48 protein-coding genes, 4 tRNA genes, 3 rRNA genes and 2 pseudogenes (2 of these 57 only partly in view) are annotated in these 56,858 nt (G+C 59.6%); 25 read left to right on the plus strand and 32 right to left on the minus strand.

Annotated features, from left to right (window positions below):
* The 8 genes from ACX3YD_RS03675 to ACX3YD_RS03710 all read left to right on the plus strand — a co-directional run.
* A 16S ribosomal RNA gene (locus ACX3YD_RS03675) occupies positions 1–75 on the plus strand; it begins 1,462 nt to the left of the window's first position.
* Between the two features lie 80 nt (positions 76–155).
* Positions 156–232 (plus strand) — tRNA-Ile (locus tag ACX3YD_RS03680).
* Between the two features lie 28 nt (positions 233–260).
* Positions 261–336: transfer RNA gene (locus ACX3YD_RS03685), tRNA-Ala, on the plus strand.
* 244 nt (positions 337–580) lie between these two features.
* Positions 581–3,472, plus strand: a 23S ribosomal RNA gene (locus tag ACX3YD_RS03690).
* Positions 3,473–3,621: 149 nt separating this feature from the next.
* Positions 3,622–3,737: ribosomal RNA gene (gene rrf, locus ACX3YD_RS03695) — 5S ribosomal RNA — on the plus strand.
* Together the 16S, 23S and 5S rRNA genes with 2 tRNA genes alongside form the textbook arrangement of a ribosomal RNA operon.
* A 148-nt stretch (positions 3,738–3,885) precedes the next feature.
* A complete protein-coding gene (locus tag ACX3YD_RS03700) occupies positions 3,886–4,545 on the plus strand; it encodes a paraquat-inducible protein A (RefSeq protein WP_458959285.1) in 660 nt (219 codons plus the stop codon).
* Positions 4,532–5,155: a paraquat-inducible protein A gene (locus ACX3YD_RS03705; RefSeq protein ID WP_103405088.1), complete on the plus strand. Its 624-nt coding sequence runs from the start codon at positions 4,532–4,534 to the stop codon at positions 5,153–5,155. The genes ACX3YD_RS03700 and ACX3YD_RS03705 overlap by 14 nt, the downstream gene beginning before the upstream one ends.
* Positions 5,148–7,451 (plus strand): PqiB family protein, encoded by a 2,304-nt coding sequence (locus ACX3YD_RS03710; protein WP_458959286.1) that lies wholly within the window; start codon positions 5,148–5,150, stop codon positions 7,449–7,451. Before ACX3YD_RS03705 ends, ACX3YD_RS03710 begins: the two co-directional genes overlap by 8 nt.
* 84 nt (positions 7,452–7,535) lie before the next feature.
* Here the strand turns inward: ACX3YD_RS03710 and mksF are convergent, their stop codons facing one another.
* Genes mksF through mksB form a run of 3 tightly spaced genes read right to left on the minus strand, consistent with a single transcriptional unit; the run spans position 7,536 to position 12,359 of the window.
* A complete protein-coding gene (mksF, locus tag ACX3YD_RS03715; protein WP_047533255.1) occupies positions 7,536–10,376 on the minus strand; it encodes an Mks condensin complex protein MksF in 2,841 nt (946 codons plus the stop codon).
* A complete protein-coding gene (gene mksE, locus ACX3YD_RS03720) occupies positions 10,373–11,074 on the minus strand; it encodes an Mks condensin complex protein MksE (RefSeq protein ID WP_458959287.1) in 702 nt (233 codons plus the stop codon). Before mksE ends, mksF begins: the two co-directional genes overlap by 4 nt.
* The gene (gene mksB / locus ACX3YD_RS03725; protein ID WP_047533249.1) at positions 11,064–12,359 is read right to left on the minus strand and encodes an Mks condensin complex protein MksB; all 1,296 of its coding nucleotides are present in this window, start codon (positions 12,357–12,359) and stop codon (positions 11,064–11,066) included. The genes mksE and mksB overlap by 11 nt, the downstream gene beginning before the upstream one ends.
* Before the next feature lie 206 nt (positions 12,360–12,565).
* On the opposite strand from mksB, the gene ACX3YD_RS03730 reads away from it, so the two are divergent.
* Together ACX3YD_RS03730 and rimI are read left to right on the plus strand one after the other, a co-directional pair.
* The gene (locus ACX3YD_RS03730) at positions 12,566–13,312 is read left to right on the plus strand and encodes an energy transducer TonB (RefSeq protein ID WP_458960383.1); all 747 of its coding nucleotides are present in this window, start codon (positions 12,566–12,568) and stop codon (positions 13,310–13,312) included.
* Positions 13,305–13,757 (plus strand): ribosomal protein S18-alanine N-acetyltransferase, encoded by a 453-nt coding sequence (gene rimI, locus ACX3YD_RS03735; protein WP_007981794.1) that lies wholly within the window; start codon positions 13,305–13,307, stop codon positions 13,755–13,757. The genes ACX3YD_RS03730 and rimI overlap by 8 nt, the downstream gene beginning before the upstream one ends.
* A 68-nt stretch (positions 13,758–13,825) precedes the next feature.
* Here rimI and ACX3YD_RS03740 read toward each other — a convergent pair whose 3' ends face one another.
* Positions 13,826–14,230, minus strand: a complete 405-nt coding sequence (locus ACX3YD_RS03740; RefSeq protein ID WP_458959288.1) for a serine kinase/phosphatase — start codon at positions 14,228–14,230, stop codon at positions 13,826–13,828.
* 167 nt (positions 14,231–14,397) lie between these two features.
* Here ACX3YD_RS03740 and can point away from each other — a divergent pair, with 167 nt between their 5' ends.
* A complete protein-coding gene (gene can, locus ACX3YD_RS03745; protein ID WP_458959289.1) occupies positions 14,398–15,042 on the plus strand; it encodes a carbonate dehydratase in 645 nt (214 codons plus the stop codon).
* A gap of 5 nt (positions 15,043–15,047) precedes the next feature.
* Here the strand turns inward: can and ACX3YD_RS03750 are convergent, their stop codons facing one another.
* The 3 genes from ACX3YD_RS03750 to ACX3YD_RS03760 all read right to left on the minus strand — a co-directional run bounded on the left by ACX3YD_RS03750 (position 15,048) and on the right by ACX3YD_RS03760 (position 18,389).
* Complete coding sequence (locus tag ACX3YD_RS03750; protein WP_458959290.1) at positions 15,048–15,572, minus strand: SET domain-containing protein-lysine N-methyltransferase; 525 nt, start codon at positions 15,570–15,572, stop codon at positions 15,048–15,050.
* Between the two features lie 150 nt (positions 15,573–15,722).
* Positions 15,723–16,895 (minus strand): hypothetical protein, encoded by a 1,173-nt coding sequence (locus tag ACX3YD_RS03755; RefSeq protein ID WP_458959291.1) that lies wholly within the window; start codon positions 16,893–16,895, stop codon positions 15,723–15,725.
* A 75-nt stretch (positions 16,896–16,970) separates the two neighbouring features.
* Positions 16,971–18,389 (minus strand): short-chain fatty acid transporter, encoded by a 1,419-nt coding sequence (locus tag ACX3YD_RS03760; RefSeq protein ID WP_047533227.1) that lies wholly within the window; start codon positions 18,387–18,389, stop codon positions 16,971–16,973.
* Between the two features lie 200 nt (positions 18,390–18,589).
* Between ACX3YD_RS03760 and ACX3YD_RS03765 the strand changes: the two genes are divergently transcribed.
* From ACX3YD_RS03765 to ddlA, 5 genes and pseudogenes are all read left to right on the plus strand, one after another.
* On the plus strand, positions 18,590–19,903 hold the full coding sequence (locus ACX3YD_RS03765) for an MFS transporter (protein WP_458959292.1): 1,314 nt from the start codon (positions 18,590–18,592) through the stop codon (positions 19,901–19,903).
* Positions 19,904–20,122: 219 nt separating this feature from the next.
* Positions 20,123–20,761: pseudogene (locus tag ACX3YD_RS03770) on the plus strand (PAS domain-containing protein); the annotation flags it as partial.
* Between the two features lie 150 nt (positions 20,762–20,911).
* A pseudogene (locus ACX3YD_RS03775) lies at positions 20,912–21,349 on the plus strand (methyl-accepting chemotaxis protein); the annotation flags it as partial.
* A gap of 133 nt (positions 21,350–21,482) precedes the next feature.
* On the plus strand, positions 21,483–22,082 hold the full coding sequence (locus tag ACX3YD_RS03780) for a flavin reductase family protein (RefSeq protein ID WP_047533219.1): 600 nt from the start codon (positions 21,483–21,485) through the stop codon (positions 22,080–22,082).
* A gap of 47 nt (positions 22,083–22,129) precedes the next feature.
* Positions 22,130–23,224: a D-alanine--D-alanine ligase gene (ddlA, locus tag ACX3YD_RS03785; protein WP_458959293.1), complete on the plus strand. Its 1,095-nt coding sequence runs from the start codon at positions 22,130–22,132 to the stop codon at positions 23,222–23,224.
* Between the two features lie 69 nt (positions 23,225–23,293).
* Here ddlA and ACX3YD_RS03790 read toward each other — a convergent pair whose 3' ends face one another.
* The 3 genes from ACX3YD_RS03790 to ggt all read right to left on the minus strand — a co-directional run bounded on the left by ACX3YD_RS03790 (position 23,294) and on the right by ggt (position 26,082).
* The gene (locus ACX3YD_RS03790) at positions 23,294–23,665 is read right to left on the minus strand and encodes a helix-turn-helix domain-containing protein (protein ID WP_103405103.1); all 372 of its coding nucleotides are present in this window, start codon (positions 23,663–23,665) and stop codon (positions 23,294–23,296) included.
* 3 nt (positions 23,666–23,668) lie between these two features.
* Positions 23,669–23,971: a type II toxin-antitoxin system HigB family toxin gene (locus ACX3YD_RS03795; protein ID WP_103405104.1), complete on the minus strand. Its 303-nt coding sequence runs from the start codon at positions 23,969–23,971 to the stop codon at positions 23,669–23,671.
* 278 nt (positions 23,972–24,249) lie between these two features.
* The gene (gene ggt, locus ACX3YD_RS03800) at positions 24,250–26,082 is read right to left on the minus strand and encodes a gamma-glutamyltransferase (RefSeq protein WP_458959294.1); all 1,833 of its coding nucleotides are present in this window, start codon (positions 26,080–26,082) and stop codon (positions 24,250–24,252) included.
* Positions 26,083–26,247: 165 nt separating this feature from the next.
* On the opposite strand from ggt, the gene ACX3YD_RS03805 reads away from it, so the two are divergent.
* Complete coding sequence (locus ACX3YD_RS03805; RefSeq protein ID WP_458959295.1) at positions 26,248–27,357, plus strand: DUF2817 domain-containing protein; 1,110 nt, start codon at positions 26,248–26,250, stop codon at positions 27,355–27,357.
* 157 nt (positions 27,358–27,514) lie between these two features.
* On the opposite strand, the gene ACX3YD_RS03810 is transcribed toward ACX3YD_RS03805, so the two are convergent.
* Together ACX3YD_RS03810 and ACX3YD_RS03815 are read right to left on the minus strand one after the other, a co-directional pair.
* Positions 27,515–27,591, minus strand: a tRNA-Met gene (locus ACX3YD_RS03810).
* A 116-nt stretch (positions 27,592–27,707) separates the two neighbouring features.
* Complete coding sequence (locus ACX3YD_RS03815) at positions 27,708–29,765, minus strand: methyl-accepting chemotaxis protein (RefSeq protein WP_458959296.1); 2,058 nt, start codon at positions 29,763–29,765, stop codon at positions 27,708–27,710.
* 332 nt (positions 29,766–30,097) lie between these two features.
* On the opposite strand from ACX3YD_RS03815, the gene ACX3YD_RS03820 reads away from it, so the two are divergent.
* Positions 30,098–31,315, plus strand: coding sequence for an MFS transporter (locus ACX3YD_RS03820; protein ID WP_458959297.1), 1,218 nt, complete (start codon positions 30,098–30,100; stop codon positions 31,313–31,315).
* Positions 31,316–31,508: 193 nt separating this feature from the next.
* On the opposite strand, the gene ACX3YD_RS03825 is transcribed toward ACX3YD_RS03820, so the two are convergent.
* The 8 genes from ACX3YD_RS03825 to ACX3YD_RS03860 form a co-directional block, all read right to left on the minus strand.
* Complete coding sequence (locus ACX3YD_RS03825) at positions 31,509–32,780, minus strand: OprD family porin (RefSeq protein ID WP_047533200.1); 1,272 nt, start codon at positions 32,778–32,780, stop codon at positions 31,509–31,511.
* Between the two features lie 74 nt (positions 32,781–32,854).
* Positions 32,855–34,060 carry a 3-(3-hydroxy-phenyl)propionate transporter MhpT gene (mhpT, locus tag ACX3YD_RS03830; RefSeq protein WP_103405109.1) on the minus strand — a complete coding sequence of 402 codons (1,206 nt, stop codon included), beginning with the start codon at positions 34,058–34,060 and terminating at the stop codon, positions 32,855–32,857.
* A gap of 85 nt (positions 34,061–34,145) precedes the next feature.
* Entirely contained in the window at positions 34,146–35,156 is a 1,011-nt protein-coding gene (gene dmpG / locus ACX3YD_RS03835) for a 4-hydroxy-2-oxovalerate aldolase (RefSeq protein WP_090461737.1), read from the minus strand.
* Between the two features lie 10 nt (positions 35,157–35,166).
* Complete coding sequence (locus ACX3YD_RS03840) at positions 35,167–36,102, minus strand: acetaldehyde dehydrogenase (acetylating) (protein WP_458959298.1); 936 nt, start codon at positions 36,100–36,102, stop codon at positions 35,167–35,169.
* 32 nt (positions 36,103–36,134) lie between these two features.
* On the minus strand, positions 36,135–36,941 hold the full coding sequence (mhpD, locus tag ACX3YD_RS03845) for a 2-keto-4-pentenoate hydratase (RefSeq protein WP_458959299.1): 807 nt from the start codon (positions 36,939–36,941) through the stop codon (positions 36,135–36,137).
* Between the two features lie 14 nt (positions 36,942–36,955).
* The gene (locus ACX3YD_RS03850) at positions 36,956–37,819 is read right to left on the minus strand and encodes an alpha/beta fold hydrolase (RefSeq protein WP_103405112.1); all 864 of its coding nucleotides are present in this window, start codon (positions 37,817–37,819) and stop codon (positions 36,956–36,958) included.
* A 17-nt stretch (positions 37,820–37,836) separates the two neighbouring features.
* Positions 37,837–38,790 (minus strand): 3-carboxyethylcatechol 2,3-dioxygenase, encoded by a 954-nt coding sequence (gene mhpB / locus ACX3YD_RS03855; protein ID WP_103405113.1) that lies wholly within the window; start codon positions 38,788–38,790, stop codon positions 37,837–37,839.
* Between the two features lies 1 nt (position 38,791).
* Positions 38,792–40,450 (minus strand): bifunctional 3-(3-hydroxy-phenyl)propionate/3-hydroxycinnamic acid hydroxylase, encoded by a 1,659-nt coding sequence (locus ACX3YD_RS03860; protein WP_458959300.1) that lies wholly within the window; start codon positions 40,448–40,450, stop codon positions 38,792–38,794.
* A 132-nt stretch (positions 40,451–40,582) separates the two neighbouring features.
* On the opposite strand from ACX3YD_RS03860, the gene ACX3YD_RS03865 reads away from it, so the two are divergent.
* Positions 40,583–41,359, plus strand: a complete 777-nt coding sequence (locus ACX3YD_RS03865) for a DNA-binding transcriptional regulator (protein ID WP_047533187.1) — start codon at positions 40,583–40,585, stop codon at positions 41,357–41,359.
* A 130-nt stretch (positions 41,360–41,489) separates the two neighbouring features.
* Here the strand turns inward: ACX3YD_RS03865 and ychF are convergent, their stop codons facing one another.
* From ychF to ACX3YD_RS03905, 8 genes are all read right to left on the minus strand, one after another.
* Positions 41,490–42,590: a redox-regulated ATPase YchF gene (gene ychF / locus ACX3YD_RS03870; protein ID WP_047533184.1), complete on the minus strand. Its 1,101-nt coding sequence runs from the start codon at positions 42,588–42,590 to the stop codon at positions 41,490–41,492.
* A gap of 22 nt (positions 42,591–42,612) precedes the next feature.
* Entirely contained in the window at positions 42,613–43,197 is a 585-nt protein-coding gene (gene pth, locus ACX3YD_RS03875; protein WP_047533182.1) for an aminoacyl-tRNA hydrolase, read from the minus strand.
* 168 nt (positions 43,198–43,365) lie between these two features.
* Positions 43,366–43,968 carry a 50S ribosomal protein L25/general stress protein Ctc gene (locus tag ACX3YD_RS03880; protein ID WP_047533180.1) on the minus strand — a complete coding sequence of 201 codons (603 nt, stop codon included), beginning with the start codon at positions 43,966–43,968 and terminating at the stop codon, positions 43,366–43,368.
* A 141-nt stretch (positions 43,969–44,109) separates the two neighbouring features.
* Positions 44,110–45,051: a ribose-phosphate pyrophosphokinase gene (locus ACX3YD_RS03885; protein WP_003171603.1), complete on the minus strand. Its 942-nt coding sequence runs from the start codon at positions 45,049–45,051 to the stop codon at positions 44,110–44,112.
* Between the two features lie 46 nt (positions 45,052–45,097).
* A tRNA-Gln gene (locus ACX3YD_RS03890) sits at positions 45,098–45,172 on the minus strand.
* Between the two features lie 36 nt (positions 45,173–45,208).
* Positions 45,209–46,060, minus strand: a complete 852-nt coding sequence (gene ispE / locus ACX3YD_RS03895) for a 4-(cytidine 5'-diphospho)-2-C-methyl-D-erythritol kinase (RefSeq protein WP_103405115.1) — start codon at positions 46,058–46,060, stop codon at positions 45,209–45,211.
* A 1-nt stretch (position 46,061) separates the two neighbouring features.
* On the minus strand, positions 46,062–46,679 hold the full coding sequence (gene lolB, locus ACX3YD_RS03900; RefSeq protein WP_047533176.1) for a lipoprotein insertase outer membrane protein LolB: 618 nt from the start codon (positions 46,677–46,679) through the stop codon (positions 46,062–46,064).
* A 4-nt stretch (positions 46,680–46,683) separates the two neighbouring features.
* Positions 46,684–48,408, minus strand: coding sequence for a tetratricopeptide repeat protein (locus ACX3YD_RS03905; protein ID WP_458959301.1), 1,725 nt, complete (start codon positions 48,406–48,408; stop codon positions 46,684–46,686).
* A gap of 214 nt (positions 48,409–48,622) precedes the next feature.
* Between ACX3YD_RS03905 and hemA the strand changes: the two genes are divergently transcribed.
* The 6 genes from hemA to ACX3YD_RS03935 all read left to right on the plus strand — a co-directional run bounded on the left by hemA (position 48,623) and on the right by ACX3YD_RS03935 (position 53,993).
* Positions 48,623–49,912 carry a glutamyl-tRNA reductase gene (gene hemA, locus ACX3YD_RS03910; protein ID WP_090465049.1) on the plus strand — a complete coding sequence of 430 codons (1,290 nt, stop codon included), beginning with the start codon at positions 48,623–48,625 and terminating at the stop codon, positions 49,910–49,912.
* Complete coding sequence (prfA, locus tag ACX3YD_RS03915) at positions 49,909–50,991, plus strand: peptide chain release factor 1 (protein WP_103405117.1); 1,083 nt, start codon at positions 49,909–49,911, stop codon at positions 50,989–50,991. The genes hemA and prfA overlap by 4 nt, the downstream gene beginning before the upstream one ends.
* Entirely contained in the window at positions 50,992–51,822 is an 831-nt protein-coding gene (prmC, locus tag ACX3YD_RS03920) for a peptide chain release factor N(5)-glutamine methyltransferase (protein ID WP_458959302.1), read from the plus strand.
* Positions 51,816–52,571, plus strand: coding sequence for a molybdopterin-synthase adenylyltransferase MoeB (locus ACX3YD_RS03925; RefSeq protein ID WP_047533163.1), 756 nt, complete (start codon positions 51,816–51,818; stop codon positions 52,569–52,571). The genes prmC and ACX3YD_RS03925 overlap by 7 nt, the downstream gene beginning before the upstream one ends.
* The gene (murI, locus tag ACX3YD_RS03930; protein ID WP_458959303.1) at positions 52,564–53,355 is read left to right on the plus strand and encodes a glutamate racemase; all 792 of its coding nucleotides are present in this window, start codon (positions 52,564–52,566) and stop codon (positions 53,353–53,355) included. The genes ACX3YD_RS03925 and murI overlap by 8 nt, the downstream gene beginning before the upstream one ends.
* Before the next feature lie 119 nt (positions 53,356–53,474).
* The gene (locus ACX3YD_RS03935) at positions 53,475–53,993 is read left to right on the plus strand and encodes an acyloxyacyl hydrolase (RefSeq protein ID WP_090465038.1); all 519 of its coding nucleotides are present in this window, start codon (positions 53,475–53,477) and stop codon (positions 53,991–53,993) included.
* A 67-nt stretch (positions 53,994–54,060) separates the two neighbouring features.
* On the opposite strand, the gene ACX3YD_RS03940 is transcribed toward ACX3YD_RS03935, so the two are convergent.
* From ACX3YD_RS03940 to ACX3YD_RS03955, 4 genes are all read right to left on the minus strand, one after another.
* Positions 54,061–54,366: a YkgJ family cysteine cluster protein gene (locus ACX3YD_RS03940; RefSeq protein ID WP_007981864.1), complete on the minus strand. Its 306-nt coding sequence runs from the start codon at positions 54,364–54,366 to the stop codon at positions 54,061–54,063.
* Between the two features lie 61 nt (positions 54,367–54,427).
* A complete protein-coding gene (locus ACX3YD_RS03945; RefSeq protein WP_458959304.1) occupies positions 54,428–55,699 on the minus strand; it encodes a class I SAM-dependent methyltransferase in 1,272 nt (423 codons plus the stop codon).
* Positions 55,686–56,501, minus strand: a complete 816-nt coding sequence (locus ACX3YD_RS03950; RefSeq protein WP_458959305.1) for a DUF1365 domain-containing protein — start codon at positions 56,499–56,501, stop codon at positions 55,686–55,688. Before ACX3YD_RS03950 ends, ACX3YD_RS03945 begins: the two co-directional genes overlap by 14 nt.
* On the minus strand, positions 56,498–56,858 hold the 3' portion of the coding sequence (locus ACX3YD_RS03955) for an NAD(P)/FAD-dependent oxidoreductase (RefSeq protein ID WP_458959306.1). Its footprint extends 887 nt past the window's final position; 361 of the gene's 1,248 nt are visible here — the last part of the coding sequence; its start codon lies beyond the right edge, outside the window; its stop codon occupies positions 56,498–56,500. Before ACX3YD_RS03955 ends, ACX3YD_RS03950 begins: the two co-directional genes overlap by 4 nt.

Consider the following 56,858-nt stretch of genomic DNA (forward strand, 5'->3'; position numbering starts at 1 on the left):
ACGGTGTGATTCATGACTGGGGTGAAGTCGTAACAAGGTAGCCGTAGGGGAACCTGCGGCTGGATCACCTCCTTAATCGACGACTCAGCTGCTCCATAAGTTCCCACACGAATTGCTTGATTCATTGAAGAAGACGATAGAAGCAGCCCGAAATTGGGTCTGTAGCTCAGTTGGTTAGAGCGCACCCCTGATAAGGGTGAGGTCGGCAGTTCGAATCTGCCCAGACCCACCAATTTTGTGTGGGACACCTGTAGAGATACGGGGCCATAGCTCAGCTGGGAGAGCGCCTGCCTTGCACGCAGGAGGTCAACGGTTCGATCCCGTTTGGCTCCACCACTACTGCTTCTGAAGTTTGAAAGCTTAGAAATGAGCATTCCATCGAAGGATGGTGAATGTTGATTTCTAGTCTTTGGCTAGATCGTTCTTTAAAAATTTGGGTATGTGATAGAAAGATAGACTGAACGTTACTTTCACTGGTAACGGATCAGGCTAAGGTAAAATTTGTGAGTTGCTCTTTGAGCAATGCGAATTTTCGGCGAATGTCGTCTTCACAGTATAACCAGATTGCTTGGGGTTATATGGTCAAGTGAAGAAGCGCATACGGTGGATGCCTTGGCAGTCAGAGGCGATGAAAGACGTGGTAGCCTGCGAAAAGCTTCGGGGAGTCGGCAAACAGACTTTGATCCGGAGATGTCTGAATGGGGGAACCCAGCCATCATAAGATGGTTATCTTAAGCTGAATACATAGGCTTAAGAGGCGAACCAGGGGAACTGAAACATCTAAGTACCCTGAGGAAAAGAAATCAACCGAGATTCCCTTAGTAGTGGCGAGCGAACGGGGACTAGCCCTTAAGTGGCTTTGAGATTAGCGGAACGCTCTGGAAAGTGCGGCCATAGTGGGTGATAGCCCTGTACGCGAAAATCTCTTAGTCATGAAATCGAGTAGGACGGAGCACGAGAAACTTTGTCTGAATATGGGGGGACCATCCTCCAAGGCTAAATACTACTGACTGACCGATAGTGAACTAGTACCGTGAGGGAAAGGCGAAAAGAACCCCGGAGAGGGGAGTGAAATAGATCCTGAAACCGTATGCGTACAAGCAGTGGGAGCAGACTTTGTTCTGTGACTGCGTACCTTTTGTATAATGGGTCAGCGACTTATTTTCAGTGGCGAGCTTAACCGAATAGGGGAGGCGTAGCGAAAGCGAGTCTTAATAGGGCGTCTAGTCGCTGGGAATAGACCCGAAACCGGGCGATCTATCCATGGGCAGGTTGAAGGTTAGGTAACACTGACTGGAGGACCGAACCGACTACCGTTGAAAAGTTAGCGGATGACCTGTGGATCGGAGTGAAAGGCTAATCAAGCTCGGAGATAGCTGGTTCTCCTCGAAAGCTATTTAGGTAGCGCCTCATGTATCACTGTAGGGGGTAGAGCACTGTTTCGGCTAGGGGGTCATCCCGACTTACCAAACCGATGCAAACTCCGAATACCTACAAGTGCCGAGCATGGGAGACACACGGCGGGTGCTAACGTCCGTCGTGAAAAGGGAAACAACCCAGACCGTCAGCTAAGGTCCCAAAGTTATGGTTAAGTGGGAAACGATGTGGGAAGGCTTAGACAGCTAGGAGGTTGGCTTAGAAGCAGCCACCCTTTAAAGAAAGCGTAATAGCTCACTAGTCGAGTCGGCCTGCGCGGAAGATGTAACGGGGCTCAAACCATACACCGAAGCTACGGGTATCACTTAGGTGATGCGGTAGAGGAGCGTTCTGTAAGCCTGTGAAGGTGAGTTGAGAAGCTTGCTGGAGGTATCAGAAGTGCGAATGCTGACATGAGTAACGACAATGGGTGTGAAAAACACCCACGCCGAAAGACCAAGGTTTCCTGCGCAACGTTAATCGACGCAGGGTTAGTCGGTCCCTAAGGCGAGGCTGAAAAGCGTAGTCGATGGAAAACAGGTTAATATTCCTGTACTTCTGGTTATTGCGATGGAGGGACGGAGAAGGCTAGGCCAGCTTGGCGTTGGTTGTCCAAGTTTAAGGTGGTAGGCTGGAATCTTAGGTAAATCCGGGATTCTAAGGCCGAGAGCTGATGACGAGTGTTCTTTTAGAACACGAAGTGGTTGATGCCATGCTTCCAAGAAAAGCTTCTAAGCTTCAGGTAACCAGGAACCGTACCCCAAACCGACACAGGTGGTTGGGTAGAGAATACCAAGGCGCTTGAGAGAACTCGGGTGAAGGAACTAGGCAAAATGGCACCGTAACTTCGGGAGAAGGTGCGCCGGTGAGGGTGAAGCACTTGCTGCGTAAGCCCACGCCGGTCGAAGATACCAGGCCGCTGCGACTGTTTATTAAAAACACAGCACTCTGCAAACACGAAAGTGGACGTATAGGGTGTGACGCCTGCCCGGTGCCGGAAGGTTAATTGATGGGGTTAGCTAACGCGAAGCTCTTGATCGAAGCCCCGGTAAACGGCGGCCGTAACTATAACGGTCCTAAGGTAGCGAAATTCCTTGTCGGGTAAGTTCCGACCTGCACGAATGGCGTAACGATGGCGGCGCTGTCTCCACCCGAGACTCAGTGAAATTGAAATCGCTGTGAAGATGCAGTGTATCCGCGGCTAGACGGAAAGACCCCGTGAACCTTTACTATAGCTTTGCACTGGACTTTGAATTTGCTTGTGTAGGATAGGTGGGAGGCTTTGAAGCGTGGACGCCAGTTCGCGTGGAGCCATCCTTGAAATACCACCCTGGCAACTTTGAGGTTCTAACTCAGGTCCGTTATCCGGATCGAGGACAGTGTATGGTGGGTAGTTTGACTGGGGCGGTCTCCTCCTAAAGAGTAACGGAGGAGTACGAAGGTGCGCTCAGACCGGTCGGAAATCGGTCGTAGAGTATAAAGGCAAAAGCGCGCTTGACTGCGAGACAGACACGTCGAGCAGGTACGAAAGTAGGTCTTAGTGATCCGGTGGTTCTGTATGGAAGGGCCATCGCTCAACGGATAAAAGGTACTCCGGGGATAACAGGCTGATACCGCCCAAGAGTTCATATCGACGGCGGTGTTTGGCACCTCGATGTCGGCTCATCACATCCTGGGGCTGAAGCCGGTCCCAAGGGTATGGCTGTTCGCCATTTAAAGTGGTACGCGAGCTGGGTTTAGAACGTCGTGAGACAGTTCGGTCCCTATCTGCCGTGGACGTTTGAGATTTGAGAGGGGCTGCTCCTAGTACGAGAGGACCGGAGTGGACGAACCTCTGGTGTTCCGGTTGTCACGCCAGTGGCATTGCCGGGTAGCTATGTTCGGAATAGATAACCGCTGAAAGCATCTAAGCGGGAAACTAGCCTCAAGATGAGATCTCACTGGAACCTTGAGTTCCCTGAAGGGCCGTCGAAGACTACGACGTTGATAGGTTGGGTGTGTAAGCGCTGTGAGGCGTTGAGCTAACCAATACTAATTGCCCGTGAGGCTTGACCATATAACACCCAAGCAATTTGCGTCGAAAGGCCAGATTGCGGTGTGTGAAGACGCAATGAACCGAAAGTTCGCAACCATTCACAAAAGCCGCACAAACTATCGCATACCCAATTTGCTGAAGCGTCGAAAGACGGTTCGGTACCCGAATTTCTTGATGACCATAGAGCATTGGAACCACCTGATCCCATCCCGAACTCAGCAGTGAAACGATGCATCGCCGATGGTAGTGTGGGGTTTCCCCATGTGAGAGTAGGTCATCGTCAAGATTAAATTCCAAAACCCCTATCTGCGTATGCAGGTAGGGGTTTTGTTTTTGGCGCAAGAAAAGCACGATTAATCACCGCAGAAATTTGAACAGTTATTTTTGATTCAGGGCACTAGAATAGGTCCAACTTTTTCGGAGCCAGAGCCCTTATGCCAGATCCGGTTGACGCCTCCGGGCTGTCAGATTTACCACTGGGCGATTTGGTGGCGTGTCACGAATGCGACTTGCTGATGCGCAAGCCCAAGCTTGCCCATGGCGAGAAAGCCCTGTGCCCGCGCTGCGGGTACGAGCTATACGCCCATCGACACAACGTGGTGCACCGCAGCCTGGCTTTGGTCATCGCGGCGCTTTTGTTATACGTCCCCGCGAACTTTTTACCCATTATGCAGCTCAATCTACTCGGGCAGTCATCGCAAGATACTGTCTGGAGCGGTGTTTTGGGCTTGTTCAATTCGGGTATGCAAGGCGTTGCCGTGATTGTGTTCCTGTGCAGCATGGGTATACCGCTGCTCAAGCTGCTGTGCCAGCTGACGGTATTGCTGAGCATTCATTTTGATGTCGGCCGCAGTTACGGTTTGCTGCTTTACCGTATTTATCACCATTTAAGAGATTGGGGGATGCTCGAGGTTTACCTCATGGGTGTACTCGTCGCCATCGTAAAACTGGCAGATATGGCAGCAATGACGATAGGTATCGGGCTGGCCTGCTTCGTTGCTTTGCTATTGGTTCAAGTCTGGCTGGAGGTTGTGATGTCGCCTCACCAGATCTGGCAGGCTTTATCAGGAGAGGATGCCCATGCGGGCGATTGATGCAGGCATTCTGATTTGCGCCGAATGCCATGAGTTGAACAAGCAGGAAGCTGATGCCGGTGAGCAGGTGTGTACTCGCTGTGGTGCCATAGTGCATGCCCGCCGTCCGAATAGCCTGATGCGCACCTGGGCGTTGCTGATTACTGCTGCCATTCTCTACATACCCGCCAATGTGTTGCCGATCATGACCGTGAGTTCGCTGGGCAAGGGTGACCCCAGCACTATCATGTCCGGCGTGATCCAATTGGTTCAGCACGGCATGATCCCTATTGCCGCCGTGGTTTTTATCGCCAGTATTCTGGTACCCACGTTCAAACTCGTGGGCATTGCACTGCTGCTGTATTCCGTACAGCGTCGTCAGCCACTTTCAGCCCGCCAACGTATATGGATGTACCGCTTCATCGAGTTCATCGGCCGCTGGTCGATGCTCGATATTTTTGTGATCGCCATTCTGGTGGCGGTCGTGAACTTCGGGCGACTGGCCAGCGTCGAAGCCGATCTTGGTGCCATAGCCTTTGCCAGTGTGGTCATCCTGACCATGCTGGCCGCAGTAACTTTCGATCCCCGACTGATTTGGGATAACACGGAGTCGGACGACGACCATGACTGATTTGCCAACAGCGAAAACCCGACCGGCCTCGAACTGGTCAGCCATTTGGGTACTCCCCCTGATCGCCCTGATCATCGGTAGCTGGCTTGGCTGGCGTGCTTATTCCGAGACTGGCATCGAGGTCCAGGTGCGCTTTGAAAGCGGCGAAGGCATTCAGGCCAACAAGACTGAAGTCGTCTATAAAGGCATGCCGGTCGGCAAGGTGAAAACGCTCAAACTCGATGATGAAGGAGCCTCCAAGGGCGTAATTGCCACCGTCGAAATGAATAAGGACGTGGAGCAATACCTGCGGACCAGCACGCGATTCTGGTTGGTCAAGCCGAGTGTAACCCTGGCCGGGATCACCGGCCTGGAGACCCTGGTTTCGGGCAATTACGTCGCGATCAGTCCCGGGGAAGGTGAGCCCACGCGCAAATTCAAGGCCCTGGCCCAGGAGCCGCCGCTATCCGACGCCCAGCCCGGGCTGCACCTGACGATCAAGGCAGATCGCCTGGGCTCGTTGAACCGCGGTAGCCCGGTGTTCTACAAACAAATCAAGGTCGGCCAGATCAAAAGTTACGTGCTGTCCGAAGATCAGAGCACTGTTGAACTCAAGGTCTTCATTGAGCCGACCTACGCCAAACTGGTGCGTAAACACACGCGTTTCTGGAACGCCAGCGGCATCAGCATCGATGCCAATCTGTCGGGCGTGAAGGTGCGCAGCGAGTCTCTTGCCAGCATTGTCGCGGGTGGCATCGCGTTCGCCACTCCGGAAAATCGCAGGGACAGCCCGCCCACGGATCCGAGTCTGCCATTCCGTCTCTATGAGGACTTCGATGCCGCTGCGGCCGGTATCAAGGTCAAGGTCAAACTCAGTGACTTCGAAGGTCTGCAGGCCGGTCGTACGCCGGTCATGTACAAGGGCATTCAGGTTGGCACACTCAAGGCGCTCAAGGTTGACGCTGATTTGGCGGCTGCGAGCGCCGAACTGACGCTGGATCCGTTGGCTGAAGACTACCTCGTCGATGGCACTCAGTTCTGGGTGGTCAAACCGTCGATCTCGCTCGCCGGCATCACGGGGCTTGAGGCGCTGGTCAAAGGTAACTACATCGCCGTGCGTCCCGGGGATAAAGGCGCAGCGCCGCAACGCGAGTTCGTCGCGAGGCCCAAGGCGCCGCCGCTGGATTTACGTTCGCCGGGTCTGCACCTGGTGTTGTTCACCGAGAACCTTGGTTCGCTGGAAGTCGGCAGCCCTGTTCTGTACAAGCAGGTCAAGGTCGGCTCGGTACAGAGCTATCAGTTTTCACGCAAGAAAAACCAACTGGTGATCGGTGTTCACATCGAGAAGGAATACGAAAACCTGGTCAATGCGTCGACCCGATTCTGGAATGCCAGCGGCATTACCCTGACGGGTGGGCTGACCGGAGGTATTCAAGTCAAAAGTGAGTCGTTGCAAAGCTTGATGGCGGGCGGCATTGCCTTTGAAACGCCACAGGCCAAGGCGCCTTTGCAAAAGCGGATTCCGCGTTTCCGGTTGTTTGCCAGTCATGATGAGGCTACGCAAAAAGGCGAGGTGATCACGATCAGGGTTGATCGCGCCGATGGCTTGCGCGCCGGTACACCGATTCGTTTCAAAGGGCTGGATGTCGGCAAGATTGAAGGCGTTGACCTCACGGATGACCTGCAATCGGTGCTTATCACCGCGCGACTCACTGAAGTGCCTGAGCGCATCGCCCGCGTCGGTAGCCAATTCTGGGTGGTCAAGCCCGAGCTGGGCTTGATCAAGACCTCTAACCTGGAGACCTTGGTCACCGGGCAATACATCGAGGTCCAGCCAGCACCAAAGAACCTTGGTCCGCAGAAAAACTTCACAGCCCTGGCCAGCCCCCCCGAGAGCGCCAGGGTCGAAGCCGGGTTGAGTCTGGTGTTGAGCGCTGCGCGGCGTGGTTCACTGAAAGCCGGTGTGCCGGTGACGTACCGTGAAATCACGGTCGGCAAAGTGACCGGGTATGAACTGGGTCAGACCGCAGACCGCGTGTTGATCCACATTCTGATCGAGCCGAAATACGCGCCATTGGTTCGCAGCGGCACTCGATTCTGGAACACCAGTGGTTTTGGTCTTGATGTCGGGCTGTTCAAGGGGGCGACTCTTCGTACCGAATCGCTGGAGACCCTGATTCAGGGTGGGGTTGCATTTGCCACCCCGGATGGCGAACGCATGGGCACTCCGGCACAGGCGGAGCAGACGTTCCCGCTGTTCGACAAGTTCGAAGAGGAATGGCTGACCTGGGCGCCGAAGATCTCACTCGGTAAGTAGTCCGGATCGGCCTTAGCCCTGCACCAATGAAAAAGGCCGCGATCCTGAGGGTCGCGGCCTTTTTTGTTGCCTTCAATTCAAGCGTCAGACCGCGTCCAGCTCCGGCTCGTCCGCTTCAGCATTGATGGTTGCCTTCACCTGATCATGACGACGGATGTACTTCCAGTCCGCCTCGTCGATGTAGATGCCAGCCGGGCCGCTGCCGCCTTCCAGGTCGATAGCGACACTGGCGCAGACCTGTGGCTTCACGCTTGCCAGGATCGGTACGAAGCCCAGTTGCAGGCTGGTTTCCAGCAACGCTGCCTGGTTCTTCTCGTCGATGTCCGCCGCCTCGTCGAGGTAGTACGGCAAGCGCACACGGCCGGCCAGGTCGCGGTCCATCAAGTGCAGCAACAAGTACATGTTGGTCAGCGCCTTGATGGTCATCGTGGTGCCGTTTGACGCGGCGCCGTCGATGTCGGTGTGGATCACCGGCTGACCGTTGACCTTGGTGATCTCGAACGCCAGTTCGAACAAGTCCTTGAGGCCGAGCTGGTTGTGGTTCGCCGCCACCAGGCGTGCCAGGTATTCCTTGGCCTCTTCGTTCTTGTTGTCCTGTTCCGCGCTCTGGCTCAGATCGAACACCGACAGGGTTTCGCCTTCTTCGTACTGGCCGGCGCTGTGGATGATCTGGTCGATGTGCTTGAGCGCTTCCTTGTTCGGCGCGAGCACGATGCGGAAGCTCTGCAGGTTCGACACCTGACGTTTGTTGATCTCGCGGTTGAACAACGCCAACTGGTGCTCGAGGCTGTCGTAGTCGCTACGGATGTTGCGCAGGGTGCGGGCGATGTCGGTAACAGCGGCGCGACGTGCCTTGCCCAGGGTCAGGGCTTCGTCGGTGCGGTGCGCGTAAGCGTTGATCAACAATTGCAGGCGCCGCTCCATATCGTCTTCGCTGTCGAACTTGGCCACGCCCTTGAGGCGCACCTGCGCGTACAGCGCTTCGATCTGGCCGTCGGCGCGAAGCAGACCTTGCCAACTGTCCTGATAATCGTTGAGCAGCGGCAACAGGTTATCCATGGAATCGTCGACCGGGTCCATGAACGGCGTGCCGAAAGGCAGGTCCGCCGGCAGTAGCTGACGGCGGCGCAGGGCGTCATCGAGCGTGCGTTGCTTGGCTTCCATGTCGGCGATCTGCCGGCCGACCAGTTGCAGCTTGGCCGACAGTTGCTGGACGCGTTCGGTAAAGGCATCGCTGGAGCGCTTCAATTCGTCCTGCGCGGCTTCCATTTGAGCCAGTTGCTCAAGCTTGTCGCCTTCTTCGGCGCTCAGGGTTTGCGCGCGACGGAAGTCTTCCAGGGCCTTCTGCGCATCCAGCACTTGCTGGTACAGCGCTTCGGTCTGGGTCTTGCTCGCGGCGCGGTCAGCGGCCACGGCTTGCTGGGTTTTCAGTTGCTTGAGTTCTTTGTCCAGGCGCTCTTTCTGGTCGCGCAGTGCCGCACGGTCAGCCAGGGCCTGCAAGGCCGGCGGCTCGATGTGGGAGATGTCGATGGACAGCCCCGGCACTTCGAAACGCTCGCCTTTGAAGCCGTCGAGGATCAGTTCTACGGATTTGACCCAGTCGCCGTTGTCGTCCAGCGCAATGCCGTGTTCGCCCAGGGGCAGGCTGAACAGCGCGCTGTTGAACAGACGCATCAAGCGTTCGACGTCCTGCTGCGAGAACTCTTCGCGCAAGCGGGCGTAGCTGTTGTTGTCGGCGTGATCGAGTTGCTGCTTGACCGACTTCAGACGTTTTTCCAGATCCCGCAGACGCTCTTCCAGATCCTCGGCGCTGAATTGTCGCGACTGCGCCAGCGCACCGGCCAGTTCATCGTGGGCATCCTTGGCCGCGAGCAATTGCTGCTCCAGCACCTTGACGTCATCGACCAGGGCAAAGCGATGCTTGAGCACCGACAGCTCGCCGAGCCAGCGCTGGATGCCGGTAATTTCCCGCTCCAGACGCATCAGTTCCTGAGTGCCACCGCGTTGATCGTTTTGCAGTTCGTCCTGCTCGCGACGGTAGTGTTCGGCCTGGATCGTCAGCTCTTCCTTGCGTGCGCCAGCGTAGTCTGACCAAGTGCCGAGCAAAGAGTCGAGCAAAGGCGAAATCCGGTGCAGTTTGCCACGCAGGATGTCGCGCTGTTTCACGCCGTTGGCCAAGGCTTCGACCAATGGGCCGGCGGCGACCAGCGAGTTGTAGTCCTGCTCCATGCGTCGTACATCGCGGAAGGCTTCTTCGCACGCCGCAATGTAATCCACGCTACCGGAACGCAGGCTGTGTTCGAAGGCATCCAGGAACAATTGCTTGAGCTTGGCCGCTGTGATTTCACGCATGTGCAGCAGGTTGATGAACAGGGCGCGGAAGGTCTTCAGGCTCTGCTCGCTGGTGGAGCGCAGCGGGATCAGCGTGAGGTCCAGCGGGATCGAGGTGTGGCCGCCGACCAGCAAGCGACGCAATTCATCCGGCTTGAGCTCGTAGGCTTTCAGGCCTTCGCGTTCAAGGTTGGTGAACAGTTCCTTCTGACGCAGGCAGGTATCGTTTTTCTGGTAATGAGCCAGGTCCAATTTGCCGGCATAGGCAAAGAACTGGTGACCGAAACCGCCGCCCGGACCACGACCGACCACGCCGATCACATGTGGACCGTGGGGCAGGTTCACTTCGACGAGGATGTAACTGGTGTCCGAAGCAAAATAGAAGCGCCGGGATTGTTCCAGGCTGTACTTGCCGAAACTCATGTCCGACATGCGCGCCAGGATCGGGAACTGCAACGCATTGATCGAGGCGGATTTGCCCAGATTGTTTGCGCCGTAGACCGACAGCGGCTCTTCCAGCGGGAACAGCCCGAGGCTGTAGCCGGCGGTGTTCAGTAGGGCAAAGCGGCGGATGCCGTAGCGTTCCTTGCTCATGCGTCGAGCTCCTGTTCTTCGGCGATGGCACGGGCCAGTGCGTCTTCTTCGCTTTCACCATCGAATTCGCTCAAATCGAGCGGGTCGTCGGTCTGCAGCAGCTTTTCATCGCTGTCTTCGTCGATCAGCACCGGCGCCGGCAGTGGCAGCACGCTGTGCAGGCTGGCCGCCAGATCACGGTCCTGTTGAACCGACAGGCACACATCGAGGAAGCGGTGCATCGGCGGCAGGAAGCGGTAGACGCCGTTTTCTTCACTGGCGAAGCCGAGCTGGGTCATGCGGCGCATGATTTTTTCTTCCAGTTCGTCCTGGGTCTGCACTTCGGCCTGGATGAACAGGTCGCGATACTTCTCGAGCAACGATGGCAGTTCATCACGGCCGAGGCTGCCGCCGTCGAGCACGGCGATCGGGTCGCGGCCCTGGTCGGCCAGGTGCTCGACGAGGATGAAGGTGAACAGTGCCAGGCGCTGGGCCGTCTTGTTCACCGCTGCCGCCGCGAGGTCCGGCACGAAGTAGTAGAAACCACGGGTGTCGCAGACCAGTTCAAAGCCCAGCGCCTTGAACAGCGTGCGGTACTGGTCCTGAAAGTTCGACAGCTGCGCGTACAGCTCTGGATCGCGACGGCTGACGTGGTAGCCCTTGAACAGCTCGCGAAAGATCGGCGCCAGCTGAGACAGTTCGGATAGATCAAGTTGCATGGGGAGTACTGGCATGGAGGGTGCTCGCAGAATTCTCGGAGGCATCAGGACCGGCCGAGAGCAGGGCGAAGGAGCGCAGGCTGACCTGGTGCTCGTGTGTGAAGTAATCGCGGCGTTCCAGACGTTCGCGTTTGAAGCGCTTTTCCCGCGACAGGCGCGAGAACCAATACAGCAGTTCGTCGGTGGCGCCGTCCGGTTCCTGCTCCAGCAGCCAGGTCATCAGGTCTGGCATCGGCAGGGCGTCTTCGCAACGGTCGAGCATCTCCCGGACCGTGCGTGGCGCACGCGGGGCATCGCCGCCCTTGTGGGTCTTGTGTGCCTTGGGGAAGCGCGCCGGTTTCGGCTCGAAACGGGCCAGCGCGTAAACATAGGCCTCGACCTGACTGGCACTGCCGAGAAAGGTGCTTTGCGGCCGCGTGAACATCGGCATCGCGGCTTGTGGCACCGCGTCGATGCCCTTGCGGCGAATCATCGACAGGGCCAGCGCCGCACCGCGGGTCACGGCGTTGTGACGACGGGCTTCTTCACGCAGCGGCAGCAGCAACTCGCGGGCGTGACGCAGGGTCAGTTGCGCACTGGTCTGCATTTCGAGGATCCGCGCGTGGGTGCGCAGCAGCATGTCGTCATCAACCAGATGGCCGAGGCGTTGCTGCTCGGTGAGCATGCGCAGCAGCACGTTTTCGACCTTGCGCACACCCTGTTCAAAGGCGCCGTCGGCGTTGACCAACTGAATCATCGGCTCGACGTATTCGTCCCAGGTCGCCAGGACCTCAGCGTAACGCTGGCGCAGCGGGATCTGCCGGTCGCTGGTCTTGGCCCGCTCGGCAACGGCCACCAGGGCCTGTTCGTCGTTGGCGAGTTTTTTCAATACATCGCGTACGCGCATGTCCAGCAGACGCAGTTGGCGCGCCAGATCATTGCCGTCGCGGATGTCGAAGGCGTCCTGGATGTAGCCGGCCAGGCGTTCGAGATGACGCAAATAGGCTTCGATCTCCAGACACAGGCCCAGACGGTGTTCACGGCGCAGGTAAGCGAGGAAGTCGTGGATCTGCGCGTTGAGCTCGAACCGGTTCGGGCTTTTCGCCACGGGAACCAGAATGTCGAGGCGAATCCACACGTCCAGCAGGCTGGTGATGTCCTGCGGCGTACTGTCGAGTTGCTGGGCGGCCAGTTGTGAACGCAGTTCGTTGAGGCTCAGTGTGCCTTGGTCGAAGTGCTCGCACAGTGGCTCCAGAAGTGCCCAGTGTTCAGCGAGGGCGCGCAAGACGCGCTTGGGTTCGATCATCGGAATGGCCGGCTGGTTGGCGATTAAAAGCCGAGATTGTACTGCATCGGGACCGATGCGATTCACTCTCGGGACGGACTGTCGCTTTTCTAACGATCAACTGCGGGCGATCTTGAGCGAAGGGCGGTAGAATCACCGCACTTTAGTTATCCACAAGTGGCCGACCTTTGCTTATCGAGTCTCGCCGCCGCGCCTATTTGAACGCCATGCAGGTGGTCAATTGGCTGCCGCGCACCGAATTGCCCTTTGCTGCACCGTCGCGGCCCGAACTGCTGGAGCTGCCCGAGCCGTTGCCCGTCGCCCCGGCAGTGCCGGCACCTGCGGCCCAGGCGCCTGTGGAACCGCAGGTCAAACCGGCCGAGCGGGTGAAAATCGAAGTACCACGGCCATCGTTGGCAAGCTCGCGCACCGGGGCCAAACCGGTGGAAGAAGTCGTAGAAGCGCCGGTCGTCGCCAGGGTCGCCCCCGTACCGCCACCTCGTTTTGCCCTGCAGTTGCTGCGGGCAGGGCGTTGCCTGCTGCTGGTGGAGTTACCCACAGGCGAGGCGTTCCAGGCCCGCGATCCCGCTTATCTGTTGCTCAAGGACATGTTGCGCGCCGCCGGCCTGCCGGACAGTCCGCAGATCATTGGCGAGCCGGTGCGCTGGCCGCTGCTGGCCCGAGGCACGATGGATCAGGGCCCGGAAGCGGCCCGTGACTTCGTGCAGGGCTTTATCTCGGCCCGGCTGGAAGACGCGCCGTGCGTCTGTCTATGGCTGATCGGCCTGCCTGCCGTGCGTTTTGCCGGGGAGGCCAATGCCGAATCCTTCAATCGTGAACTCCAGGTCGAAGGCCTGGGCTCGGTCTGGGCCTTGCCTGGCCTGGAATTATTAATGGAAGAGCCACAGCGTAAGGCTGATGTCTGGCAAGCCATGCGTCGGCTGATGGCGCGCTGGAAAGAATCGAATGAGTGACGCTGTATCGTTCCGCCCGATGACCGAGGCGGACCTGGAAGCTGTACTGAAAATCGAATACGCGGCCTACAGCCATCCCTGGACCCGCGGGATTTTTCTCGATGGCCTGGGCAAGTACCAGATCTGGCTGATGTTCGAAGGGCAGCAGCAGGTGGGTCACGGTGTGGTGCAGATCATTCTCGATGAGGCGCACCTGCTGAACATCACCGTCAAACCGGAAAACCAGGGTCGTGGCCTGGGTTTGACGCTGCTGGAGCATTTGATGTCGATTGCCTACAAGGCCGATGCCCGGGAATGTTTCCTGGAGGTCCGCGACAGCAACACGGCGGCGTTCAAGTTGTATGAGCGCTATGGCTTCAACGAGATCGGACGTCGGCGGGATTACTACCCGGCGGTGGGCGGACGCGAAGATGCGGTGGTCATGGCCTGTACGCTGGTAGATTGAACATCTTTGTTACAAATTAAATGCCGATTGCTGGGCAGGAGCCACCAAAGGCTCCTGTCCAGGATCGATCAACGTTTGCGGTCCAGCGGATCGCGCCGGGCCATTTCCTCTTCATCCAGCCCATTGCCCCCACCGATGTCGTCTTCATCGACAATGCTCAAGTCCCAATCAGCCTGATCCCCTTGACCCGCTTCATGGGCATCGCGGGCGCCGTCTTCGCGGATCAGAGTTTCCGGGCTCATGTCATCATCCGTGGGTTCGTGATCAGCGGTCGATGCACCGGTCATGCCGGCTTCGCGCACGCGCCGACGGGGTATCAGTTGCGCTCGCTCGCTGTCCGGCAACTCGTCGCCGATCCTGGCATCGGGTTCTTCCTCGTCGAAATCCAGCTCATGCACCGAACCCATGCGGTCTTCGTTGTCATCGATGGGTTCTGGTTGCACCGCATCATATGGACGTCGTGAATCAGTCATGGCAATTCCTCATACTGTGGGCCTTACTAGGTGGACCCACTGGGTTACCGAGAATTCCACCGGCACGGAGCGCCATTTACGAGCTTTCGGTGGCATGTGCATAAAGCGCGTGACCTCGACGGGCGGTTGTCTGTCAAAGCAGCGCATCATTCTCGAGGCTTCATTGCATGAACGAACTACAAGATCTGATCGACAACAACGAGCGCTGGGCTGACGCGATCACCAAAGAAGATCCTGACTTCTTCGCCAAGCTGGCTCGCCAACAGACTCCCGAGTACCTGTGGATCGGCTGTTCCGATGCCCGGGTGCCGGCCAACGAGATCGTCGGCATGCTGCCGGGCGATTTGTTCGTACACCGCAACGTGGCCAATGTGGTGTTGCACACCGACCTCAACTGCCTGTCGGTGATTCAGTACGCGGTTGACGTACTCAAGGTCAAACACATTCTGGTCACCGGCCACTATGGTTGCGGTGGTGTTCGAGCCTCGATGCAGGATCGCCAATTCGGCCTGATCGACGGCTGGCTGCGTTCGATTCGCGACCTTTACTACGAGAAGCGCGAAGAACTCGCCAAACTGGCCACTGAAGAGGAGCAGGTCGATCGGCTCTGCGAACTCAATGTGGTTCAGCAAGTGGCCAATGTCGCCCATACCAGCATCGTGCAAAACGCCTGGCACCGCGGACAGAGCCTGTCGATCCACGGTTGCATCTACGGCATCAAGGACGGTCGCTGGAAAAGCCTGAACACTACGATCAGTGGCTTCGAGCAATTGCCGCCACAGTACCGCCTGCGTCCGGTCGAAGCGCAGTAACGCATTCAGTCGAACAGATGCCGACGCCAGCGCTGTAAAAAGGCCTGGCCGTCGGCGTTTGGCGATTCATTGTAGCCGGTGATCCAGCCGCGACATTTGTACGAACCGCATTGACAGGCGAACTGACGCAACAGTTTGTCTTCGGTGGCGGCGTAGTCGATCGTCAGCCAGTCACCTTTCTGTATGTCCTTCAGCGCCCACAGCCATAGCTCGCTCATGTCGAGAAAGACATTTGGGTCGCAAGCGTGTTGCAGCAATCCACAGAAGCGTGGGTCGAAGACATGCACGCCGGGAGCGAGTTGCCTGGTATGTCGGCAACGATAGGGCAGTAGTTGTCCCGATATCCGGCAAATTCGGCTGATACGGGGAAACTCGCGCAAGGCAGCAATGGCGATCGCTGCGCCTTTGTCGTTGGTGATGACCTCGAAGTCGGCCCGGGAGGGGAATCCCAGGCGAACCGGAAGGTGCGCAAACGGATAGACACCGGCTGGCGGTGCGGCGAGGGGATTGTGAGGGGCATTGGCTTTCATAACGATCCTTGTTGGCTGGATGCTGCGACTTCCTCCAACTGACGATCCTGTCAGCGCTGCAACATGGTTTCGCCCAAGCCTCTCGCAGATGAGTCGGCGGGTCTACTGTCATAACTGACAGCGAGACCGGCCGTTCATCGGTTCATCGATCTACAATCCCGGGGCGGGAACTGCCGTCGCCGGCGCAGGTGCCTTGAGTTGTTTGAGCTGGGCCTGGATCGTTGCCGACGCGCATTTGCCTGCAGCTTGTTGAGGCGTCAGATTGCGGATCGAGGTGTAGAACAGCTCGCAGGTTTTATCTTTCTGGGCCACTTGCCAGGTTTGCGTGCAACTCCTGAGCTCAATATCAGCATTGCTGTCAGTCTCGCGGCCCATGGCGGCCTGCCAGCACGCGGCGCTCAGGTCCTGTCCCATGACTTTCAGTCCCGCTGCATCGGCTTTGGCCTTGGCATCGGTGCCGGTGTAGTTTGCCGGGTCGGCGGCGTACCAAATGTAGCTCGGGTGGTTGGCACCCAGAACGGGTACTTTCAGCCCTTCGTTCGGGCTGATATTCACCAGGCCCAGTACATTCACCGTCGGCCCGTACTGCTGTTTGATCCAGTCACGCACCGGTGAACCAAACGCAACCATCGGCACGGCCTCGCCGCTGGCATTTCGGCTGAGGTTCTTGACCATGGTGGTCTGGTAGTCCTTGAAGTAATCGTAGACACCTTCCAGGTCCTTGCCGGCGTTGGACGGCGCGGCAATCGGAGCGATGTCGATGATCGTCTGGTAGCTCGGCGTCTGCTCGGCCGGGACGCCATTGATCGTCAGTAATGAGGCCCAGCGATCCGTCGTGGCTGACTTGAGGTAATCCTGGGCCTGGGTCAATGAATAGTCGGGCGGGAAGTGCAGCAATTCGACGCTTCTGCGGTTTTCCAGGGGCATGCCCAGCGGCAGGAAAAAATACCAGTTATAGGCCCACTTGCCGTCGGCATTCAGTTTGCTGGCGGCGGTGTAAGCCAGATCGCCGGCGTCGAGCAGCGCCGTCAAGGGTTTTTGATAGTCGGCGGGTACGCCGCTGATGACAGTGAAGAGCTGACCATTATCGGTTTTGACCAGAACCTTCGCGGTGCCGTAGCCATCGCGCTGCACGCTTTGGGTCAGGTAATGCTCGACCGTTTGCTCCAGTGTCCAGTTGCGAAAGCAAATCACGTTGCAGTTGTTGGGATAAGCAAAAAGCCGCGTGAGGCGTTCGGTGCTGCCCAGGTTCAGGGTCACATCGGCGTGGGCGGCGGCGCTCAGGGTGAGTGCCGCGAGCGTCAGTCCTGCGAGTTTAATCATGCTCAGATCCTTTTTAGCCTGTGGGTCCGTCTCAAATGTGGGAGCTGCACCGCCTCCCACAAAAGCTCCAGTGGTCTACGGCATTACCGGTGGCGTATACGCCAGCGTCGTTCCCAGCGCCCAGAGCAACAGCAACACCAACGGCGTGTGCACCAGCAGTTGCACGAACGAAAATCCGATCAGGTCCCGTGCTTTCAGCCCGAGCACGCCCAGCAGCGGCAGCATATAGAACGGGTTGATCAGGTTGGGCAGGGCTTCGGCGGCGTTGTAGATCTGCACGGCCCAACCCAGGTGGTAGTTCAGATCCGTGGCGACTTGCATCACATACGGCGCCTCGATGATCCACTTGCCGCCACCGGACGGAATGAAGAAGCCGAGGATCGCCGAGTACACGCCCATCAGCAGCGCATAGGTATCGTGGGAAGCGATGCTGACGAAGAAGGTCGAGATGTGATGGGCCAGGGTCTGGGCATCAGCGCCTTTGACCGTGGTCATCAACGCGGCGATCGAGCCGTACAGGGGGAACTGGATCAGCACGCCGGTGGTGGTCGGTACCGCACGGGCCACGGCGTCGAGGAAGCTGCGCGGGCGCCAGTGCAGCAGCGCACCGAGCATGATGAACAGGAAGTTGTAAGTGTTAAGGCCGGAGATCGCACTGATCGCCGGTTTGGTCGAAAACTCATGGAACAGCCATCCGGCGGCCAGCAGCACCAAAAGTATGATGAGCAGCGGGCTGTGCTCCAGCCATTCGCCGGGACGGGTGCGTGGTTGCAGGGGCGGTAGATTGAAACTCGGGTCGACCCCGCAGGCTTTGGCGTCACGTGCCGAGTTAGGGCCGGGGGCGGTCGCGTAGGCGATGATGATCGAGACGACGACCAGCGCCAGCAACATCACCCCCGACTGCCAGAGAAAGATGGTCTGGGTGAAGGGAATGACCCCGGTGATCGACAGAATCGACGGCGGCAGACTGGCCGGGTTGGCCTGCAATTGCGCCGCGGACGATGACAAGCCCAAGGCCCACACCGCGCCAAGGCCCAGGTACGCTGCGGCTCCGGCGGCGCGATAGTCCATCTTCAGGTCGGTACGGCGGGCGAGGGCGCGCACCAGCAAGCCGCCGAACACCAGCGACAGGCCCCAGTTCAGCAGCGATGCAACCATGGAGATCAGCGCCACCCAGGCCACGGCGGAGCGGCCGTTTTTCGGGATTTTCGCCAGACGGTCGATCAGCTTGACTGCCGGTGGCGAGCTGGCGACCACATACCCGCCGATCACCACGAAAGCCATTTGCATGGTGAACGGGATCAGGCTCCAGAAACCGTCGCCGAACGCCATGGCCGCGTCGGTGGGTTTGGCGCCCATGGCCATGGTGGCGAGGGCGACGATAATCACGGCCAGCGCGGCAAACACCCAGGAATCGGGAAACCAGCGTTCGGCAAAACTTGAGCAGCGCAGGGCAAAGCGGGCGGAGCGGCTATCTTCGATATCAGCGGCCACGGGAGTACCTCGAATTATTATGTTTATTGTGGTCTTCGGGGCGGTAGCGGCCCGTTCGGACAGACATCGACATTAATTCACCCGAAAGTTTTGTGCGGGGCTGTTTTGCGACTATGCGACTTTAGTCTAGCGGGTTGTCCGCTGGCGCGTTTGCGTAGACCATGGGCGCCTTGGTTTTTGCCTGCACCAGAGTTCTTTTCATGACTGCCAACACCGATTCACCCCCGACGCCCTTCAACCGCTCGGACTACAAAACCTTGGGGCTTGCCGCCCTCGGCGGCGCGCTGGAAATCTATGATTTCATCATCTTCGTATTTTTCGCGCTGACCCTGAGCCAGTTGTTCTTCCCGCCGGAAATGCCTGAATGGCTGCGCTTGCTGCAAAGCTTCGGCATTTTCGTCACCGGCTATCTGGCACGTCCTCTGGGCGGGATCCTGATGGCGCATTTCGCCGACCGTTTGGGCCGCAAGAAGGTCTTCAGCCTGAGCATCCTGATGATGGCGTTGCCCTGTCTGCTGATCGGAATCATGCCGACCTACGCGCAAATCGGCTATTTCGCCCCGCTGCTGCTGTTGCTCCTGAGAGTGTTTCAAGGGGCGGCCGTGGGCGGTGAAGTGCCGAGCGCCTGGGTGTTCGTCGCCGAGCATGCGCCTGCGGGCCGTCGGGGCTATGCCCTGGGGTTTTTGCAGGCAGGACTGACCTTCGGTTATCTGCTCGGTGCCTTGACGGCCACCTTCCTGGCGCAGGCCTTCACCCCGGTCGAAATCCTCGATTACGCCTGGCGTTACCCGTTTCTGCTGGGCGGCGTGTTTGGTGTGATCGGCGTCTGGCTGCGCCGCTGGCTCAGTGAAACGCCGGTATTCATGGCCATGCAGGCGCGGCGCGAGCAAACCGTGGAGCTGCCGCTGCGCAGTGTCCTGCGTGAACATCGCCTGGCCATGCTGCCGGCAATGATCCTCACCTGTGTGTTGACGTCGGCGGTGGTGGTGTTCGTGGTCATCACGCCAACCATGATGCAGAAAACCTTCGGCATGACCGCCAGTCACACCTTCGCCCTGAGCGCGTTGGGCATTGTTTTTCTGAACATTGGCTGCGTGCTCGCCGGGTTACTGGTCGATCGCATTGGCGCCTGGCGCACGGTGATGTTGTATAGCCTGCTGCTGCCGTTGGGTATCGGCGTGCTTTACACCTGTCTGATCAGCGGCGGCGACTGGGTCGGTCTGGCCTACGCGGTGGCGGGGCTCGGTTGCGGAGTGGTCGGTGCGGTGCCCTCGGTGATGGTCAGCCTGTTCCCGGCGCGGGTTCGTGTGTCGGGCATCTCATTCACCTACAACATTGCCTACGCGGCCTGGGCCAGTATCACACCGCTGCTGTTGATCGGTCTGATGCCGCGGAGTCCGTGGGTCTGTGTGATTTTCTGCGCGGTGATGGGGGCGGTGGGCGTAAGCAGCGCGGCATACTTCGGCACGCGGATGCCGAAAATCGCAAGGTGTTCGACCGTTGGCGCTGCGTGAATCAACAACACGATGGGGGTGCCTGAACTATTTTTGTAGGACAAAGCTGAAACACTCTTCAGAAAAGACCCGCAAGGCCGATGGCTAGGCTGTAAATCGCTTTCTACCCCAGTCCATCGGTGCATCCCCATGTTCAATAAACGCTTGAAGCAGGAGCTATCGGCTCTTCGCGAAGAACTCTCCAGCCTTCAGCAAGTGAAGGAAAGCCTGGAAAGCGAGATGCTTGTGTTGACCCTCGATACAGATGGGCGGGTCCAATCGGTTAATCAGAATTTCCTCAGCGAAATGCACTACAAAAGCGACGAGCTGATTGGCCGGCGCATCGAAGAAATCGTTCCCGAGCATGTGAGAAACGACGAATTCCAGTTGCGTTTCAAAGCGGCGATGAGCCGTGGCGAGCACTTTGCCGGCGCGGTGCGCCTGTTGCGGGGCACCGGCCAGGAAGCATGGTTGCGTTCGATCCTGCAGCCAGTGCGCTCGGCCAGTGGCCAAATCAAGCATTTTTCGATTTTCTCCAGCGACCTGACCCGCACCATCGAGACCTCCCGTGAACACGAAAACCTGATCGGTGCGCTGATGCGTTCGACGGCGGTGATCGAGTTCGATCTCAATGGCAATGTGTTGAGCGCCAACGACCGCTTTCTCAGCGGCATGGGTTACAGCCTGGCGCAGATCAAGGGCAAGCATCACCGCATGTTTTGCCTGCCGGAAGAGGCCAACAGTGCCGAGTATCAGGACTTCTGGCGTCGACTGAACGCGGGTGAGTATGTGGTTGATCGCTTCAAGCGCGTCGATAGCCATGGTCGTACGGTATGGCTGGAGGCCTCTTACAATCCGGTGGTCGATGCCAATAACAAACTTTACAAAGTGGTGAAGTTCGCCACGGTGGTCACCGATCAGGTCAATCAGGAGCAAGCCGTCGCCGAAGCAGCGAACATCGCCTACAGCACCTCGCAGCAAACCGATCAAAGCGCCCAGCGAGGCAGTACTGTGGTCAATCAGGCGGTGGAAGTGATGCGTGATCTGGCCAAGCACATGCAAACCGCAGGTGATGGCATTGAGGCGCTCAATGAGCAGTCGCTGGTGATTGGCACCATCGTCAAAACCATCAGTGGCATCGCCGAACAAACCAACCTGCTGGCGCTCAACGCGGCCATCGAAGCGGCACGTGCCGGTGAGCAGGGCCGAGGGTTTGCCGTGGTGGCGGATGAGGTCCGGCAACTGGCTTCGCGGACCAGCCAGGCCACCGATGAAATTGTTGTGGTGGTGCGGCAGAACCAGGATATGGCGCGCAACGCCGTGGCCCTGGTCACCGACGGCAAGCTGCAGGCTGAGCACGGGCTGACGCTGGCGGCGGAAGCCGGCACGGTGATTGTCGAGATCCAGGACGGTGCGCAGAAAGTGGTGAATGCGGTGGGGCAGTTTGCCAATCAGTTGGCGACCTGATCCGTTAAAAGATCGCTGCGTTCGGGTTCACATCCGGTGTCGACGCGGAGCAGGCTCTGATCCTTACACCTGATCAAGCCAGCTCTCGCAAGATGTCGTTACAATCGGCTCTTTCCCCCAGGAGCAGACATCCATGAGCGTTTCTCACCGTCGCCCGGTCCCGTTGTCCAAAGCCTACCGTCTGCTCAATCATGGGCCCACCGTTCTGGTTAGCGCGGCCCATGACGGTCAGCGCAATATCATGGCGGCGGCCTGGGCCATGCCGCTGGATTTCGAACCACCGAAAATCGCTGTGGTGCTGGACAAGTCCACCTGGACCCGACAGCTGCTGGAAGCCTCCGGGACCTTCGTGCTGAACGTTCCCTGCGCCGCCCAGGCCGATATCGTCCAAACCGTTGGGTCGACGTCTGGCCTGGAGCTGACGCGGGAGCAAGGGCGCGACAAATTCCAGATCTATGACTTGCCGACGTTCGACGCCGAACTGATCGACGCGCCGATGCTCGAAGGCTGCGTTGCCTGGCTCGAATGCCGGCTGCTGCCGGAGCCCGACAATCATCAGCAGTACGATCTGTTTCTGGCGCAGGTGATTGCCGCTCAGGCCGACGAGCGCGTGTTCAGTGACGGACGTTGGCACTTTGAGGGCCAGGACGCGTTGCGCACCCTGCACCACGTCGCCGGTGGGCACTTTCTGACCATCGGCAACCCGGTGGATGGCAAAACCTTACAGCCCTGAGTTGGCTGCTACCCTAGCCATAAAGAGATTCACGAAGAGGTCAGGCAATGAGCAAGTTGCGGGTAGGGATTGTTTTCGGGGGCCGGTCGGCAGAGCACGAAGTGTCGTTGCAGTCGGCGAAAAACATCGTCGATGCGCTGGATCGTTCGCGCTTCGAACCGGTGTTGATCGGTATCGATAAACAAGGCCACTGGCACCTCAATGACCCGTCGAATTTCCTGCTGAATCAGGAAAACCCGGCGCTGATCGCCCTCAATCAGTCCAATCGCGAATTGGCCGTCGTGCCGGGCAAGGTCAGCCAGCAATTGGTTGAAACCTCCAGTCAGGAATTGTTGGGCCATGTCGATGTGATCTTCCCGATTGTCCACGGGACCCTCGGTGAGGACGGCTGCCTGCAAGGGCTGTTGCGCATGGCCGACCTGCCGTTTGTCGGCTCCGATGTGCTCGGTTCGGCGGTGTGCATGGACAAGGACATCAGCAAACGTCTGCTGCGCGATGCCGGGCTGGCGGTCACGCCCTTCGTGACCCTGACCCGAGCTACCGTGGCGCGCAACGGATTTGCCGAGATGGCGGACAAGCTCGGTTTGCCGTTGTTCGTCAAACCGGCAAACCAGGGCTCTTCCGTGGGGGTGAGCAAAGTCAACGACGAAGCCGAATACACCGTGGCAGTCGAGCTGGCATTGAGCTTCGATGCCAAAGTGCTGGTCGAGTCTGCCGTCAGTGGCCGCGAGATCGAATGCGCGGTGCTCGGTAACGAAGACGCCATCGCCAGCGGTTGTGGCGAAATCGTGGTGCACAGCGGGTTTTATTCCTACGACAGCAAGTACATCGATGACAAGGCCGCTGAAGTGGTGGTGCCGGCCAGCATCAGTCACGAGGCCAGCGAACGTATTCGTGCCATGGCCGTCGAAGCGTTCCACGTCCTGGGCTGTTCCGGGCTGGCGCGGGTCGATGTGTTTCTGACCGACAGCGGTGAAGTGCTGATCAACGAAATCAATTCGCTGCCCGGATTCACCCGCATCAGCATGTACCCGAAACTGTGGCAGGCCGCTGGCATGACCTACAGTGAACTGGTCACGCGGTTGATCGAACTGGCGTTGGAGAAACACCGGAGTCGGCAGGCGCTGAAAATCAGTCGATAAGCCGGCGTGACGGCGGTGATCAAGGGGTGTCGCCTGCTGGCCTGATTCTAAAGTTCGTCCGATGCTCGATCAGGCCTGTTTGATTGGCTTGATCAGGCTCTGCGCTGGTATTCCAAATAGATCATGCAGTTTCCAGATCATGGGAAGTGTCAGCGCTCGTTTTCCATTCAGTACTTCATAGACCCGGTTTGTTCTGCCAATCGCAGGTGCGAGGTCTGCAGCGGACAAGCCGGATTGCTCCATGCGAAATTTGATCGCATCGATCGGGTTGGGGAGATCGACTGGGAACTGCTTCGATTCGTAGGCTTCGATAAGCGTGATCATGATCTCAAAGTAGTCACCTTCAGGGGTGCCAGGATCTGGTTCGTTATCGAACAGCGCTGACACATTGTTGAGCGCTTCACGGTAATCCTCGTCAGTGCGAATGGGGCGAATGTTCATGGGTTACTCCATCTCGACGGTGTCAGCGTCGATTGCGTCGTATTGTTTGTGAGTGCCGACAAATTTTATGTACACGGCCCCAAAGCGATAGGCCACTGCGACGATCAGCCGAAAGTCGTTGCCCTTGATGTTGAATACCACTCGGCGGCTTTTGAGAATGCTGGCGGTCGCGAAGTGCATCTTTATGTCTGAAGGTGTTCTCCAGTCGGAGTTTCTTGCCTCATCAATCCAGGCCAGGAAGGATTGTTCCGATTCGGGGTATTTCTTCCAGAATCTTTTTAGCTGACTGATGGCGATGATTCTCATGGCATGATCCTAGTCCCGTGGTGGGACTCGTGCAAGTCTCAGAAAGTGCAACCGATGTATGGCGAGCAGGGCTGATTTGACTTCGATGCTCGAGTCATTCTCAAAACTGGCGCAACGAGCGAGTCGATGATGGGCAGTTGAAAGTGCTCTCAGTTAACTCTACTGAAGTAGCAATCGCTTGCGGGTAGGAACTGGCTGAGTTGAAAAGCGATCAGGAGCTGATATTTTTAAAAAAGGGCCTATCCCTCGGTAAGCCCTTTCTCACATAGCCGCAAGACTCAATCCCCCAACGCTTCTCCCTCACGCCGAGGGTCGGCGCCACCGGTCAGCGATACTTTGCCCTGTGCATCCCTGGCTCGAACAATCGCCTGGGTGCCGCTGGTCATGTCGATTTCATTCACCTCGTGCCCTTTGGCTTTCAACGCCTGAATCAACGCCGGGCTGAACTGCCCGCGTTCCAGCTCGGTGGGGCCATTGCGGCTGCCGAAGTTGGGCAGGTTGATGGCTTGCTGCGCATCGAGGTTCCAGTCGAGCAGGCCGAGGGTGGACTTGGCAACGTATTCGATGATTTGCGAACCACCGGGTGAGCCGATGGTGGCGAGGAATTCACCGCTCTGGCGGTCGAAGATCAAGGTCGGGGCCATGGACGAACGTGGGCGCTTGCCGGGTTCGACACGGTTGGCGACTTTTTGTCCGTTCTCTTCGGGGATGAACGAGAAGTCTGTCATCTCATTGTTGAGCAGGAATCCTTGAACCATCAGATGCGAACCAAAGGCAGACTCGATGGTGGTGGTCATGGACACTGCGCCGCCTTCGTCGTCGACGGCGACCACCTGAGAGGTGGAGATGCGCAACGGCGAGCGGTCCGGCGCGTAAGCAACCTGAATGCCTGGAGGCGTGCCCGGTTCAGCCGTGCCCATGCTGCGCTCACCGATCAGGGCGGCGCGGCCGGCCAGGTAACTCGGGTCTACCAGGCCCTTGACCGGAACCGGCACGAAGTCCGTATCCGCCACGTACTGCGCGCGATCGGCATAGGCCAGGCGCTCGGCTTCGGAAATCAGGTGCACGGCTTGCGGGTCGGGTTCAATCCCCGCAGGCGCGTTGGTTTTTACCGGTTTCAACGGCGCCAGGGCGTAGTGTTTGTCGCGTGCCTCCAAGGCTTGCAGCGTACCGAGGATCTGCGCCACGGCGATGCCGCCCGACGACGGTGGCGGCATGCCGCAGACCTGCCAGCGCTGATAGTCGGTGCACAGTGGCGCGCGCTCCTTGGCGGTATAGTCCTTGAGGTCGTTCAGTGACAGGCTGCCGGGGTTGGCGTGGCCCTGAACCTTTCTCACGATCTCCTGCGCGACGACACCCCGGTACAGCGCATCCGGCCCTTCGTTGGCGATGCGTTGCAGTACGGCGGCCAATGCCGGGTTTTTCAGGCGGGTGCCAATGGCTTTCGGGCTGCCATCGGCATTCAGGAAGTAGGCCACCATGTCGGGCGAACTGCGCAGCGACGAATCCGACGCGATCAACTGGTGCAGGCGTGGCGAAATGGCGAAACCTTGCTCCGCCAGTTTGATCGCCGGTTCGAACAGCTGCGCCCAAGGCAGGCGGCCATGTTTTTTGTGGGCCAGTTCAAGGGCGCGCAGTACGCCTGGCGTCCCCACCGAACGACCACCAATCTGCGCCCGGGTGAAAGGCATGGGAGTACCATCGGCTTGCAGGAAAAGCCGTTCCGTGGCGCCGGCCGGTGCCGTTTCTCGTCCGTCATAAGTGCGCACGTTTTTGCCGTCCCACAGCATGATCAACGCGCCACCGCCGATGCCGGAAGATTGCGGCTCGACCAGCGTCAATACCGCTTGCATTGCAATCGCTGCATCGATGGCCGAACCGCCACGACGCAGCATTTCCCGCCCGGCAGCGGCCGCCAGCGGGTTGGCGGCTGCTGCCATGTGCCTGAAGGCGTGCCGGGCTTGCAGGTCGGTGCGATAACCGGACGCGCTTTCCGGCGCGACGGGCAGCGTCGAGACCGATGGCGCGTTGCAGGCGGTCAGGGCTAAAGCCGCAGTGATCAGCGACAACGCTGACAGGCGCATGCGCCTCAAGTGGAAGGCTGAGAACACGCGGGGCACTCCGTCCGTGGGATAAAGGGTTGGTGGACTTTATCGGCCACCACCCGGTGACGCAAACGTGTCCCACGGCCAGGACGCTTTTATCCTTCATCATTGGATGGATTTTCTGTAGGGTCGATGCCACCACGCAGGCCAGAAGATCAACAAGAGGCAGACATGCAGACCGAGTTCCCGACCCAGCCAAGCTACCGCTCCCAGCGTGAACAATTCCTCGCGGCGGCCACCACGGCCGGGGCGACGCTGACCGAGTATCCACACCCGCTCACAGGCCCCTTCGGTGAGGCCTTGAGCACCGATGTGGCGGTCCTCGGCGATCCCGGCGCCAAGCGTCTGCTGATCGCGCTTAGCGGCACCCATGGGGTCGAAGGCTTCTATGGTTCGGGGTGTCAGATCAAGTGGCTGCAGGAGCTCGGCAAGCGTTCGCTGCCGGCCGATGTCGCCGTGGTGATGATCCATCTGATCAACCCCTGGGGGACGGCGTGGCTGCGCCGGGTCAACGAAGACAACATCGACCTGAACCGCAATCACCTGAACTTCGAACGCCCGCTGCCGGATAACCAGGCGTATGAGGGGTTGCACGAAATCTACGCCTGCACCCAGTTGCAAGGTCCCGAGCGTGAGCGCACGGACGCCTTGCTGGATGCGCAGATTCGCGAACACGGCTGGCCGGCGGTCATGTCGATTGTCGAAGGCGGGCAGCATGCGCATCCCGATGGGTTGTTCTATGGCGGGCTGGCGCCGAGCTGGTCGAATCGCACCTTGCACCAGATCATCCAGAAGCATGTCGCCCATGCCGATGTCGCCATTTGTTTCGACTTGCACACCGGTGCCGGCGAATACGGTCATCCGATGCTGCTGACGATTACCGAAGCAGCCTATCCGGCGCTGGCCGATGCGCAGGCGCTTTATGGTCCGTGGCTCTACACCTTGCACACCGGTGCCGACACCTTGAGTGAAACCGGTGTGGCGGCGACCGCGACCGGCTATACCTCGCAGGCATTGATCAATGCCCTGCCGCAGGTGCGGTTGATGCCATTCGTCATTGAGTGCGGAACGTATCCGGGGGCGCAGGTGCATCGTCATCTGCGCGATGACCACTGGCTGCATCTGCACGGCAATCCCGCCGACGCGGTGGGGCGGCAGATCAAATTGAATCTGCTGGAACAGTTCTATCCGGCCGACAACGACTGGCAGGCGATGGTCTGGCTGCGCACCTGGCAGATATGGGAGCGGGCGTTGTCGGCGTTGGCGACGGTTCGAGTCTGAGGCCGCTGTTTTATGTAGGAGCGAGCCTGCTCGCGATGAATCCAAAGACGCTGCGGGGTATCAGGCTCGCCGCGTCATCGTTGACGACCATCGCGAGCAGGCATAAAAGGCAGGCATAAAAAAACGGCTTACCTTGCGGTAAGCCGTTTTTAGTACTTGGTGGCTACACAGGGACTTGAACCCCGGACCCCAGCATTATGAATGCTATGCTCTAACCAACTGAGCTATGTAGCCAAGTGGCGCGCATTATTCACCGGTAACGGGGATGCGTCAAGCATAAATCTGAAATATTTCTCTACGCTTTCAACCGCTTATCCTCCTGACCCGAAAAAACGGGTCAGGGGAGGGCATCATTTGAGCTGAAATCTGCCGGTATTGGCGCTCAAAGCCTTGCTGCCCTGGCTCAAGGTGTCTGCCGCAAGGTTCACGGCCCGAGCGCCTTCGAGCAAGCGGACCGCCGCCTGATCGACTTGCTGGATGTTGCCGCTGACCTCATCGGCGGTGCTCGCTTGCTCATCGACCGCCGTGGCGATCTGCGCCAGGGTGTCGGTGACACCCTGTACGGCGCTGGCAATTTCCCCCAATCGTTCGCCGAGGCGGGTGACGGCTTGCGCATCGGTCTGAGCTTGCCCGCAAGCCGCTTCCATGAGGCTGACGGCTTCGTTCACGGTGCTGCGCAAGCTGTCGACGGTGCCGGCGATCTGCGCGGTCGAAGACTGGGTGCGTTGCGACAGGCTGCGCACTTCATCGGCCACCACGGCAAAACCGCGGCCCTGTTCGCCGGCGCGAGCCGCTTCGATGGCAGCATTGAGCGCCAGCAGGTTGGTCTGTTCGGCGACGCCGCGAATGGTATCGACCACCAGTTGAATCTGTTGCCCCTGCTCACTGACCCGCCCCAGCGCCGCCGCCGTGTCATTCAGGCGTTGATTGAGTTGTTGGATGCTGGCCGTCGTGCGCTGACTGTCACGGCTGCTGTCGGCGGCGATACGCTGAGTCTGCTGAGCACTGCCGGACGCTCGTTCGCAGCTGTCGGAAACCCCTTGGGAGGTCGCGGCCAGTTGTGTCGCCGCCGCCGCAATCTGGCTGATTTGCAATTGCTGGGTTTCGACCTCGCCCAAGGCGTCGGCGGAGTGATGATTGAGGGTTTGCACCGCGTTGCTCAGTTGCAGGGTTTCGTGATCGACCCCCAGCAGGCTGGCGCGCAATTGCACCACCGCAACGTTGAGGGCGGTGCTGATGGCTGCCAGTTCGTCGCGGCCGTGCACCGGTGCCTGCAAGCTCAGGTTGCCATCGCGCAAGGCCTCGGCCAGCAAGGTGATACCGCTGGCGCTGCGGCGGATCGACGCCTGCAAACAGATGAACAGGTACAGCGCGGCCAGCAGCAGGCAGCCCAGTATGCTCGCCGCCACAATGAACTGGCGTATGGCCGAACCCTGGTAGTCATCCAGGCGCTGATCCAGTGAAACCAAGGATTGCTGGCGCAACGCGGCGAGGTCGGAAAGCAGCGCATCGAGGCTGCGTTCGAAGTCTTCGGGCTTGAGGGTGATGCTGCCACCGAACACACCGTCGTCCAGAACTTTCAGGCCGGCGTCGAGGTGCTTGAGGCTGTCATGGTATTGCCCGGCCCAGGCTTGCAGGGCGCTGGGCAACCGCGCTTCAAGCAAGCTTGCTGTTTTGACCAGTTGCTCCCGGGCGTCGCCGATGCGGCTGCGCAAGTCGCGCAGTTGCAGGCGACTTTGCAGCGTGAATTGCCCGGACACCACCGAGGCCTGACCGACACTGGCCAGGCGACCGACGCGTTCGATCAGGTCGGGCGCGTGCTGGGTGGAGATCTGCGTCAGCAGGTAGGTTTCCAGCCAGGGGGCCAGCGTCAGGCGATTATCCATGGCGATCTGTTCGCGCAAGGCTTGCAGGGCACTCAAGGCGTTGGTGAAGCGATCGTAGCCGTCCGGCCACCAACCGACGCTGCTCAGGCTCTTGGAGTCCAGGCCGTTGAGGGCATTTTGCAGCGCTTGAAAACGGGTCAGGGTTTCGCCTTCCGCGCCCTCCTTTTGCAGGGCGCTGTTCAGTGCTGAGGTGGCTTGGGCGACAGCAGGCTGGACCGCGTCGAATGCGGCCATGGCGCTGAGGGTTGCCGGCGTTGGCTGGCGATTGGTTTCGGTGGCGCGCCAGCGAGCAGCACGGTCACGCTGGGCTTCCAGCAGGTTATCGAGCGCATCGAGGGCGAGTAACTGGCGAACCCCGGCCCGTTCGCCGGAGATCAGGTTCAGTTTGTCTCGGTAGTCCAGACCAATCATCCATAGACTACCGGCCAGCGGCAGGATAAACAGCAGAAACAACAGTTGAAATTTGCGTGCGAAGCCAAAGCGCCCCAGCAGCCTGATCCCCGGTGATAAAAAAGCCTGCATGCCCCATGACTCCTTCGGACACCACGCGCCATCGGCGTGTATCGAGGTCGTTGCGACCCCGACCTGTGTCCCCGTAAACGGCCTCGAAAGTTCACCTTTGCCGGCTGTGTAAGCCAACGCTGTGGTGAAACTTCCCATTCTCGGTCCCCTTTGTAAGGGGCCGCGTTGAAGCGCAAGAGCGAGGCAAGATTCAGACCATGGCGTTGGGCTATCACCGTCTTTCCGATGAATATTAAAGTCGTTAGCAGGCTAAGGGGATGGCGCTGTCGCATCGAAAAATGGCACATTGACGCACCTGCCTGTGCGCACTTACTTGTTGTCCGGAAATTCTCATGGCTATCAGCAATGTTCAGTCCGCCGCTGCATCGGCGCCTGCTCCTTCACAAAGCAGTCCTCTGGTCATGCGAATCATCGGCGCAGTCGCGCTGGCGCACCTGATCAATGACCTGATCCAGTCGGTATTGCCGTCGATTTATCCAATGCTCAAGGCCAATTACGGCCTGACGTTCACCCAGGTCGGCTTGATCACCCTGACGTTTCAACTGACCGCTTCGCTATTGCAGCCGTGGGTCGGTTATCACACCGATCGCCATCCCAAGCCATGGCTATTGCCCGCCGGCACTGTGTGCACGCTGGTCGGAATTCTGATGATGTCGGTGGTCGGCAGCTTTCCGCTGATTCTGCTGGCGGCGGGGCTGATCGGTATCGGCTCCTCGACCTTTCACCCGGAGGCTTCACGCGTGGCGCGACTGGCCTCGGGCGGGCGGTTCGGGCTGGCGCAATCGACCTTTCAGGTCGGCGGCAACGCAGGCTCGGCCTTCGGTCCCTTGCTGGCGGCAGCGATCATCATTCCCTATGGCCAGGGGCACGTGGCCTGGTTCGGTCTGTTCGCCGTGTTTGCGCTGTTCGTGCTCTACCGGATCAGCCGCTGGTACGCCAATCACTTGAGTCTGTTCAAGCTCAAACAGGGTCAGGCCGCGACGCATGGCTTGTCCAGGAGCAGGGTAATCAGCGCGTTGGTGGTGCTGGGGCTGCTGGTGTTCTCCAAGTATTTCTACATGGCCAGTTTCACCAGTTACTTCACCTTCTACCTGATCGAAAAATTCGACCTGTCGGTGGCCAGTTCGCAACTGCACCTGTTCCTGTTCCTCGGTGCGGTCGCGGCGGGGACCTTCTTCGGTGGGCCGATCGGCGACAAGATCGGGCGCAAGGCGGTGATCTGGTTTTCGATCCTGGGTGTCGCGCCGTTCACCCTGGTTTTGCCGCACGTCGATCTGTTCTGGACCAGTCTTCTCAGCGTGGTCATCGGTTTCATCCTGGCTTCGGCGTTCTCGGCCATCGTGGTGTACGCCCAGGAACTGGTCCCGGGTAATGTCGGGATGATTGCCGGGGTGTTCTTCGGTCTGATGTTCGGGTTTGGTGGTATTGGTGCGGCATTACTGGGCCATCTGGCGGATATTCGCGGTATCGAATACGTGTATTGGCTGTGTTCGTTCCTGCCGCTATTGGGTGTCCTGGCGATTTTTTTGCCGCGAACCAAAAAGGCCTGATACAACCTGATCCGCCGGGCAAACAGGTCGGTATTTCATGTCCAGTCGTGAAACAGGTTTACCCCTGTTTCATCCTGACGCCCGATGCGGTGCATCGGGCATCGTGCATTTCAAGGGCCGTTGCGTTGCGCTCGACAGGCCGCACTCGCCAGGGTGGCGACGTTCAACACACGTCTACTCGCTGGACGGGAGCTCACCATAGCTTCCATGTGTAATCGACGTTTACCCGTAGCTCATTGTCATCCCTGTGACTGGCCCGCGCGGCGAAATCATTGCGGTACCACGCGTTGCGCACGCGCAGAGCCAGGCCTTTGAGGGGTGTGCCCTGCAGCACGTAGTTGACCTCGATATCCTTCTCACTCTCTTTCAGATTGGAGCCTCCCAGCTTGGGCAGCTCGATATTGTCGCCACTCACATAGCGCAGCATACCGTTGAGCCCGGGCAAGCCAATGGCTATGAAGTTGTAGTCATAGCGCACCTGCCAGCTGCGCTCCTTGGGGTTAAGAAACTCGGAGCTCAGCGTGCCTTCGGTGATGACTAGCGGCTCGGTGCCGAACAGGTAGGGCATTGCGGTCTTGCCGGTCAGTTGCATGTAGCCGGCACCGAATTTGTGGGCACCCAAGGCATAGGTCAGCATCAGTGCCGCATTGCGGTTGTCCACGGGGCCCGCCTTGGCCGCGCCGTCCTCGCCAGTGACGAACAGGCGGAAGTCGCTTTTCAGGCTGCCGGGGCCGATCGGACGATTGTCGACGAAGCCGAAGAAGTCCTTGCGGTAAAGGTCAGCCAGTTCGGCGTGGTAGTACTTCAGCGTCAGTTGCGGCGACCAGGCATAGTCGCCGCCGAGGAAGGTAAAGCGGTCGGATTCGGCGGCGCCATTGAAGCGGCCGTTAGGCGAGGCTACCGACATTTTCTGGTAGTTGGTGGAATCGCGCAGGTTGATGCGATCGAGCCAGCCGGCATGCAGGGTCAGGTTGTCGATTTCCTGGGACTTGAGGTACGTGCCTCGGAAGGTCTGCGGCAGCAAGCGGGTAGGGCTGGCAAAGGCGATAGGCAGAAACGTGCTGATGGTCCCCAGTTGCAACTCACTCTTCGACGCCCGGGCCTTGGCAGTCAGGCCCAGCTCCGAATATTCGCTGGCCGGCTCGCGGGTGGTGGGGTCGTACGGCAGCAGGCCGGTCCCGGTACGGTCAGGCGACGAGTCCAGGCGCACCCCCAGCAATCCCTGGGCGTCCAGGCCGAAGCCGACAGGCCCTTCGGTATAACCCGACCGCATGTTGAGAATGAAGCCCTGCGCCCACTCGCGAGCAGCCGCCTGAGGCGTGGCGTTGATGTAATTGCGATCGAAGTAATAGTTGCGCATCACCAGATCGGCATGGCTGTCGTCGACAAAACCGGCGGCGCAAGCCTGGCCAATGGACAAAACGCAGGTGCAGGCGCTGAAGGCCCGAAGAAAATTCCTGAGCATGGCAGTGTTCACTTTTATTGTTGTAGGGATAACGCCCCGCGCCATCGAGGCACGGGGGGAAGAGAGCGGATGAGTCAGTCAGCGGGGGAGCGGTTGCGGCGTACTGACAGGTAAAACACCGCCAGCGCCGCCATGACGATGCCCGGTGCCGAGGCCATCATCACGCCGGTAGTGCCAGTGCCCAGTGCCAGCATTTTGCCGGCCACCAGCGGGCCGCTCATCGCGCCCAGCCGGCCGATGGCGACGGCGCTGCCGACACCCGTGGCGCGAATTGACGGACGATAGAAATGCGGTGCCAAGGCATACAGCACACATTGCCCGCCCGTGGCGAAGAAACCGGCGACGAAGCCGGCCACCAGCATGCTTTGCAATTGACTGACCATGCCCAGGGCGGTCAGGGACGCGAGAATGCCGAGGTAAATCAACGCCGACAATGCCCAGGCTGGCAGACGATCCATGACCCAGCCCAGCAACAACGTACCTGCCGCCGCGCCAAATTGCAGCGCCAGCATCACCCAGCTTGCTTGAGCCCCGCTGAAGCCCTGGCCGATCAACAGGCTCGGCAGCCAGTTGATCAGGATGTAAACCACCATGAGCGTAAAGAAGTAGCTGACCCAGATCATCACGGTCGGCAATGCCGCGCCGTTGCGGAACAGGCCGCTGACCACGCCGATCGGAGCAGCGTCGCGGACGCTGCGAAACGCCGCTGATTCCGGCAGATAAAGTCCCAGCAGTGGCACGATCAGCAACGGCACGACGCCGCCGACGTAGAACACCACTTGCCAGCCACCGGCCAGTTGGGCAATGCCAATGCTTGCAGCCAGCGCTGCGCCCAGGGGCACGCCGCAATACATCAGGCTCACGGCCGTGCCACGCAGGCGCGGGCCAGCCACTTCACTGCTCAGCGCGATCAGGTTAGGCAATGCGGCGCCCAGGCCGACGCCCGTGAGGCAGCGGGCAACCAGCAGGCTGTTGAAGTCCCAGGCCATGGTTGTGACCAGCGAGAACAGTCCGAACAGGGCGACCGACGCCATCAACACGCGTTTACGGCCAATGCGATCGGCCAGCAAACCGCCGAGAAAGGCACCGGGCAGCAGGCCGAAAATGCCCGCGCTGAAGACCCAGCCCATGTGTAATTTATCCAGTTGGAAAGCCGCCGCCATACCTTGGGCAGCGATCCCCGAGGCCTGCAGGTCCAGGCCTTCCATCAGGGCAACGAGGAAACACAGACCGATGGTCCGTGCCATGTATAACGGTGTCAGCACGTTAAGCGATGTCATGGGAAATACCCGTTTTATTGTTGTAATGGGCAAAGCAAGCCCTTCCGGCCGCTGCGTGGGCGGCCAGTCGGGGGTGATGCAGGGTTCAGCGCTTGAGCAGATCCAGCGCCACGTCGACGATCATGTCCTCCTGGCCACCGACCATCCGGCGCTTGCCCAGCTCGACGAGGATGTCGAGGGTCTTGAGGCCGTACTTCGCTGCGGCGATTTCGGCGTGGCGCAGGAAGCTCGAATAGACCCCGGCATAACCCAGGGCCAGGGTTTCGCGGTCGACCCGCACCGGCCGATCCTGCAATGGGCGCACGATGTCGTCCGCAGCGTCCATCAGCGTGTACAGGTCGGTGCCGTGGTTCCAGCCCAGGCGCTCGGCGGCGGCGATGAACACTTCCAGCGGCGCGTTACCGGCGCCAGCGCCCATGCCGGCAAGACTGGCGTCGATGCGGTCGCAGCCTTCCTCGACGGCCGTGATCGAATTGGCCACGCCGAGCGACAGGTTGTGGTGGGCGTGCATGCCGGTTTCGGTTTCCGGTTTGAGCACGGCTTTAAAGGCACGGAAGCGATCACGGATGTCCTGCATATTCATCGCGCCGCCGGAGTCGGCCATGTACACGCAGGTCGCGCCGTAGCTTTCCATCAACTTGGCCTGGGCAGCGAGCTGCTCGGCCGGGATCATGTGGCTCATCATCAGGAAACCGACGGTGTCCATGCCCAGCTCGCGGGCGTATTCGATGTGCTGTTTCGACACGTCGGCTTCGGTGCAATGGGTGGCGATGCGCACCACTCGGGCTCCGGCGTTGTAGGCCGCCTTCAGGTCATGCACCGTGCCGATGCCAGGCAGCAGCAACGTCGTGATTTTCGCGTGACGGATCACATCGGCCGCCGCTTCGATCCATTCCAGATCGGTGTGCGCGGCGAAGCCATAGTTGAAGCTCGACCCTTGCAGGCCATCGCCGTGGGCGACTTCGATCGAGTCGACTTTCGCCTTGTCCAGGGCGCGCGCAATGTCCTGCACGTTTTGCAGGGAATACTGATGACGCACCGCATGGCTGCCGTCGCGCAGGGTCACGTCGGAGATGTAGATTTTCTTACCGTTCATGTCGCTCTCCTCAGGCCTGTTGCATCGACTGCGCCATGCGCTCGGCGGTGGCCAAGGCTGCGGAGGTCATGATGTCGAGGTTACCGGCGTAGGCCGGCAGGTAATGGGCGGCGCCTTCGACTTCGAGGAACACCGAGGTCTTCAGGCCCGAGAATTTTCCGAGGCCGGGGATGTTCAACGGTGCGTCGTCGGGAATCACGTCGAACTGCACTTTTTGCTTGAGGCGATAGCCCGGCACGTAGGCCTGCACGGCGGCCGCCATCTCGACGATGGAGGCTTCGACCAGTGCCTGATCCGCCGCTTCGGACAACACGAACACCGTGTCGCGCATGATCAGCGGCGGCTCGGCCGGGTTCATCACGATGATCGCCTTGCCCTTGGCCGCGCCGCCGATGACTTCGATGGCCTTGGAGGTGGTCTCGGTGAATTCGTCGATGTTGGCGCGAGTGCCGGGGCCGGCGGATTTGCTGGCAATCGAGGCGACGATTTCGGCGTAGTGCACCTTGGCCACCCGCGACACCGCCGCGACCATCGGGATGGTCGCCTGGCCGCCGCAGGTGACCATGTTGACGTTGAGCTGAGCAAGGTTCTGCTCCAGGTTGACCACCGGCACGCAGTACGGGCCGATGGCGGCGGGCGTCAGGTCGATCAGGCGAATGCCGGGGTTGATCGAGCGCAGGAACGCATCGTTCTTCACGTGGGCGCCGGCCGAGGTGGCATCGAAGACGAAGTCGATGTCCTTGAACACGTCCATGCGGGTCAGGCCTTCGACGCCTTCGTGGGTGGTGGCCACGCCCATGCGCTGGGCGCGGGCCAAACCGTCGGAGGCCGGGTCGATGCCGACCATCACCGCCATTTCCAGGTGCCTGGCGTTACGCAGGATCTTGATCATCAGGTCGGTGCCGATGTTGCCGGAGCCGATGATGGCGACTTTGAGTTTGTTCATTATTGTTGCCTCATGTGCACGCAAGTCGCCGATCACTCGGCGCGACTGTCTACCGAGAAATTCACACCGACCCGACCGATGCCGTCGATCTCGGCCTCGAACCGATCACCGGCGGCCACCGCGACCATCGGCCCCAGCGCACCGGTGAGAATGATGTCGCCCGCCCGCAGCGGGTCGCCCAGGCGAGCCATGGTGCAGGCCAGCCAGACGGCCGCATTGAGCGGATGGCCGAGGCATTCGGCACCGCTGCCGCTGGACACGTCTTCACCATTGCGGGTCATGCGCATGCTGGCCTGGCGCAGGTCGAGCCCATCGATACGTCGAGCCGGCCCACCCAGGACGAAGCAGCCGCTGGAGGCGTTGTCAGCCACGGTATCGACGAAGCGGATGTTCCAGCCCTGGACCCGACTGCCGACGATTTCCAGCGCCGGGACGACCCAGCCGGTGGCCGCCATCACGTCGGCAAAGGTGGTGTCGGCGCGGGGCAGATCGCGTTCGAGGATCAGGGCAATTTCAGCCTCGATCTTTGGTTGCAGCACGCGGCCCACTGGCACGGTTTCATTGTCGCCGTAGCACATGTCAGCGAAGAGCGTACCGAAGTCTGGCTGGCCCACGCCCAGCTGGGCCTGGACCTTGGGATTGGTCAGGCCGATCTTGCGGCCAACCACGCGGCGCCCGTTGGCCACGCCGTGGTCGACGTTGAGGCGCTGGATGGCATACGCGGCTTCGGCGTTGTCTTCACCGATCTGCTCGCGCAGCGGCCCGATGGCTTCGCCATGGGCTTCGGCCTGGCGCAGATCAGCGGCGAGTTGTTGCAGTGTGTGTTGAGTCAGATTCATTTCAGCCTCGATGATCAGTGGGTCAGGAAGTCCAGGACCATACGGTTGAACTTCTCGGCGTGTTCCCACTGCGCCCAGTGGCCGCAACGGTTGAACACATGCAACTGCGCCTTGGGCAGGCCGGCCAGCAGGCGCAAGCCAGTGTCCATGGGCACGAAGCGGTCCTCGCGGCCCCAGACAAGCAGGGTGTCGGCGCTGATTTCGTGCAGGCGATGGCTGAAATCCGGAAATTGCTTGGGGTTGATCGTGCTGCTCTTGACGAAGTTTTCCAGGTGATCGCGGCGCGACAGAATGTTGTCCAAGCGGGTCTGGAACAGTTCGTCGGTCAGGCCGCTGGCATCGAAAACGAAGACGTTCATCATCTTCTTCAAGTTCTCGATGGTTGGATCGCGGTACAGCGCGCCGATCAGTTTGATGCCTTCGGTGGGCTGGGGAACGAAGGCGCTCGGGCCGCCGGTGCCGCCGCCCATCAGGATCAGTTTGCCGATCCGCTCAGGGTATTCCAGGGCGAAGGCCACGGTGCTGTGGGCGCCCATCGAGTTGCCGATGATGTGCACGCGGTCCAGGTCCAGCACATCGAGCAGGCCCTTGAGCGCTTGTGCATTGAGGTTCGAGCGCGAGCCTTCACTGACGATCGTGTCGCTTTTGCTCCAGCCCGGGCAGTCCATCAGGATCACGCGCAAACCGGCATTCACCAGCGGCTCGATATTGCGATTGAAGTTGGCCCAGCCGCTGGCGCCCGGCCCGGAGCCGTGCAGCATGACCACGGTTTCGGCACCTTCGCCAAGGTCGTTGTAGTGCAGTTGCAGGTCCAGGTCGCCTTCCTTGATACGGGCAAAGCGGCTGGTGGAAGCTTCACTGAATGCAGTGGCTGTCATGGCAGTGTTCCTTGAATTCATGAGTGATTGTTCAGCGGCTGTGCGCCAAGGGCACCGAAGCCTGCAATCCACTCGGGAATCGGGCGGTAGTAGCGGCCTTCGGTCTGATAGGGGCCGAAAGCACTGAGGGCGCAGAAGGCGGCGACCCAGGTTTTCACTTCGTGGGTCGACTTGCCGGCCAGCGCCGACAATTCGTCATTGCTCAGGCTGTCGAGGTCGCTCATACGGCCCTGTTCGAGGGTGTCGAGAAACTGCTGATCCCACGTCGGGTTCAGGGGGTGCAGGCTGTGCGGGTCTTCGACGAAGTCTCGGGCGGCTTGAATGACCCGGTTCTGGCGTGCCTGTCGTTCATCGGCGGGTAGCTGACGCCCGCTGCCCATCAGACGGTCGGCCATACGCGCATCGACCTTGGCCAGTTCCGGTACCGGTGGCTGATGGGACAGGCCGCCGGAGGCCAGAAACAGCACACGCTTATTCAACGACTTCGCCCATTGGCCAATCGCCTCACCCAGCATTCGGGCGCGATTGAAGCCAGGCAGGGGCACGGCCACGGAGTTGATGAACACCGGAATCACCGGACAGCCCTGCAAGCCGCCGAGCAACAGTTCCAGCGGCTGCGCGAAGGCATGGTCGACCTGCATGCGATACGACACCGCGGCGTCGACACCGGCATCCAGCACAGCCTTGGCGCAGGATTCAGCCAGCGCTTTAGGCACGTCCAGTGGGCCGGCGGCGGTGTCGAAATCACCGATGGCGTCGGCCGCCATACCGATGCAAAAGGCCGGCATCACGTCGTAGAAAAAGCCGTTGTAATGGTCCGGTCCGAACAACACCACCAGCTGCGGGTCGAAGCGGGCGATGCGTTCGCGAGCATCGCTGATCACGGCATCGACTTCGGCCAACACGTGCGGTTCAGGATCGACGTAGCCCACCAATGGCGTGTGAGACAAACAATGCAGATAGGCACTCATCTCAAGCGACCTTGCTGACAACAGCGTTCGCGGCGGTTTGTGGCAGGACTTTGAGCGCCCGGGCCAATTCATCGCAGGCCTGGCCAACGGTTTGGGGGATGGCCACTCCGGCGACGAAGCGGTCGGGGCGTACCAGGGCGATGGACGAATTGCCGCGAGCGAACCACTCTCTCAACCGGCCGCTGCTGTCACCCACGCGGATCACGTCGTCGCCGGCATCGCTCGGAGCTCTGAGCTGGACGTCCGGCAACACTTGAATAAAGCGCGTGCCCAGGTTTTTCCATTGCGTAATTTGCGCTGTCGTCAGGCCCCAGGTCGGATCGCAGCCCCAGGCGATAATCGCAAAGTTTTCGCCGATCACTTCATCCAGCAACACCGTGGTGCCGGCGTCGGTCAACACTTGCGGTTGAATGAACATCTTGCCTGTTGGCGAGCCCTTTTCACTCGGCACGATCAAGGCGCCCCGGGTGTATTGCGGCATTGGTTTGAAGCGCATTTCCAGGAAGTAGCGTTTGACCGGCGGCACGTAATTGAGCAGCCAGGACACACCATCGCGCAGGGTGCCTTGCCAGCGTTTCGGCGGCGCCAGCACATGGCCGGCGAGCACCGAAAGGTCGATCATCGCCTTGGCATGGTCGCGGCGCTCCTGTTCGTAGCTGTCGAGCAGGCTGTCGGCGGCCAGGCCCTTGATCACCAGCGACAGTTTCCACGCCAGGTTGGACGCGTCGCGCATGCCGCTGTTGTAACCCTGGCCTTGCCATACCGGCATGATGTGCGCGGCATCGCCGGCCAGCAGCACCCGGCCCTGACGGAACCGACCGGCCAGACGAGCGTTATGGGTATAGACGCGGCTGCGGATCAGTTCGATGTTGTCCGGGTTCGGCAGCACCTTGCCCAGCAGCTTGCGCATGTTTTCCGGTTTGCTCAGCTCGGCTTCGGTTTCGCCGGGCATGACCATGAACTCGAAACGACGCACGCCATGGGGCAGGGCGGCGGAAACGTAAGGGCGCACCGGGTCGCAGCACAGATAAACGTGGGGTGTGCTCAACGGGTCATTGGCAATGTCGACGACGATCCATTGATTCGGCGCGGTCTTGCCTTCGAAGCTGATGTCCAGGCTGCGCCGCACCAGGCTGTTGCCGCCGTCGCAACCGATCAGGTAACGGGCATTCAGGCGTTCGTTGCGGCCGTTCTGATCCGTGAGGTTGAGCACCACCGCGCTGTCGCTTTGCTCAAAACTGCTGAGCTCACGCCTGAACAGTACCTTGACGTTGTTGAAACGCTGCAGGCCGTCGAACAGTACCCGGTCGGCCAAGGGTTGAATGAACGCGTTGCGCCGAGACCAGCCGAACTCGTCGGTTTTAGGTTGAATATCGGCAAAGCAGCGACCCTTGGGGGTCAGGAAGCGCATGGCGTGCCAGGGCGTGGTATGCGGCAGCACCTTGTCGGCCAGATTGACGGACTGGAAAGAACGCAGGCTTTCATCGTCCAGGCCGATGGCACGGGGGTAGTCGATCAGGCTGTCGAGCTTTTCCACCAATGTGACGTTCACGCCACATTGCCCCAGGTAATTGGCAATCATCAGGCCGACAGGGCCGGCGCCGACGATGGCAACGTCGGTGCTCAGCTCCACCGTGGAAGGAGTGGGTGCAAGACTCATGGGTATCTCCGTACAGCGCTTTTGGATTTCTTGTTGGGCGCAGTATGGAAATCAGGTAGCTGGTGGACAACGAAAACCCTTGCTAGTGTGCACCAGGTGCACAGCCTTGATTGATAGAAAAATGGAGCCTCCATGAGCGAAACAGAATACAAGGCCGTTCGTGGGCTAATGCGCGGTTTGGCCCTGATCAATGGCTTGAATCGTTTCGATGGCGGGGCCACTACGGCGCAGTTGGCCGAGCAAAGCGGGCTACATCGCACCACGGTTCGTCGATTGCTGGAGACCTTGCAAACCGAGGGTTACGTGCGACGCAGTGAGTCGGATGACAGCTATCGCCTGACGTTGAAAGTCCGCGAGCTGAGCGAGGGATTTCGCGATGAGCAATGGATTTCGTCGATTGCCGCACCGCTGCTTGGCGAGCTGCTGCAACAAGTCGTCTGGCCAACCGACCTGTGCACGCTGGACGGCGACGCCATGGTGATTCGCGAGACCACTCATCGATTCAGTCGCCTGTCATTTCACCGCTCCATGGTCGGTCGGCGCTTACCGTTGCTCATGACGGCCACTGGGCGTGCGTACTTTGCGTTCTGCCCCCCGGCAGAGCGCGAAGAGCTGATTGAGTTGATGATCAGCCGCGAAGATGAGCAGTCGGCGCTGGCGGCGGATCGTGGCTTTGTCGACCGGTTGGTGGAGCACACTCTCGGCAAGGGCTATGGCGAAAACAATTCCCACTGGGGCCAGGAACGCAAAATTGCTGCCATCGCGATTCCGGTTGAGCACGAGGAGCGGGTGATGGGTTGCCTGAATCTGGTTTATATCGCCAAGGCGATGTCGGTTGAGGAAGCCGCCCGCCGGTATCTGCCGGCGATGCAAGGCGTGGTGCAAAAAATCAGGGCTCAATTGGCGTAGTGTGGGCGGCACTCTGCGTGCTCTGCGGTGCTGCGCGATTCAGCCCTCACAAGACGCAAAAATCCCCGTATCAGCGAGTGATTACGGGGATTTTTCGTCTATCGAGGTCCGTGGATATCCACGGCACCCATTACACGTTGAAGCGGAAGTGCATCACGTCGCCGTCCTTGACGATGTAGTCCTTGCCTTCCAGGCGCCATTTACCGGCTTCCTTGGCACCGGCCTCACCCTTGTACTGGATGAAGTCGTTGTAGGCGATGACTTCGGCACGGATGAAGCCTTTTTCGAAGTCGGTGTGGATCACGCCAGCCGCTTGCGGAGCGGTGGCACCGACGCGGACGGTCCAGGCGCGGACTTCTTCGACACCGGCGGTGAAGTAGGTCTGCAGGTGCAGCATCTCGTAGCCAGCGCGGATCACGCGGTTCAGGCCTGGCTCTTCGAGGCCCAGGGCTTCGAGGAACATGTCTTTCTCTTCACCGTCTTCAAGTTCGGCGATTTCCGCTTCGATCTTGTTGCAGACCGGTACAACCATGGCGCCTTCTTCTTCGGCAATGGCTTTGACCACGTCCAGGTGCGGGTTGTTTTCGAAACCGTCTTCAGCAACGTTGGCGATGTACATGACCGGTTTGGTGGTCAGCAGGTGGAAACCCTTGATGACCGCCTTTTCGTCGGTGCTCATGTTCTTCATCAGGCTGCGCGCAGGCTTGCCCAGGGTGAAGTGAGCGATCAATTGCTCCAGCAGGCCTTTCTGGACCACAGCGTCCTTGTCACCACCCTTGGCGTTGCGCGCGACTTTCTGCAGTTGCTTCTCGCAGCTGTCGAGGTCGGCGAAGATCAGTTCCAGGTCGATGATTTCGATGTCGCGTTTCGGGTCGACGCTGTTGGAGACGTGAATCACGTTCTCGTCTTCGAAGCAGCGGACCACGTGGGCGATGGCATCGGTTTCGCGGATGTTGGCCAGGAATTTGTTGCCCAGGCCTTCACCTTTCGACGCACCAGCCACCAGGCCGGCGATGTCGACGAATTCCATGGTGGTCGGCAGGATGCGCTTCGGATTGACGATCGCGGCCAGGGCTTCCAGGCGCGGGTCAGGCATCGGCACGATACCGCTGTTGGGCTCGATGGTGCAGAAGGGGAAGTTCTCGGCCGCGATACCGGATTTGGTCAGGGCGTTGAACAGGGTGGACTTGCCGACGTTAGGCAGGCCGACGATGCCGCAATTGAATCCCATGGTGTTTCCCCTCGGATAAGAGTCAGGCCTTCTGGCTGTGCAGGTTTTTCATCGCGCGGTTCCATTCACCGGCGAGGATATCCGGCAGCACGCCGAGGGCAAAGTCGATGCTGGCATCGAGTTTTTCCTGTTCGGCGCGTGGCGCACGACCCAGGACGAAATTTGAAACCATACTGGCAACGCCCGGGTGGCCAATGCCAAGCCGCAAGCGGTGAAAGGTATTCTGATTGCCCAGTTGCGCGATGATGTCGCGCAACCCGTTGTGACCGCCATGGCCGCCGCCCTGTTTGAGCTTGGCGACGCCCGGAGGCAGGTCGAGTTCGTCGTGCGCCACCAGGATCTCTTCGGGCTTGATGCGGAAGAATCCGGCGAGTGCCGCTACGGCCTGGCCGCTGCGGTTCATGTAGGTGGTGGGGATCAGCAGACGAACATCCTGACCCTGGTGCGTATAGCGCCCGGTCAGGCCGAAATATTTGCGATCGGCCACAAGGTTTACGCCTTGTGCGTTCGCGATGCGCTCAACAAAAAGGGCCCCTGCGTTATGCCGGGTCTGTTCGTATTCTGCGCCTGGATTTCCCAAGCCAACGATCAGTTTAATGGCAGTCACGATAGGGGCCCTTCCTAGGAGTGGTGGATAACATCGCCGCAAGTGGAGAACGCGGCGAAAGTGGACGAAAGTTGCTCATTTACCATTATGTAAACTCCGCGTTCTCGCCCGCTTTCTCGCTACGTTCCAGTCCGCGATGTTTCCGTCACTCCGGCGAACAGAGTGAAATTACTCTGCTGCGCCTTCTTCGGTAGCTTCTGGAGCAACACGTGGAGCGTGAACGTTGGCAACAGCCAGGTCGTTACCGTGAGCCAGAGCAACGAACTCAACGCCTTTAGGAGCGCTGATGTCGGACAGGTGAATGATCGAGCCGACTTCGGCGTTAGCCAGGTCAACTTCGATGAATTCAGGCAGGTCTTTCGGCAGGCAGGACACTTCGATTTCAGCAACAACGTGCGAAATCTCGCCGCCTTTCTTCACCGGGGCAGCTTCGTTGATGAAGTGCACTGGAACGACAGCAGTCAGCTTCTGGCCGGCTACTACGCGTACGAAGTCAGCGTGCATCACGTGGCCTTTGGCCGGGTGACGCTGCAGAGCCTTGATGATTACGTTTTGCTTGGTGCCACCAACGTTCAGCTCGATGATGTGGCTGTAAGCCGCTTCGTTTTCGAGCAGTTTGGCAACTTCTTTAGCCAGCATGCTGATGGATTCAGGGGCTTTTTCGCCACCGTAAACTACAGCTGGAACCAGGCTTGCGAGACGACGCAGGCGGCGGCTCGCACCTTTCCCCAGGTCGGAACGCACTTCAGCATTCAGAGTAAAATCGTTCATGTTGTATCTCCAAAATAACCACATTCGCCCCAGCGTTTGCGACCAGCGCTAAAGGCGATATGGGCAAAAAAGCCCCGCCCCGACAGGAATGCCGGGGCGGGGCGCTTTTCGTCAACGAGATGTTCGAGAAGGGCAGGGCCCTTAGCGGAACATCGCGCTGATCGATTCTTCATTGCTGATGCGGCGTACCGCCTCGGCAACTACCGGTGCGATATCCAGTTGACGGATACGCGCACAGGCTTGTGCTGCAGCGGACAGCGGAATGGTGTTGGTCACCACCAGCTCGTCCAGCACGGAATTTTCAATGTTTTCGATCGCCCGACCCGACAGCACAGGGTGTGTGCAGTAGGCGAAAACCTTGGCAGCGCCATGCTCTTTCAGGGCCTTGGCCGCGTGGCACAGGGTGCCGGCGGTATCGACCATGTCATCGACCAGAATACAGGTGCGCCCTTCGACATCACCGATGATATGCATCACTTCAGAGTGATTGGCTTTCTCACGGCGTTTGTCGATGATCCCGAGATCCACGCCCAGGGATTTGGCAACGGCACGTGCACGCACGACGCCACCAATGTCCGGGGACACGATCATCAGGTTTTCGAAGCGCTGATCTTCAATGTCATCCACCAGAACCGGGGAGCCGTAGATGTTATCTACCGGAATATCGAAGAAACCCTGGATTTGGTCAGCATGCAGATCAACCGTGAGAACACGGTCGATGCCGACTACGGTAAGCATGTCAGCGACGACTTTCGCGCTGATAGCCACACGTGCGGAACGCGGACGGCGATCCTGACGGGCATAACCAAAGTAAGGAATAACAGCAGTGATACGAGTAGCCGAGGAGCGGCGGAAGGCATCAGCCATCACTACCAGTTCCATCAGGTTATCGTTGGTCGGAGCGCAAGTCGGCTGAATAATGAAGACGTCTTTACCGCGGACGTTTTCATTGATCTCGGCTGTAATTTCGCCGTCGGAAAACTTACCGACAGAGATGTCACCGAGAGGGATATGCAGCTGACGTACGACACGCCGAGCCAGATCGGGGTTAGCGTTCCCCGTAAAGACCATCATCTTGGACACGCGCAGTACCTGAAGGCTGAGGGTAACCTGGATGAGTATAGGAAAATGGCAGGGGCGGCTGGATTCGAACCAACGCATGGCAGGATCAAAACCTGCTGCCTTACCGCTTGGCGACGCCCCTGTATCTGTTGCAACGATTACCCAGTAATCGATTCCTTTAGAGCAGACTTTGCAGCTTGCGATGCAACATCGAAACGTTGCTTCCTTTTGCTACAAACCCTGTAAGGGTCTCTGTAAGAAGGGCCGAGACTTTATCAGCTTCAGCTTTGCTTGGGAAGCCCCCAAACACACAACTTCCAGTTCCGGTGAGTTTTGCTTCGGTAAAATTACCTAACAAATTCAATGCGTTACGTACCTCCGGATAACGCCTTGCTACTACCGGCAAGCAGTCATTTCGACTGTTTCCCTTGGGAACGGGGCGCACTTTAATGGGCGGCGAGTTACGTGTCAACAACGGATCGGAAAAAATTTCTGCCGTACTTACAGATACTTGCGGCACCAGCACCAGATACCACGGTTCTTCCGGGTCTACCGGGGTCAGTTTCTCCCCCACGCCTTCGGCGAAAGCCGCGTGGCCGCGCACGAAAACCGGGACATCGGCGCCCAGTGTCAGGCCCAGTGCGGCCAGCCGATCTTCATCCCAGCCCAATTGCCAGAGATGATTGAGGCCAAGCAAGGTCGTCGCGGCATTCGAACTGCCGCCACCGATTCCACCGCCCATGGGCAAAACTTTGTCGATCCAGATATCAATGCCGAGCCTACAACCGGATTGCTCCTGAAGTTTTTTCGCGGCTTTGACGATCAGGTTGCTGTCATGGGGAACACCTTCGAACGCGGTGTGCAAATGAATGACGCCGTCATCGCGCACGGCGAAGGTGATTTCATCACCATAGTCGAGAAACTGAAACAGCGTCTGCAACTCGTGGTAGCCGTCTTCGCGGCGACCGAGAATGTGCAGCATCAGGTTGAGCTTGGCCGGGGAGGGCAGGGTCAGGCGACTGGCAGGCATGTCATTGCCCCAGCTTGCGTGGTTGCCAGGCCTTGATCACCAGCGTGACATCGAGGTCGGTGCCGTGCAGCTTGATGCGCTCGGGCAACCAGTAGCCGTTTTGCTCGGTGTAGGCGGTGTACTCGACCTGCCAGCCATCTTGTTCAAGACTGGCCAGGCGGCTGTCGCCATCTAGGGTCAGGCGGCTCTTGCTGTCCGGAGCCGGAAGCCCGCGAACCCACCAGGCCAGATTGGACACCGGCAACTTCCAGCCCAGTTGTTCTTCAAGCAGGACTTCCGGGCTTGGCGCTTCATAGCGACCCTGGTTGGCAACTTCCAGAGAAACCTTGCCGGGCCGCCCGGTCAGGCGTGCCGCCCCGCGACCCAGGGGGCCGGAAAGGCGGATGTCGTAATAGTCCTGGCGCTGCAGCCAGAACAGCGTGCCGCTACCCGAATCCTTTGGCGCGCGAATGCCGATCTTGCCGTCGATCTGCCAGCCATCCAGGGCGGCAAGCTGCTGTTTGTGCTCGCGCCATTGGGCGGGGTTACCGTGGCCCTCGACGGATTCGCGGGCACCGAAGCCCGCGCAACCGGCGAGCAGGGCGATGAAACTGAAAACGATGATGTGGCGCAAAAACATAATCTTAAAGAGTCTCTGATCCGGTCAGGCGCTTGATGGTACCGCGCAGTGTTGGGCTGTCAGGCTGTTCCTTGAGGAACTTGCCCCATATTTGCCTGGCTTCGCGCTGTTTGCCATTGGCCCACAGGACTTCACCCAGGTGTGCGGCGACTTCCTGATCTGGGAAGCGTTGCAATGCCTGGCGCAGCAGGCGTTCGGCTTCGTCGAGGTTGCCCATGCGGAAATTCACCCAGCCGAGGCTGTCGAGCACCGCCGGGTCTTCCGGATTGATCTGGTGAGCCTGTTCGATCAGGGCCTTGGCTTCGGCGTAACGTGTCGTGCGGTCGGACAGGGTGTAGCCCAGGGCGTTGAGCGCCATGGCATTGGCCGGGTCGTGCTTGATGATCAGTCGCAGGTCTTTTTCCATCTGCGCCAGGTCATTGCGTTTTTCCGCCAGCATGGCACGGGTGTAAAGCAGGTTCAGGTCGTCGGGGTATTGCTGCAGGGCTTTTTCCAGCACATTCCAGGCTTTGTCGCCCTGTTTGTTGGCGGACAGGGTTTCCGCCTCGATCAGGTACAGCTGGATCGCGTAGTCCGGTTGCTCGTCGCGTTCCGTCGCCAGGCGGGATTGGGCTTCGGCGGTCCTGCCGTTGTTCATCAGAATATCGGCCTGACGCAATTGTGCCGGCAGGTAATCGTTGCCCGGACCCACCTGGCCGTACTCGATCAACGCGCCCTGCGGGTCATTGCGCTCTTCGGCGATCCGGCCGAGGTTCAGGTGTGCCGAATCGACATGGCTTTCCCGGGCGATCAAGTCTTCCAGATAGCCCTTGGCCTCGTTCCAGGCCTTGGCTTCCAGGCAAACCAGCGCCAGGGAGTAACGCAATTCGTCGTCTTCGGGATATTGCTGGACCAGGCTCGAGAACTCGGCTTTGGCGTCGTCCATCCGGTCCTGTTCAACCAGCATGCGCGCATAAGTCAGGCGCAGGCGTTTGTCGTCCGGATATTTCTTGATGCTTTTTTGAAGCAGCGGCAAGGCCTCGTCACCGCGATCGAGGGTTTGCAGCAGGCGTGCGCGCAGCAGAATCGGGGCAATTTCGCCATCGTCGGGCGGATTGTCTTCGAGCAGGGTCAGCGCACCTTTGGAGTCGCCGTCCTGTTGCATCAGCAAGGCCTTGCCGAAAATCAGCTGACTATTGTGCGGATGGCGCTGCAATAAACGGTCGAAACTCTTCATCAAACCGTTACGCGTATCCTGGTCGGTGTCGGACGCGGACAAGGCCAGGAAGTCGAAGTGGGTGTCGCCCTTGCCTTGCAGGACTTTCTCCATATAGACCATGGAGTCGTCGTAGCGCCCGGCGCGGGCCAGTTGTACGGCAGCGGCCCGTTGCGCCTCGAGGTCGTCCGGGGCGTTCCGGGCCCAGATCAGCGCGGTGTCCAGGGCGGCCTGATCGGCGCCCAGGTACTCGGCGATGCGGAATGCCCGCTCGGAAATGCCCGGATCCTGGGTATTGATGGCCTGGGTCACATAGTTGTCCAGGGCAATGTCGAAACGATTGCGCTGGCCAGCCAGTTCGGCGCTCAGCAGGCTGAAGACCGTGTCTTCGCTGAATGAGCTGTAAACCTTGGGCTTTTCAGGCGCCGAAGTGCTGTCTTCGGCCGGCGACGTACTGTCCGACGATACGGGTGCCAAGGCCTGGCAGCCGCTGAGGAAGACAAAAGCGAGGAGCAACGCGGAGGATCTATTCATATAGGAAGAGGACGACTAACCTGCGGTCGGATCATCATGACACAAGCCTTGGGTCAAACATAACCGGCCTGCCATTTTCGCATGTGCACGCCTGTAAACGAGAATGTCTCGCAATACGGGCATGTGCCCGCCATGGCAATAGATATCGAATAGTTGTTCTGATTCCGTCGAAGTAGGACAATTGCCGGCTTCACGTCACCATCAGCGACTTTGAATGGCCTTCCTTGCACTCGGTATTAACCATAAGACTGCTTCAGTAGACGTCCGCGAGCGCGTGGCCTTTACCCCTGAGCAGCTGGTGGAGGCCTTGCAGCAGCTCTGCCGACTCACCGACAGCCGCGAAGCTGCGATCCTCTCCACCTGCAATCGCAGTGAGCTCTATATAGAACAGGATCACCTGTCGGCGGATATCGTCCTGCGCTGGCTGGCCGAATACCATCATTTGAGCCTCGAGGAACTGCGCGCGAGCGCCTATGTGCACGAAGATGATGCGGCAGTTCGTCACATGATGCGGGTGGCTTCCGGGCTCGATTCGCTGGTGTTGGGCGAACCGCAGATTCTTGGCCAGATGAAATCGGCCTACGCCGTGGCTCGGGAGGCCGGCACCATCGGCCCGCTGCTCGGACGCCTGTTCCAGGCCACGTTCAATGCCGCCAAGCAGGTGCGCACCGACACCGCCATCGGTGAAAACCCGGTGTCCGTGGCGTTCGCCGCAGTCAGCCTGGCGAAACAGATTTTCAGCGACTTGCAACGCAGTCAGGCCTTGCTGATCGGCGCCGGCGAGACCATCACCCTGGTCGCCCGCCATCTGCATGACCTCGGCGTAAAGCGAATCGTGGTCGCCAATCGCACGCTGGAGCGGGCGAGCCTGCTGGCCGAGCAGTTCGGTGCCCACGCGGTGTTGCTGTCGGACATCCCGGCGGAACTGGTGCGCAGCGACATCGTCATCAGTTCCACTGCCAGCCAATTGCCGATCCTGGGCAAGGGCGCCGTGGAAAGCGCCCTGAAACTGCGCAAGCACAAACCCATTTTCATGGTGGATATCGCCGTTCCTCGGGATATCGAGCCAGAAGTCGGCGAGTTGGACGACGTTTACCTGTATAGCGTCGACGATCTCCATGAGGTGGTCGCCGAGAACCTCAAGAGCCGGCAAGGCGCTGCGCAAGCGGCTGAAGAGATGGTGTCGGTCGGTGCCGAAGATTTCATGGTCCGCCTGCGCGAATTGGCGGCGGTGGACGTGCTCAAGGCCTATCGTCAACAAAGCGAACGCTTGCGCGACGAAGAATTGCAAAAAGCCCAGCGTCTGCTGGCCAACGGTGCCAGTGCCGAAGATGTGCTGCTGCAACTGGCCCGTGGACTGACCAACAAATTGATGCACGCACCCAGCGTGCAGTTGAAAAAGCTCTCTGCCGAAGGTCGCCTCGATGCGCTGGCGATGGCCCAGGAACTCTTTGCCCTCGGTGAGGGCTCATCGGAAAGCTTTTCGGATAAGAAACCGCAATGAAAGCGTCACTGCTCAATAAGCTGGACATCCTCCAGGACCGTTTCGAGGAATTGACCGCCTTGCTTGGCGATGGCGAGGTCATTTCCGATCAGAACAAATTCCGCACCTATTCCAAGGAATACGCGGAAGTCGAGCCGATCGTCGAGACCTATAAACAGTTGCTCAAAGTGCAGGGCGACCTGGAAGGCGCCCAGGCATTGCTCAAGGACAGCGACCCGGACATGCGCGAGATGGCCGTGGAAGAAGTCCGCGAAGCCAAGGAGCGCCTGGTCGAACTGGAAGCCGGCCTGCAACGCATGCTGCTGCCCAAGGACCCGAATGACGGGCGTAACGTGTTTCTGGAAATCCGCGCGGGTACGGGCGGTGACGAGGCGGCGATTTTCTCCGGCGACCTGTTCCGCATGTATTCGCGTTACGCCGAGCGTCGCGGCTGGCGGGTGGAAATCCTCTCCGAGAACGAGGGTGAGCACGGCGGCTATAAAGAAGTCATTGCACGCGTGGAAGGCGACAACGTCTACGGCAAGCTGAAATTCGAGTCCGGTGCGCACCGCGTGCAGCGGGTTCCGGCCACCGAATCCCAAGGGCGCATCCATACCTCGGCCTGCACAGTGGCCGTATTGCCCGAGCCGGATGAGCAGGAAGCGATCGAGATCAACCCGGCGGACCTGCGGATCGACACTTATCGTTCCTCCGGTGCCGGTGGTCAGCACGTCAACAAGACCGACTCGGCGATCCGTATCACCCACTTGCCGTCGGGCATCGTGGTCGAGTGCCAGGAAGAACGTTCCCAGCACAAGAACCGTGCGCGGGCGATGTCCTGGCTGTCGGCCAAGCTCAACGATCAGCAGACCAGTGCCGCCGCCAATGCCATTGCCAGCGAACGTAAATTGCTGGTGGGCTCGGGTGATCGCTCCGAACGCATTCGCACCTACAACTTCGCCCAGGGCCGGGTCACCGACCACCGGGTCAACCTGACGCTGTATTCCCTCGACGAAATCCTCGCCGGCGGCGTCGATGCGGTGATCGAGCCGTTGCTGGCCGAATATCAGGCCGATCAACTGGCGGCGATAGGTGAGTAAATGACGATCATCGCCAGTTTGTTGCGCGCCGCCGATCTGCCCGACTCGCCCACGGCGCGTCTGGATGCCGAATTGTTGCTGGCGGCAGCGTTGGGCAAGTCCCGCAGTTTTCTGCACACCTGGCCGGAGCGTATCGTTCCGAGCGAAGCGGCGCTGACGTTCGCCGAATACCTTCAGCGCCGCCGCAGCGGTGAGCCGGTGGCCTACATTCTGGGTCAGCAGGGTTTCTGGAAGCTCGACCTGGAAGTGGCGCCGCACACGCTGATCCCGCGTCCGGACACCGAGCTGTTGGTGGAAGCCGCGCTCGAACTGTTGCCGGCCACACCGTGCACAGTCCTCGACCTTGGCACCGGCAGCGGTGCCATTGCCCTGGCCCTGGCCAGTGAGCGTTCGGCGTGGAAGGTCACCGCCGTCGATCGCGTACCGGAGGCCGTGGCTCTGGCCGAACGCAATCGCCAGCGTCTGAACCTGAACAACGCCACAGTGTTGAGCAGTCATTGGTTCAGCGCTCTGGAAGGTCAGCGTTTTCAGTTGATCATCAGCAATCCGCCCTACATCGCGGCAGCCGATCCGCATCTGGTGGAAGGCGATGTGCGCTTCGAGCCGGCCAGTGCCCTGGTGGCCGGTGTCGACGGGCTCGACGATCTGCGCTTGATCGTCGCCCAGGCGCCGGAGCATCTGGAGGCCGGTGGCTGGCTGATGCTTGAACACGGTTACGACCAGGCCGAGGCGGTGCGTGATTTGCTGCTGACCCGTGGCTTTGAAGAGGTCCACAGCCGCACCGATCTGGGCGGTCATCAACGCATCAGTCTGGGGCGCCTGCCATGCTGAATGATCAGGAATTGCTGCGCTACAGCCGGCAGATTCTGTTGCACCACATCGATATCGACGGCCAGTTGCGCTTGAAAGAAAGCCGCGTGCTGATTGTCGGCCTCGGTGGGTTGGGTGCGCCGGTGGCGTTGTATCTGGCCGCGGCGGGTGTCGGCGAGTTGCATCTGGCGGACTTCGATACAGTCGACCTGACCAACCTGCAGCGCCAGATCATTCATGACACCGACAGTGTCGGCATGAGCAAGGTCGATTCGGCGATCCAGCGTCTGACGGCCATCAATCCCGAGGTTCAACTGGTCGCCCACCGCACGGCGCTGGATGAAGATTCCCTGGCGGCTGCGGTGGCGGGTGTGGACCTGGTCCTCGACTGTTCGGACAATTTCTCCACCCGTGAAGCGGTCAATGCCGCTTGCGTAGCCGCCGCAAAGCCGCTGGTCAGTGGCGCGGCGATTCGCCTTGAAGGGCAGTTGTCGGTGTTCGACCCGCGTCGTCCGGAGAGTCCGTGCTACCACTGCTTATACGGACACGGCAGCGAGGCCGAACTGACCTGCAGCGAGGCCGGGGTGGTCGGTCCGCTGGTGGGCCTGGTCGGCAGCCTGCAAGCCCTTGAAGCGCTGAAGCTGTTGGCGGGTTTCGGCGAGCCGCTGGTGGGGCGCCTGTTGTTGATCGATGCCTTGGGCTCACGCTTTCGTGAATTGCGAGTCAAGCGCGACCCGGGTTGCAGCGTTTGTGGGCCAAAGCATGCGTGAAGCGCCGATTGGCGTGTTCGACTCCGGCGTCGGTGGGCTGTCGGTGCTGGCCGAGATCCAGCGTTTGTTGCCCAACGAGTCACTGCTGTACGTCGCCGATTGCGGCAATATTCCCTACGGCGAGAAAACCCCGGAATTCATCCGGCAGCGTTGTAGCGTCATGGCCGGTTTCTTTCAACGGCAGGGCGCCAAGGCCCTGGTGCTGGCCTGCAACACTGCCACCGTAGCGGGCGTTGCCGACCTGCGACGCAATTACCCGCAATGGCCTATCGTCGGCATGGAGCCGGCGGTCAAGCCGGCCGCTGCCGCGACCCGCAGTGGCGTGGTCGGCGTGCTGGCCACGACCGGTACATTGCAGAGTGCCAAGTTCGCGGCATTGCTCGATCGTTTCGCCACGGATGTGCGCGTGATCACCCAGCCTTGTCCAGGGCTGGTGGAGCTGATTGAAAAGGGTGATCTGCACAGTCCCGCACTGCGTCAATTGTTGGCCGGTTACGTCGAGCCCCTGCTTGCCGAAGGTGCTGACACCATCATCCTGGGCTGCACCCATTACCCTTTCCTCAAGCCGATGCTCAAGCAGATGATCCCCGATGACATCAGCTTGATTGACACCGGCGCCGCTGTTGCGCGCCAACTTCAGCGTCTGCTGGCCGAGCGCAATTTGCTCGCGCGAGGCCCTGCTCGCGCGGCGCAATTCTGGACCAGTGCCGATCCCCTACACTTCGCAAATATTTTGCCGATACTGTGGAATACCGCTGGCGTTGTGCAAAGCTTCAACGAGTAAGAAGGTTGTGGGGCAAGCGAATAATTGGGGTGAACTTCTGATAAATCGCCGACTTCTATAGCTGTGAGTGTCGAGCAACAAAAAAACCAAACGTAATCGTTCGGAAAAGGAAGTTTCTAATGAAGCGACTATTCTGCTTGGCCGCGATTGCGGCCGCACTGATGGGGCACAGTTTTACCGCACAAGCGGCAGGTGTGGAATTCGGGATCGGCCAGACCAGCGACTCGACCATGACTTATCGATTGGGCATGCAGTTCGATTGGGACAAGAGTTGGTGGCAGAGCGATGTCGGCCGCCTGACCGGTTACTGGAGTGGCGCCTACACCTACTGGGAAGGCGACAAGAGTGCCAGTAACAACAGTCTTTCGTTCTCGCCAGTGTTCGTTTACGAGTTTGCCGGCCAGAGCGTCAAACCGTACGTGGAACTGGGGGTAGGCGTGGCGTTGTTCTCCAACACCCAGGTCGAAGACAATCACCTGGGCAGCGCCTTCCAGTTTGAGGACCGCTTGGGTTTTGGTCTGCGTTTTGCCGGCGGGCATGAAGTCGGTATTCGGGCCACGCATTATTCCAACGCAGGGATGACCAACCCGAACGACGGCACAGAGAGTTACGCGTTGCACTATACGATGCCGTTGTAACGATCACGGCCTGGACAATTTGTCGTGCCCCTCTGTGGGAGCCTACTGGCCCCCACAGAGCGCACATTCAGCGATACGCCGTGGAAATGCCCTGGCGCTCATCGATGCATTCCGGCGCGCCCATCTCGAATTCCCGGCAAATCAGCGGGCGCTTTTCGTAGATGGTGCACATCATCGTGTTGCGATCCAGCGCGGCGCACCAGCCGTCGTCCAGGCGCAGCATGACTTCCCCACCCCAGTCATCGGTATCGATGAACCGCTCGGGCACGCCTGTGTCGGTGATCAGCATGACTTCGAGCTGGCAGCAGCAGGCTGCACAGGTCGAGCACGTGACGGCCGGTTCGGCGATTTGCGTGTGAGGTATGGTTTTCATGGCGCGCAGTGTAAGTCAGTCGCCCGCCGCTGTGTGAACACTCAGACGGGACGCCCGGTCATCAAGCATCGAAGCGACCCAACAGCGGCGCCGTGATTGCCGAAGGCTTGGCCAGCAGCAGTTGCGCGGTGCCGATGGTGCGCTCCATAAAGCCGCCTTCGCAGTAGCACAGGTAAAACTCCCACAGTCGCAGGAAATAGTCGTCGTAACCCAGCTCACTCAAGCGACCCTGGGCGCGGCGAAAATTCTCGCGCCACATACGCAAGGTTCGAGCGTAATGCAGGCCGAAGTCTTCCATGTGCAGCAGGTTCATGTCGGTGTCGCGGCTCACGATCTCCAGCATCTTCTGCACACAGGGCAAGGCGCCGCCGGGGAAGATGTAGCGTTGAATGAAATCGACGCTGTTCCTGGCCTGTTCATAGCGCTGCTCGCGGATGGTGATGGCTTGCAAGAGCATCAGACCGTTGCTCTTGAGCAGCTGAGCGCACTGCTTGAAGTAGGTCGGCAGGAAGCGATGGCCGACAGCCTCGATCATCTCGATCGATACCAGTTTGTCGTATTGGCCAGTGAGGTCGCGGTAGTCCTTGAGCAGCAACGTGACCTGATCTTGCAGTCCGAGGGCATCGATGCGTTGTGCGGTGAAGGCATATTGCTCTTTGGACAAGGTGGTGGTGGTGACTTTGCAGCCGTAGTGTTGGGCCGCGTACAGCGCCATGCTGCCCCAGCCGGTGCCGATCTCCAGCAAGTGATCCGTTGGTTTGAGGGCCAGCTTCTGGCAAATCCGCTGCAGTTTGTTCAACTGCGCCTGTTCAAGGCTGTCCTCATCGGTCAAAAACTGCGCCGCCGAATACATCATGGTTGGGTCGAGAAACTGCTCAAACAGGTCATTACCCAGGTCGTAGTGGGCGGCGATGTTTTTCTGCGAGCCCTTGCGGGTGTTGCGATTGAGCCAGTGCAGGGCCTGGATCAGTGGCCGGCCGAGTTTCGCCAGGCCACCTTCGAGGCCATCGAGCACATCAAGGTTGCTGACGAACACCCGCACCACCGAGGTCAGGTCCGGCGAACTCCAGTAGCCCTGGATGAACGCTTCGCCCGCGCCAATCGAACCGTTGCTCGCCACCAGTCCCCAGGCTGCGGCATCGAGGATATGGATCTCCCCCAGCAATTCATGGCTGGCACTGCCGAACACATGGCGTACGCCATCTTCGATCAGCACCAACTGTCCGTGTTTGAGTTGCGTCAATTGCCGAAGCACGCCGCGACGCAGCAGCGATCCGGTCAGGCCCTGGGTATTGAACAAGTTGGCTTTGGCCGAGACGCTAGAGGCTTTCATGGTGGCGATCCTTGGGCAGGGTGGTGGCGATTTGAACGTTGCCGTCGGCCGTCTGATGAGCAAACAACGGTACGCGCTTGAGCAACAGGCGCAGGGCTTGCCAATAGATGGCCAGGGCAGTTTTCGCGGTCATCCATGGAAAGCGTCGCAAGTAACGGTGCAGGCTGGCGCGATCGAGGGGTTCGCGTTCGAGCGTGAGCGTGGCGTCGAACAGTTTCTCTTCGCCCTGCCAGTCGGCCAAGTGCACGCCAAGTCGTTTGGCCACCGGGCTGAAGCTCATGCGGTACTGGATATCGCGCGGCAGGAATGGCGACACGTGAAAAGCCTTGGGCACGGCAAAGTGTTGATGAAAATCCAACAGGTCCTGCGGTGCCTTGGCAGGCAACACGTAGTGATAACGCTCGCGCCACGGCGTGTTGCTGACTTCGCAGACGATTGCCGCCAGTTGCCCATCGGCTTCATGGCAATAGAAAAAACTCACCGGATTGAACGACAAGCCCCAACTGCGCGGTTGGGTCAGCAGGCAGATCGAGCCTTGCGGCACATGGCCGATGGCTTCGCCGACCAGCTGGCGTACGGCGTCGATCAGGCGCATGCCGTTGCCGGTGTACGCCTTGAGGTAATCGCGTTCACGAAATGAAAACGGCGCAAAGCGGCTGACCCCCGCCAATCCTGACAGGCCGAGCACCGCATCCTGTTCATCGAGGTCCAGGTACAGCAGGCCGATCCGATAGCGGAAGGCGTGGTGCCGAGGGGCAAAGCGTCGATGGGCGATCCAGCCGCTGTAAAGGGCGCTGTTCACAGGGTTTCTCCAAAGGCGCGGGCCACATGCAAGGCGCTGACCACGCCGTCTTCATGGAAACCGTTGGCCCAGTACGCGCCGCAGTACCAGGTGTGCTGTTGCCCGTCCAGTTCTCCCCGGCGCGCCTGGGCCGCCACCGCCGCCAGGCTATATTGCGGGTGGGCGTAGGTGTATTTGGCGAGCACTTTGAACGGGTTGATGGCGGCGCTCTGGTTGAGGCTGACGCAGAACGTCGTGTCGCTCTGGATGCCTTGCAGGATGTTCATGTCGTAGGTGACGGCGGCACGTGTATGGCCAGCGCCGCCGAGACGAAAGTTCCAGCTGGCCCAGGCGAGTTTTCGCTGTGGAAGCAGGCGT

It is taken from the genome of Pseudomonas fluorescens group sp. PF-1 (assembly GCF_054481335.1).

Bases quoted from the DNA above. Each gene is read 5' to 3' on its own strand.
- ACX3YD_RS03700 (WP_458959285.1), top strand. From the start codon at position 3,886: ATGCCAGATCCGGTTGACGCCTCCGGGCTGTCAGATTTACCACTGGGC.
- ACX3YD_RS03705 (WP_103405088.1), top strand. From the start codon at position 4,532: ATGCGGGCGATTGATGCAGGCATTCTGATTTGCGCCGAATGCCATGAG.
- ACX3YD_RS03710 (WP_458959286.1), top strand. From the start codon at position 5,148: ATGACTGATTTGCCAACAGCGAAAACCCGACCGGCCTCGAACTGGTCA.
- mksF (WP_047533255.1), bottom strand. From the start codon at position 10,376: ATGAGCAAGGAACGCTACGGCATCCGCCGCTTTGCCCTACTGAACACC.
- mksE (WP_458959287.1), bottom strand. From the start codon at position 11,074: ATGCAACTTGATCTATCCGAACTGTCTCAGCTGGCGCCGATCTTTCGC.
- mksB (WP_047533249.1), bottom strand. From the start codon at position 12,359: ATGATCGAACCCAAGCGCGTCTTGCGCGCCCTCGCTGAACACTGGGCA.
- ACX3YD_RS03730 (WP_458960383.1), top strand. From the start codon at position 12,566: ATGCAGGTGGTCAATTGGCTGCCGCGCACCGAATTGCCCTTTGCTGCA.
- rimI (WP_007981794.1), top strand. From the start codon at position 13,305: ATGAGTGACGCTGTATCGTTCCGCCCGATGACCGAGGCGGACCTGGAA.
- ACX3YD_RS03740 (WP_458959288.1), bottom strand. From the start codon at position 14,230: ATGACTGATTCACGACGTCCATATGATGCGGTGCAACCAGAACCCATC.
- can (WP_458959289.1), top strand. From the start codon at position 14,398: ATGAACGAACTACAAGATCTGATCGACAACAACGAGCGCTGGGCTGAC.
- ACX3YD_RS03750 (WP_458959290.1), bottom strand. From the start codon at position 15,572: ATGAAAGCCAATGCCCCTCACAATCCCCTCGCCGCACCGCCAGCCGGT.
- ACX3YD_RS03755 (WP_458959291.1), bottom strand. From the start codon at position 16,895: ATGATTAAACTCGCAGGACTGACGCTCGCGGCACTCACCCTGAGCGCC.
- ACX3YD_RS03765 (WP_458959292.1), top strand. From the start codon at position 18,590: ATGACTGCCAACACCGATTCACCCCCGACGCCCTTCAACCGCTCGGAC.
- ACX3YD_RS03780 (WP_047533219.1), top strand. From the start codon at position 21,483: ATGAGCGTTTCTCACCGTCGCCCGGTCCCGTTGTCCAAAGCCTACCGT.
- ddlA (WP_458959293.1), top strand. From the start codon at position 22,130: ATGAGCAAGTTGCGGGTAGGGATTGTTTTCGGGGGCCGGTCGGCAGAG.
- ACX3YD_RS03790 (WP_103405103.1), bottom strand. From the start codon at position 23,665: ATGAACATTCGCCCCATTCGCACTGACGAGGATTACCGTGAAGCGCTC.
- ACX3YD_RS03795 (WP_103405104.1), bottom strand. From the start codon at position 23,971: ATGAGAATCATCGCCATCAGTCAGCTAAAAAGATTCTGGAAGAAATAC.
- ACX3YD_RS03805 (WP_458959295.1), top strand. From the start codon at position 26,248: ATGCAGACCGAGTTCCCGACCCAGCCAAGCTACCGCTCCCAGCGTGAA.
- ACX3YD_RS03815 (WP_458959296.1), bottom strand. From the start codon at position 29,765: ATGCAGGCTTTTTTATCACCGGGGATCAGGCTGCTGGGGCGCTTTGGC.
- ACX3YD_RS03820 (WP_458959297.1), top strand. From the start codon at position 30,098: ATGGCTATCAGCAATGTTCAGTCCGCCGCTGCATCGGCGCCTGCTCCT.
- ACX3YD_RS03825 (WP_047533200.1), bottom strand. From the start codon at position 32,780: ATGCTCAGGAATTTTCTTCGGGCCTTCAGCGCCTGCACCTGCGTTTTG.
- mhpT (WP_103405109.1), bottom strand. From the start codon at position 34,060: ATGACATCGCTTAACGTGCTGACACCGTTATACATGGCACGGACCATC.
- dmpG (WP_090461737.1), bottom strand. From the start codon at position 35,156: ATGAACGGTAAGAAAATCTACATCTCCGACGTGACCCTGCGCGACGGC.
- ACX3YD_RS03840 (WP_458959298.1), bottom strand. From the start codon at position 36,102: ATGAACAAACTCAAAGTCGCCATCATCGGCTCCGGCAACATCGGCACC.
- mhpD (WP_458959299.1), bottom strand. From the start codon at position 36,941: ATGAATCTGACTCAACACACACTGCAACAACTCGCCGCTGATCTGCGC.
- ACX3YD_RS03850 (WP_103405112.1), bottom strand. From the start codon at position 37,819: ATGACAGCCACTGCATTCAGTGAAGCTTCCACCAGCCGCTTTGCCCGT.
- mhpB (WP_103405113.1), bottom strand. From the start codon at position 38,790: ATGAGTGCCTATCTGCATTGTTTGTCTCACACGCCATTGGTGGGCTAC.
- ACX3YD_RS03860 (WP_458959300.1), bottom strand. From the start codon at position 40,450: ATGAGTCTTGCACCCACTCCTTCCACGGTGGAGCTGAGCACCGACGTT.
- ACX3YD_RS03865 (WP_047533187.1), top strand. From the start codon at position 40,583: ATGAGCGAAACAGAATACAAGGCCGTTCGTGGGCTAATGCGCGGTTTG.
- ychF (WP_047533184.1), bottom strand. From the start codon at position 42,590: ATGGGATTCAATTGCGGCATCGTCGGCCTGCCTAACGTCGGCAAGTCC.
- ACX3YD_RS03880 (WP_047533180.1), bottom strand. From the start codon at position 43,968: ATGAACGATTTTACTCTGAATGCTGAAGTGCGTTCCGACCTGGGGAAA.
- ispE (WP_103405115.1), bottom strand. From the start codon at position 46,060: ATGCCTGCCAGTCGCCTGACCCTGCCCTCCCCGGCCAAGCTCAACCTG.
- lolB (WP_047533176.1), bottom strand. From the start codon at position 46,679: ATGTTTTTGCGCCACATCATCGTTTTCAGTTTCATCGCCCTGCTCGCC.
- ACX3YD_RS03905 (WP_458959301.1), bottom strand. From the start codon at position 48,408: ATGAATAGATCCTCCGCGTTGCTCCTCGCTTTTGTCTTCCTCAGCGGC.
- hemA (WP_090465049.1), top strand. From the start codon at position 48,623: ATGGCCTTCCTTGCACTCGGTATTAACCATAAGACTGCTTCAGTAGAC.
- prfA (WP_103405117.1), top strand. From the start codon at position 49,909: ATGAAAGCGTCACTGCTCAATAAGCTGGACATCCTCCAGGACCGTTTC.
- prmC (WP_458959302.1), top strand. From the start codon at position 50,992: ATGACGATCATCGCCAGTTTGTTGCGCGCCGCCGATCTGCCCGACTCG.
- ACX3YD_RS03925 (WP_047533163.1), top strand. From the start codon at position 51,816: ATGCTGAATGATCAGGAATTGCTGCGCTACAGCCGGCAGATTCTGTTG.
- murI (WP_458959303.1), top strand. From the start codon at position 52,564: ATGCGTGAAGCGCCGATTGGCGTGTTCGACTCCGGCGTCGGTGGGCTG.
- ACX3YD_RS03935 (WP_090465038.1), top strand. From the start codon at position 53,475: ATGAAGCGACTATTCTGCTTGGCCGCGATTGCGGCCGCACTGATGGGG.
- ACX3YD_RS03940 (WP_007981864.1), bottom strand. From the start codon at position 54,366: ATGAAAACCATACCTCACACGCAAATCGCCGAACCGGCCGTCACGTGC.
- ACX3YD_RS03945 (WP_458959304.1), bottom strand. From the start codon at position 55,699: ATGAAAGCCTCTAGCGTCTCGGCCAAAGCCAACTTGTTCAATACCCAG.